Origin of the sequence: Mycobacterium sp. E2497 (genome assembly GCF_001668695.1) — a bacterium.
GTDB lineage: Bacteria > Actinomycetota > Actinomycetes > Mycobacteriales > Mycobacteriaceae > Mycobacterium.
Genome location: NZ_LZKD01000007.1, coordinates 1 through 44,010, shown reverse-complemented (window position 1 = coordinate 44,010; position 44,010 = coordinate 1). Strand labels below are relative to the sequence as shown.

37 protein-coding genes are annotated in these 44,010 nt (G+C 70.5%); 20 read left to right on the top strand and 17 right to left on the bottom strand.

Annotation, left to right across the window (positions count from 1 at the left end; all coding sequences use genetic code 11):
* Positions 1–232: hypothetical protein (locus tag A5713_RS28880; protein WP_231980192.1), on the top strand; the 232-nt coding region annotated here is incomplete at its 5' end.
* Between the two features lie 216 nt (positions 233–448).
* Here A5713_RS28880 and A5713_RS00445 read toward each other — a convergent pair.
* Positions 449–739: a hypothetical protein gene (locus tag A5713_RS00445; protein ID WP_068091345.1), complete on the bottom strand. Its 291-nt coding sequence runs from the start codon at positions 737–739 to the stop codon at positions 449–451.
* A 111-nt stretch (positions 740–850) separates the two neighbouring features.
* On the opposite strand from A5713_RS00445, the gene A5713_RS00440 reads away from it, so the two are divergent.
* From A5713_RS00440 to A5713_RS00430, 3 genes are all read left to right on the top strand, one after another.
* Entirely contained in the window at positions 851–1,207 is a 357-nt protein-coding gene (locus A5713_RS00440) for a hypothetical protein (protein ID WP_067924259.1), read from the top strand.
* A 285-nt stretch (positions 1,208–1,492) separates the two neighbouring features.
* Complete coding sequence (locus A5713_RS00435) at positions 1,493–2,632, top strand: PPE family protein (protein ID WP_068091339.1); 1,140 nt, start codon at positions 1,493–1,495, stop codon at positions 2,630–2,632.
* 128 nt (positions 2,633–2,760) lie between these two features.
* Positions 2,761–3,894, top strand: a complete 1,134-nt coding sequence (locus A5713_RS00430) for a PPE family protein (RefSeq protein ID WP_068091348.1) — start codon at positions 2,761–2,763, stop codon at positions 3,892–3,894.
* On the opposite strand, the gene A5713_RS00425 is transcribed toward A5713_RS00430, so the two are convergent.
* Positions 3,883–6,255 carry a heavy metal translocating P-type ATPase gene (locus A5713_RS00425; RefSeq protein ID WP_068091336.1) on the bottom strand — a complete coding sequence of 791 codons (2,373 nt, stop codon included), beginning with the start codon at positions 6,253–6,255 and terminating at the stop codon, positions 3,883–3,885. The two genes, A5713_RS00430 and A5713_RS00425, sit on opposite strands and share 12 nt — an antisense overlap.
* Positions 6,256–6,363: 108 nt before the next feature.
* Here A5713_RS00425 and A5713_RS00420 point away from each other — a divergent pair, with 108 nt between their 5' ends.
* Entirely contained in the window at positions 6,364–6,768 is a 405-nt protein-coding gene (locus A5713_RS00420) for a CBS domain-containing protein (protein WP_067924262.1), read from the top strand.
* A complete protein-coding gene (locus A5713_RS00415) occupies positions 6,765–8,303 on the top strand; it encodes an FMN-binding glutamate synthase family protein (RefSeq protein ID WP_068091333.1) in 1,539 nt (512 codons plus the stop codon). The genes A5713_RS00420 and A5713_RS00415 overlap by 4 nt, the downstream gene beginning before the upstream one ends.
* Here the strand turns inward: A5713_RS00415 and A5713_RS00410 are convergent.
* Genes A5713_RS00410 through A5713_RS00400 form a run of 3 tightly spaced genes read right to left on the bottom strand, consistent with a single transcriptional unit; the run spans position 8,272 to position 16,058 of the window.
* On the bottom strand, positions 8,272–10,932 hold the full coding sequence (locus A5713_RS00410; RefSeq protein ID WP_068091331.1) for a cation-transporting P-type ATPase: 2,661 nt from the start codon (positions 10,930–10,932) through the stop codon (positions 8,272–8,274). The genes A5713_RS00415 and A5713_RS00410 overlap by 32 nt on opposite strands.
* 17 nt (positions 10,933–10,949) lie before the next feature.
* Complete coding sequence (locus A5713_RS00405; protein ID WP_102418638.1) at positions 10,950–11,570, bottom strand: DUF5994 family protein; 621 nt, start codon at positions 11,568–11,570, stop codon at positions 10,950–10,952.
* A 3-nt stretch (positions 11,571–11,573) separates the two neighbouring features.
* Complete coding sequence (locus tag A5713_RS00400) at positions 11,574–16,058, bottom strand: cation-translocating P-type ATPase (protein WP_068091326.1); 4,485 nt, start codon at positions 16,056–16,058, stop codon at positions 11,574–11,576.
* A 164-nt stretch (positions 16,059–16,222) separates the two neighbouring features.
* Here A5713_RS00400 and phoU point away from each other — a divergent pair, with 164 nt between their 5' ends.
* The 3 genes from phoU to mgtA are packed head-to-tail and all read left to right on the top strand — an operon-like array spanning position 16,223 to position 20,557.
* On the top strand, positions 16,223–16,888 hold the full coding sequence (gene phoU, locus A5713_RS00395; RefSeq protein WP_067919678.1) for a phosphate signaling complex protein PhoU: 666 nt from the start codon (positions 16,223–16,225) through the stop codon (positions 16,886–16,888).
* A gap of 37 nt (positions 16,889–16,925) precedes the next feature.
* Positions 16,926–17,924, top strand: coding sequence for a magnesium transporter CorA family protein (locus A5713_RS00390; protein WP_068091317.1), 999 nt, complete (start codon positions 16,926–16,928; stop codon positions 17,922–17,924).
* Positions 17,921–20,557, top strand: coding sequence for a magnesium-translocating P-type ATPase (gene mgtA, locus A5713_RS00385; protein WP_068091314.1), 2,637 nt, complete (start codon positions 17,921–17,923; stop codon positions 20,555–20,557). Before A5713_RS00390 ends, mgtA begins: the two co-directional genes overlap by 4 nt.
* Before the next feature lie 292 nt (positions 20,558–20,849).
* On the opposite strand, the gene A5713_RS00375 is transcribed toward mgtA, so the two are convergent.
* Positions 20,850–21,200, bottom strand: coding sequence for a DUF732 domain-containing protein (locus A5713_RS00375; RefSeq protein ID WP_067918180.1), 351 nt, complete (start codon positions 21,198–21,200; stop codon positions 20,850–20,852).
* 161 nt (positions 21,201–21,361) lie between these two features.
* Here A5713_RS00375 and A5713_RS00370 point away from each other — a divergent pair, with 161 nt between their 5' ends.
* Positions 21,362–22,279, top strand: a complete 918-nt coding sequence (locus A5713_RS00370) for a PHB depolymerase family esterase (protein ID WP_067918178.1) — start codon at positions 21,362–21,364, stop codon at positions 22,277–22,279.
* 59 nt (positions 22,280–22,338) lie between these two features.
* Here A5713_RS00370 and nei2 read toward each other — a convergent pair whose 3' ends face one another.
* The 3 genes from nei2 to A5713_RS00355 are packed head-to-tail and all read right to left on the bottom strand — an operon-like array spanning position 22,339 to position 28,449.
* Positions 22,339–23,094: an endonuclease VIII Nei2 gene (nei2, locus tag A5713_RS00365; RefSeq protein WP_067918187.1), complete on the bottom strand. Its 756-nt coding sequence runs from the start codon at positions 23,092–23,094 to the stop codon at positions 22,339–22,341.
* A gap of 13 nt (positions 23,095–23,107) precedes the next feature.
* Positions 23,108–27,739, bottom strand: a complete 4,632-nt coding sequence (locus tag A5713_RS00360; RefSeq protein ID WP_068091311.1) for an ATP-dependent helicase — start codon at positions 27,737–27,739, stop codon at positions 23,108–23,110.
* A gap of 38 nt (positions 27,740–27,777) precedes the next feature.
* Positions 27,778–28,449, bottom strand: coding sequence for a TetR/AcrR family transcriptional regulator (locus A5713_RS00355; protein ID WP_067918174.1), 672 nt, complete (start codon positions 28,447–28,449; stop codon positions 27,778–27,780).
* 351 nt (positions 28,450–28,800) lie between these two features.
* Here A5713_RS00355 and A5713_RS00350 point away from each other — a divergent pair, with 351 nt between their 5' ends.
* The 4 genes from A5713_RS00350 to A5713_RS00335 all read left to right on the top strand — a co-directional run bounded on the left by A5713_RS00350 (position 28,801) and on the right by A5713_RS00335 (position 31,201).
* Positions 28,801–29,184, top strand: a complete 384-nt coding sequence (locus A5713_RS00350) for a hypothetical protein (RefSeq protein WP_067918169.1) — start codon at positions 28,801–28,803, stop codon at positions 29,182–29,184.
* Between the two features lie 96 nt (positions 29,185–29,280).
* Entirely contained in the window at positions 29,281–29,592 is a 312-nt protein-coding gene (gene usfY, locus A5713_RS00345; protein ID WP_067918167.1) for a protein UsfY, read from the top strand.
* Positions 29,593–29,978: 386 nt separating this feature from the next.
* On the top strand, positions 29,979–30,416 hold the full coding sequence (locus tag A5713_RS00340) for an ATP-binding protein (RefSeq protein WP_067918165.1): 438 nt from the start codon (positions 29,979–29,981) through the stop codon (positions 30,414–30,416).
* Positions 30,413–31,201, top strand: a complete 789-nt coding sequence (locus tag A5713_RS00335; protein WP_067918163.1) for an RNA polymerase sigma factor SigF — start codon at positions 30,413–30,415, stop codon at positions 31,199–31,201. Before A5713_RS00340 ends, A5713_RS00335 begins: the two co-directional genes overlap by 4 nt.
* Here the strand turns inward: A5713_RS00335 and A5713_RS00330 are convergent.
* The 7 genes from A5713_RS00330 to A5713_RS00300 form a co-directional block, all read right to left on the bottom strand.
* Positions 31,172–31,603: an STAS domain-containing protein gene (locus tag A5713_RS00330; RefSeq protein WP_067918161.1), complete on the bottom strand. Its 432-nt coding sequence runs from the start codon at positions 31,601–31,603 to the stop codon at positions 31,172–31,174. The genes A5713_RS00335 and A5713_RS00330 overlap by 30 nt on opposite strands.
* A gap of 180 nt (positions 31,604–31,783) precedes the next feature.
* Positions 31,784–33,577, bottom strand: a complete 1,794-nt coding sequence (locus A5713_RS00325; protein ID WP_067918158.1) for an acetyl/propionyl/methylcrotonyl-CoA carboxylase subunit alpha — start codon at positions 33,575–33,577, stop codon at positions 31,784–31,786.
* A 109-nt stretch (positions 33,578–33,686) separates the two neighbouring features.
* Positions 33,687–34,124 carry a SufE family protein gene (locus A5713_RS00320; protein WP_067918156.1) on the bottom strand — a complete coding sequence of 146 codons (438 nt, stop codon included), beginning with the start codon at positions 34,122–34,124 and terminating at the stop codon, positions 33,687–33,689.
* Positions 34,121–35,026, bottom strand: a complete 906-nt coding sequence (locus A5713_RS00315; protein WP_068091309.1) for a sulfurtransferase — start codon at positions 35,024–35,026, stop codon at positions 34,121–34,123. Before A5713_RS00315 ends, A5713_RS00320 begins: the two co-directional genes overlap by 4 nt.
* Before the next feature lie 100 nt (positions 35,027–35,126).
* Entirely contained in the window at positions 35,127–35,774 is a 648-nt protein-coding gene (locus A5713_RS00310) for a nucleoside triphosphate pyrophosphatase (protein WP_068091306.1), read from the bottom strand.
* On the bottom strand, positions 35,771–36,019 hold the full coding sequence (locus tag A5713_RS00305; protein ID WP_068091302.1) for an acyl-CoA carboxylase subunit epsilon: 249 nt from the start codon (positions 36,017–36,019) through the stop codon (positions 35,771–35,773). Before A5713_RS00305 ends, A5713_RS00310 begins: the two co-directional genes overlap by 4 nt.
* Positions 36,016–37,656 (bottom strand): acyl-CoA carboxylase subunit beta, encoded by a 1,641-nt coding sequence (locus A5713_RS00300; protein WP_068091300.1) that lies wholly within the window; start codon positions 37,654–37,656, stop codon positions 36,016–36,018. The genes A5713_RS00305 and A5713_RS00300 overlap by 4 nt, the downstream gene beginning before the upstream one ends.
* Positions 37,657–37,691: 35 nt before the next feature.
* On the opposite strand from A5713_RS00300, the gene A5713_RS00295 reads away from it, so the two are divergent.
* Genes A5713_RS00295 through A5713_RS00285 form a run of 3 tightly spaced genes read left to right on the top strand, consistent with a single transcriptional unit; the run spans position 37,692 to position 40,640 of the window.
* Positions 37,692–39,281 (top strand): FAD-binding protein, encoded by a 1,590-nt coding sequence (locus tag A5713_RS00295; RefSeq protein WP_068091297.1) that lies wholly within the window; start codon positions 37,692–37,694, stop codon positions 39,279–39,281.
* A 17-nt stretch (positions 39,282–39,298) separates the two neighbouring features.
* Complete coding sequence (locus A5713_RS00290; RefSeq protein ID WP_067924925.1) at positions 39,299–40,111, top strand: biotin--[acetyl-CoA-carboxylase] ligase; 813 nt, start codon at positions 39,299–39,301, stop codon at positions 40,109–40,111.
* Between the two features lie 10 nt (positions 40,112–40,121).
* Positions 40,122–40,640, top strand: coding sequence for a PH domain-containing protein (locus A5713_RS00285; RefSeq protein ID WP_067924928.1), 519 nt, complete (start codon positions 40,122–40,124; stop codon positions 40,638–40,640).
* On the opposite strand, the gene A5713_RS00280 is transcribed toward A5713_RS00285, so the two are convergent.
* Positions 40,595–41,254, bottom strand: coding sequence for a GtrA family protein (locus tag A5713_RS00280; RefSeq protein ID WP_067924930.1), 660 nt, complete (start codon positions 41,252–41,254; stop codon positions 40,595–40,597). The two genes, A5713_RS00285 and A5713_RS00280, sit on opposite strands and share 46 nt — an antisense overlap.
* Positions 41,255–41,351: 97 nt before the next feature.
* Between A5713_RS00280 and A5713_RS00275 the strand changes: the two genes are divergently transcribed.
* The 3 genes from A5713_RS00275 to A5713_RS00265 form a co-directional block, all read left to right on the top strand.
* On the top strand, positions 41,352–42,581 hold the full coding sequence (locus tag A5713_RS00275) for a 5-(carboxyamino)imidazole ribonucleotide synthase (protein WP_082972692.1): 1,230 nt from the start codon (positions 41,352–41,354) through the stop codon (positions 42,579–42,581).
* Positions 42,574–43,089 carry a 5-(carboxyamino)imidazole ribonucleotide mutase gene (purE, locus tag A5713_RS00270; RefSeq protein ID WP_068091290.1) on the top strand — a complete coding sequence of 172 codons (516 nt, stop codon included), beginning with the start codon at positions 42,574–42,576 and terminating at the stop codon, positions 43,087–43,089. The genes A5713_RS00275 and purE overlap by 8 nt, the downstream gene beginning before the upstream one ends.
* Before the next feature lie 16 nt (positions 43,090–43,105).
* The coding region (locus tag A5713_RS00265) for an acyl-CoA dehydrogenase family protein (protein WP_068091284.1) at positions 43,106–44,010 on the top strand (905 nt) is incomplete at its 3' end.

Genomic DNA, 44,010 nt, shown 5'->3' with positions numbered 1-44,010 from the left:
TACTGGCCGCTGGAGCGATCTCAGTGACGATCCCTCAGACACACTCAAACAATCCGTGGCGATGCTCGGTGGCGCGGCTGCAAGCGACTTGGAAGCCGGCAAGAGCAGATCGGATGTAGTCGAACTCACGTTGGGTCGGTTTCGAAGCGTTGGTGATCGATCCTTGGTCTTGACCCGTACTGATGCGGAAGAAATCGTGACGTGCGCGCAGGCGAACTTGGTCGGTCGGTGAACAATGCGGGCGAGGTGCAGCGCCGAGCGCAGCGCCATGATGCCCCGACGGCGCCGCACCCGCGCTCATGACCGCGCCACCCGATCGCCGCCGAACGCCTACACAACTACGAGACCCGCGAACAGGCAGGCCAAGCCGCCCGACACCGACCCCTCGCGACACCACCACCATTTTGAAGCGATTCCCGCACCCCACGCTCCCGGGAGGGTTCCGGGCTCAGCCGTCGATGTGCGTCGGTGGGTCGACGAAGGTGAAATCCGAAGGGGGATGGTCGGGGCCCATCACATCGCAGTGCCCGTCGGGCACGAGGTACGAACTGGCGCCGTTGGGAATCAACCGGGCGACTGCCACGCAACGCTGCCAGGTGCCGTCGGGCTGCACTGGTCCGTCGCACTTGCTGAGGACGGGTCCTCCGTACAGGCAGCCGGCGCCGGCCGGCGGCGCCGAGACGATCGGCCCCGCGGCCATCAGCAGGACAGCGAATCCTCCGACGATGCCGCGCTTCATGGTTGCCTCCCGACACCTGACGCTACCGCTTTCATAGCGGCTTTTGGGATCGGTAGCGAACCATTCGCTGTCTGCTGATTCGCGTAGTCCACATCGGAAAGGCGCGAGCCAATGTCGCACAATCGCAAAGTCGGGAAGCTCATCGCCGGCGCGCTGCTGTCAGGCGGCGTGGCGGCAATAGGCCTGGGGCTGTCCGGGGGCACCGCGCAGGCGGGCCCCACAATGACGCCCCAATTCAATCGTCCACTGCCCGTGGACAACTTCACGGTTCCGCACGAATGGTGCCCGGGGCAACCGTTGCCGATGCCGGACGTCCGTTGGGACATGGGCGTCTGCCACCACTGGTACTGGGTGCCGGTCGGGGGCATGGGCAACGTCGGCCAATTCGTCTGGGAGGGAGACGCTCCGCGGCGCCCGCTGGGCCCGCCGCCGTGCTACGGAGCGCCCATCTGCCTGCCCGGCCTGTAGTGGGCATCGCGCCCGCGTAGGCGGCCCGCGATCGGGTAGCCCGCGGCGCCACGGTGACCGTCTGCGAAATCCATTCCAAGGCAGATCGGCCGCCGGAAAAGGCCCGGTCGTTTAATGCTTTGGTTACCCTAAGGTCAGGGGTATATCGTTCGTCCCAGCCGGGACTCGACGGGGAAGGATCTGGGGGGCACCCTGGGGGGTGAGTGCTCAATGTTTCCGGCGTGTTTGCAACCTGGTAAACGCAATTTTCCGGCCGCGTACTCGGCATAGACAATGTGAGGTGTGATGGACTTGTTCGCGCCCCCCGAGATCACCTCGACGCTTATCCACTCCGGGCCTGGAGCGGGTTCGCTGATCGAGGCCGCGGGCGCGTGGCAAAGTCTGGGCGTCGAGCTGGAGAACTCGGTCGCCGTGTATGCCTCGGTGTTGTCGTCGTTGATCGAGTCGTGGGACGGCTCATCCTCGATGGCGATGCTGCAGGCCGTGCAGCCCTACCTCATCTGGCTGCGCACCACCGCGCAGCAGGCCCAGCAAATGGCCACCTCGGCGGAGTCTGCCGCGGCGGCCTTCAGTGACGTTCAGTCCGCGGTGGTGCAGCCCGCAGTGGTGGCCGCCAACCGGACGCGGCTGGCGCAGCTGCTCGCCACCAACACGTTCGGGCAGAACACGGCCGCGATCGCCCAGACGGAAAACGCGTACCAGACCATGTGGGCGAACAACTCGGCGGCGATGACGCAATATCAGGCGGCCACGAATCAGACCACGAGCCAGCTGTCCCAATTCAATTCGCCGCTGTCCATCACCAGCCCGACGGCCGCGGTCAACCAGAACGCCGCGGTGTCCAATGCTTCCTTGCTCAGCACGGCATCGAGCACGGGCAACGCCATCGACCAGCTCGGCGTCACCCCCTTCGATCCCAACGCCGGTTGGTTCAACTACTGGAGCACCTGGGGCAACCAGTTCATCTCGTCCGGCTTTCCCATCAACCTGCTCAGCTACCTGGCTCAGAACACCTCGGCCCAGGCGCTGCAGGGCGTGGGCAGCGACATCGGCCTGGGGCTCTCCGAGGGCGAGGGGGCGCTGGCGGCGTCGGTGACCAGGCTGGCCGGCGCGATCTCGGCGGCCCCGGGGGGCGCGCCAGCGGCCGCGATGGGGGTCGGGGTATCGCTGGGCAAGCTGACCGCTCCGCCCGCGGTGGTGGGGCTGCTGCCGGCGACGCAAACGCCGGTGCAGCTGGCCTCGTCGGTGTCGCCCCTGCCGGCCGACGCCGGGCTGACCGGAATGCCGCTGATGCCGATGATGGCGCCGTCGACGAACTCGGCGGGCAGCGGATGGCGCAAGCGCAAACAGCAGAAGTTCGAGGATCTGGAATACGGGGCGGAACTCCCGAAGAAGGTGATCCAGCGACCGCCCAGCGGCGGATGAGGGGCGACGATGGTTCCTCACGACTCCGGAAGCCGCATTTCGCCGCCGGATAGGTCAATGGCGGCGCGAGCCCCGTATCGGGCACGCGTGACGGCACTCGTGCGCCCCGTCTGGTCGGGTGAGCCGTGATCGATTTTGGGCTGCTGCCCCCCGAGATCACTTCGGCGCTGATCCATGCCGGGCCCGGCGCCTGGTCGATGATCGACGCCGCCGGCGCATGGCAGGAGCTCAGTGCCGAATTGGAAGCGGCCGCCAGCAGCTATGCCGCGGAGCTGGCTTCGCTGACGGCGACCTGGCGCGGCCCGTCGTCGCTGGCGATGGCCCAGGCGTTCGAGCCCTACCTCACGTGGTTGCGCACCACCGCGGTGCAATGCCAGGAAATCGCCGCATCCGTCGAAATCGCCACGGCCGCATTCGAATTGACGCACTGGACGGTGGTGCATCCCTCCGTCGTGGCGGCCAACCGGGCGCGGTTGGCACTGTTGCTGGCCACCAACTTCTTCGGCATCAACGCTCCGGCCATCGCCGAAACCGAGGCCGAGTACAACGCCATGTGGGTGAACAACTCCACCGCGATGTACCGGTACGGCGCGACGTCGCTGAACGCCGTCAAGCTGTCTCAGTTCTCGCCACCGCCACAGGTGGCCAATCCCTCGGCGGTGACCACCCAGGCCACGGTCGCGCCCACGGCGAACGCGCTGACCAGCTCGGCGACCACCGGGTCCGTTCTCGACACGCTCGGCGTGACCCCCTTCGACCCCAAGCAGGGTTGGTTCTGGTATTTCAGCACCTGGGGCAACCAGACCATTGCGGGCGGGCTTCCCGTGAACCTGCTGAGCTACATCGCGCAGGTCAACGCGGCCCAGGCGCTTCAGGGTGTGAGCACCGACATCGGCCAGGGCCTGGCGGAAGGTGGGGCTGCCCTGGCGTCGGCGGATGCCAGCCTCGTGAACGCGCTCGGCTCCGGATGGTCGGCGCTGGCCCCCCGCGGCGCGCTGGGGGTCTCCGTCCTGGTGGGCAAGCTGAGCATGCCGCCCGCGACGGTGGGGATGCTGCCCGGCGTCCAGCCGCCGGTGCAGCTGGCCTCGGCGGTGTCGCCGCTTCCGCCGGGCGCGGTGCAGCCGCCCGCCCTCCCGTTAGCCCCGATGCGGCCGCCGATGGGTGGCAAGGGTGGTCGCGGCGATGGTCGGGACTACGACGACATCGAGATCGGCGCGGAGCTTCCCGGCACCGTCATGAAGCGACCGCCGTCAGCGGGATAGCTTGGGCCCCAACGCCTGACGGCGCTCCGGCCGTGACGGGCCGGGCTCGTCCTCGGCCAGGGTGAAATAGCTCTCCTCCTCCTGCAGGAAATGCAGGCGCAGCAGGGCGTGCAGCCCGTAGAGGCACGCCAGCAGGTCGTCGACCTGGTCGGGGCCGATCCCTCCGCTGCTCTGGGCCAACGCCAGGTGCGCGCCGATCCGGTCGGAGAGTCGCTGGATCTCGGCATGGGTCCGGCTCATCGGTGCGGTCGCTTCGCTGGTGCCCAGCGGGTGGGCCAGCGCCGGATAGAGCTCCGACTCCTCGGCCCGTTCGTGCGGGATGATCCGCTCGGTGAGCACGGTGTGGGCGTGGCGCACGGCCTCCATAGCCGGCTCGTCGGCCCCGTCGGCGAGCCGGTCGGCGGCATCGCGCAACAGGTCCACGGCGTCGCGCAGCTCGTCGTGTTCGGCGTCGAAGCGCCGCAGCAGCTGTTCGGTCGTAGCCGGCAGGTCGACCTCGATGTCGGGGTTGCCGCGCAGGGCGCGCAGCGCGTTGAGGATCACGGCGACGTCGATGCCCTCCTGCACCAGTGCACCGACGGCCGGCGGCAGCCACCCCGCGGCGGCGACGGCCATCGCGGCCAGTGACAGGGCCATGCCGACGACCGCGCTCTGCACGGCGATGCGTCGTGACCACCGGGCGATGTCCATCGCGTCGGCGAGCCGCTCCAGTCGATCGGTGGTCAAGACGATACTGGCCGCCTCCGAGGACGCGGTGGCGCCGCGGGCACCCATCGCGACGCCGACGCTGGCCGCGGCCAACGCGGGTGCGTCGTTGACCCCGTCGCCGACCATCACGGTCACCGCGCGGTCCTTCTCGGCGCGGACGGCGGCCACCTTGTCCGCCGGGCTTTGTTCGGCGTACACCTCGTCCAGGCCCAGCACGGCCGCGACCTCGCGGGCAGGCTCGGTGCGGTCACCGGTGAGCATGACCAATCGGTTCAGCCCCGCCTCGCGCAGCCGCCGCAGGGTGCGCGGGGCGTGACGACGCAGCGGGTCGCGCAGCAGCACCGCGCCCGTGGGCCGCCCGTCGACGCAGACCCAGGCGATGGCGGCGCCGTCCAGCAGGGCGCGATTCACCACCGCGCGGGCCCATTCGGTGTTGGCGGTGTCGTGCCAGAGTTTGCCGACGTGCACCCGGTGACCATCCAGGGTGGCGGTGACGCCGCGGCCGGGTTCCTCGACGACCTCGGTCGGAAGGGACAGCTGCAGGCCGCGGGCCCGCGCGGCGGTGACGATCGCCTCGGCCAGGACATGCGGGGACATCTGATCCACCGACGCCGCCACCCGCAGGATCTCGATCGCGTCGCGCCCGGGGGCGGCGGCCACGTCGATGACGACCGGGCACCCCATGGTCAGGGTGCCCGTCTTGTCCATCACCAAAGTGGTTGCGTGGCCGAGGTTTTCCAGAGCGCCGCCACCGCGGATCACCACACCGCGGCGCGAGGCCCGCGACAGCCCGGACACGATGGCGACCGGTGCCGCGAGCAACAGCGGGCACGGGGTCGCCACCACCAGCACCGCCACCGCCCGCACAGCGGACCCACTGGCCAGCCACGCCACGCCGGCCACCAGCAGCGTCAACGGCAGGAACCATGCCGCGTACCGGTCGGCCAGCCGCACCACCGGCGCGTTCTCCGCGCCGGCCTCCGCGGCCAGGCGGACGATGTGGGCGTAGGTGCTGTCGGCGGCGGTGGCCGTGGCCTCCATTTCAAACGCGCTGCCCGCGTTGACCACCCCGCTGCGCACGGGTTCGCCGGCGGTTCGCTCCACCTGCAGCGGTTCGCCGGTCAGGACCGATTCGTCCAGCACCGCGACCGCACTGGAAATGCGCCCGTCGACGGGCACCACTTCTCCCGGGCCGACGAGCAGCAGATCGTCGATTGCCACGTCATCCAGCGCGATGACGTCCACTGCCGAGCCGACGCGGCGGCGGGCGAACCGTGGCGCGTGCTCCAGCAGCGCCCGCAGGTCGTGTGACGCGCGGCGTTCGGCCGCGGCCTCCAGGGCCCGCCCGCCGGCGAGCATCACCGCGATCAGCGCCCCCGCGAGATATTCGCCCACCAGCAGGGTGCCGACCAGCGACAACACCGCTATCAGGTCCACCCCGAACCGGCCCCGGCGCAGCGCGGCGATGACCCACACCACCGCGGGGATTACCGCCACCACCGTGCCCGCGATCCAACAGCCGTCGGCGATCCGCCGGGCACCGGCCAGCCAGGCGATCCCCCCGGCCGCCAGCGCGGCGGCGGTCACCGCGGCCAGGGCCGGCTCGACCCACCGGGTGGGCAGGATCCGCCGCCCGCGTACCCCGACGTCCATGCCAGTCAGCCTTCCCTGACATCGCGGCGATGGCTAGGGCCGGATGGACGGGGATTGAGGACTCAGGTCACTAGCAGGTGGCGGCGCGTCCCGGTCAGCATTGGTGACGTGACTGCAAGTCCTTCCGCCGGTTCCATGCCAATCCACACCATCACCGGCGACCCCGTCGCCCGCGTCCCCGCCGACGCCACGATCGCCGACGCCGCCAGGGCCATGGTGACCTGCGACGTGGGTGCGATCGCGGTCGGCGACGACCCGCGGCCCGCCGCGCTGGTGAGCGAGCGCGACATCGTGCGGGCGGTGGCGGCCGGGCGGAATCTCGCGACCGCCCCGGTCTCCGACGTGGCCAGCACCAAACTGGTGTGGTGTGACGCCGAAGCCTCGGTGGACCAGGTCGCCGCCCGGATGATGGACCGCTACATCCGCCACGTGCTGGTGGAGCGCGACGGCGCGCTGGTCGGCATCGTCTCGGCCCGCGACCTGCTGGGCGTCTACGCGGACTTCGATTCTTGAGGCCGCGAGCGGTGGCCGCGCTTCTCGGCGGCGGCCTGGCCGGGCTGACGGGCTGGGACCTGCTGCAGCGCCGCCACACCATCCTGCGCAACTTCCCGGTCATCGGACACCTGCGGTTCCTGCTGGAAGCGGTGGGCCCCGAGCTGCGCCAGTACATCGTCACCGACAACGACGCGGAACGGCCGTTCAGCCGTGACCAGCGCCGCTGGGTGTACACGTCGTCGAAGCTGGCCAACCGATACTTCGGCTTCGGCACCGACAACGACCTGGAGCGGGTGCACAACTATCCCATCGTCAAGCACGCCGCGTTCCCCGTCGCGGCGCCGGCCGGTGAGCCCGACCACCCGGACCCGGCGGTGCCACTGCCGGCGGCGAAGGTGCTCGGCGCCGCGCGCGGCCGCGCCAAGGCCTTTCGCCCGTCGTCGCTGGTCAACATCTCCGGGATGAGCTTCGGTGCCCTCGGCGGCGCGGCCGTCACCGCCCTGAACAAGGGCGCGGCGATCGCCGGCGCCCTGCACACCACCGGCGAGGGTGGGGTGTCGCCGTATCACCTCCACGGCGGCGACCTGGTCTGGCAGATCGGCACCGGCTACTTCGGCTGCCGCGACGAAGAGGGCCGGTTCAGCCTGCCCCGGCTGGTCGACCGGGTGGCGGCCACGCCGTCCATCCGCGCCATCGAGATCAAGCTCAGCCAGGGCGCCAAGCCCGGCCTGGGCGGCGTGCTGCCGGGCGCCAAGGTCACCCCCGAGATCGCCGCCATCCGCGGCGTGCCGGCCGGGGTGGACTGCCGGAGCCCGGCGGGCCACTCCGCGTTCCATGACGTCGACGGGCTGCTGGAGCTGGTGGAGACGATCGCCGCCGAGACGGGCCTGCCGGTCGGCATCAAGTCGGCGGTCGGGGAGGGGCGGTTCTGGTGCGACCTGGCGGGGCGGATGGCCCGCACCGGCACCGGTGTCGACTTCGTGACGGTCGACGGCGGCGAGGGCGGTGCCGGCGCGGCCCCGCTGGTCTTCACCGACCACGTCGCCCTGCCCTTCAAGTGGGCTCTGCCGCGGGTGTACCGGGCCTTCGCCGAGCACGGGTTGCACCGTGACGTGGTCTTCATCGGGTCGGCCAAGCTGGGCATCCCGGAGAACGCGCTGCTGGCCCTGGCCACCGGCTGCGACATGGTCAATGTCGGCCGGACCGCCATGTTCTCGATCGGCTGCATCCAGGCGCAGCGCTGCCACACCGGCCGCTGCCCGTCGGGCGTGGCAACCCAGTCGCCGTGGCTGCAGCACGGCCTCGACCCGGACCTGAAATCGGTGCGCTGCGCCAACTACCTGGCCACCCTGCGGTTCGAACTGCTGCAGCTGGCCCGCACCTGCGGCTACGTCCATCCGGCGCTGGTGCCGCTGGAGGCCATCGAGCTTCTCGACGTCGACATGAAGACCGTCCGAGTCGATCAGTTGCTGGATTACCAGCCCGACTGGGGCCTGCCTGGCCCGGCCGACGCCGAGGCGATCACGGCCGTGATGTCCAGCGGCGCAGGATGAATTTGCGGATCTCGCTGACCCACAGGACCGTGCTGGCCACGGCGATGCAGACCAGCCACTGACTCAGCGAGAGCGGCGTGGTGGTGAAGGCCGTGTTGAGGACGGGTAGCTGAACGACGGCGACCTGCAGCAGCGCCGACAGCCCGATCGCAGCCCATAACCACCGGTTGGCGAAGAACCGGTGGAACGCGGACCGCGTCTCCGAGCGGGCGTTGACGGCGTTGATCAGCTGGGCGATCACCAGCACGGTGAAGCCCGCGGTGCGGGCGGTGTCCAGCGACGACGGCAGGGGGCCGCCGGGGGCGTAGATGCGGATGGTGAGCAGCGTGGCCGCCGCCACCGCCGCGCCGATCACGATGATGTTGTTCCACATCCGCGCGTCGATCACCCGGTCCGAGGCCGAGCGGGGCGGCCGGCTCATGACCTCTTCGGTTTGCGGGTCGACGCCCAACGCCAGCGCCGGTGCGCCGTCGGTCAGCAGGTTGATCCACAGAATCTGCGTGGCCAGCAGCGGCAGCGCGACGGTATCGCCCTGCGCCAGGCCGACCGCCCCGGCCAGCACGACCCCGAAGAAAACCGTGAAGATTTCGCCCATGTTCGACGACAGCAGGTAGCGCAGCGACTTCTTGATGTTCGAGAAGATGCCGCGGCCCTCGCGGATGGCCTGGACGATGGTCGCGAAGTTGTCGTCGGCGAGGATCATGTTCGCCGCTTCCCTGGCGACTTCGGTGCCGGAGCGTCCCATCGCGATGCCGATGTCGGCTGACTTCAGCGCGGGCGCGTCGTTGATGCCCTCCCCGGTGACGGCCACGATTTCATGGTCGGCGTGCAGCGCGTCGATGATGCGCTGTTTGTCCGCCGGATCGACCTGCGTGTACTGCGAGTGCTGGCGCACCGTTTCCCGCAGCTGCTCGTCATCCAGCGTCGCGAGTTCTGCACCGGACACGGCCGACTCGCCGCCTTCGATACCCAGCTTCCGGGCGATGCGCGCGGCGACCCGCGGATGGTCGCCGGTGATCATCACGACCCGGACGCCGGCGCGGCGCGCCTCGGCGATCGCGGCCGCCACCTCCGGCCGGGGTGGATCGGTGATCCCCACCATGCCCAGGTACACCAGGTGCCCGTCGGACCGGCAGGCGACCGCCACGGTGTGCAGGGCGTCGAGCGCCAGCCGCTCCGCGTCGCTTCGGATCGCGGCCCGTGCCGAGTCGTCGAGTGGCGCAAGCCGATCACCGGCCCGCAGGTGCGTGCACCGGCCGAGCACCTCGCCGGGCTCGCCCGTCGTCACGTCAGTCGGCGTCGTGCGGGGCCCGTCGCCGAGCTTCTTGCGGGCGACCAGGAAGGCCGCGTCGACGGGATCGCCCCGGATCGTCCACTGGCCGTCGTGCATGTCGAGCGCGGTAGCACCGCTGGCGGCGGCGCCCCCGTCGAGCACCAGGGCGGCCTGCCGCCACAGGTCGTCGCCCTCACCCAGCGGCGCGCCGCCGCGCTCGAGGCGACCCTCGGGCCGGTACCCGGCGCCGGTGACTCTCACCTCCCCAAGGGGAGTGACGACCCGGACGATGGTCATCTCTCCGGTCGTGAGGGTGCCCGTCTTGCCCGAGCACACCACCGACGCCGAGCCCAGGGTCTCGGCGGAGGACAGCTCCTTGACGACGGCGTTCAGACCTGCCATCCGCCGCATCCCCAGGGCGAGCACCACCGACATGATGGCGGGCAGGCCCTCCGGCACGGCCGCCACGGCCAGCGAGACGCCCAGGAGCACCGCCGTCACCACGTCGTGGGCGGTGTGGATGCCGAAGACCACGAAGATCGTCGCGATCACTACCACCGCGATCACCAGCACGGCGATCCCCAGCAGCCGGCTGGCCCGGGCCACCTCACGCTGCAACGGTGTCGGTTCGTGGTCGACCGTGCGGACCAGGCCGGCGATCTGACCGGTCTGGGTCGCCATCCCCGTCGCGGTCACGACTGCCCGCCCGGTGCCCTTGGTGACAGCGGTGCCCTTGAACACCATGTCCGCCCTGTCGCCCAGCGCCGCCGGCCCAGGCAGCGTCCGGGCATCTTTGAGCACGGGTTCGCTCAGACCGGTCAGCGCGGCCTCGGACAGCTCCAGCCCGGCGGACCAGAGCAGCCTGGCGTCGGCCGCCACGGCATCGCCCTCGGCCAGCAGCAACACGTCGCCGGGCACCACGTCGCCGGCGGGAACCGTGCGCCGCGCACCGTCCCGGATGACCGTCGCCGACGTCGCGGCCATCCGGGCCAACGCGCTCACCGCCTTCTCGGCGCGGGATTCCTGCGCGTACCCCAGGAGTGCGTTCAGGACGAGGATGACCGCGATCACCACCGCGTCGACCGGCCAGCCGCCGGCTCCCTCGACCACCCAGACCGCCAGCGAGGCGACCAACGCGGCGAGCAGCAGGTAGATCAGCGGGCTGCGGAACTGCGCCAGCAGCCTTCGGTAGGCCGGCGGCGGCGGGATGCTCTCGATGTCGTTGGCGCCCACCGCGGCGAGCCGGCGGGCGGCCTCTGCCTCGGGCAACCCCGCTTCGCGATCGGTGCGCAGCCGGTCGACGACGGCGGCGGCGTCGAGGAGCGCGGGGTCGGGGTCGAGCAGTGCGGCGTCCACCGGGCGCGCTCAACCGGTCAGTGCTGGCTCGCCGGCTGCGGCGAGGCGGCTTCCCTGCGGGACTCCAGCATCCGGTTGCGGACGATGTGCTCGACGAGGATCGGTACGAAGGTCTGGACGGGGGCGTCGACGAACTGCTCGGCGGCCTCCTCGGACCAGCGCTTGATCTGGGCGGTCCGTTGCTCGTCGCCGAGCCCCTCGTGGCGGGCCAGCTTGTCGGCGACGTCGGCCACGGATCGCGCCACCGTCGAATGGCTGTGTTGCGGCACGGCGTCGTCGGCGGGCATCCGGGCCTGCTCCAGCGCTTGACGGGCGACCTCCTCGCCGGCGTCGGGGCGGATGACGTGCAGCGTGAGGTGGTGGCCGTCCTCGCCGATCAGGATGACGCTGGCCGGCTCGTCGCTGGTGAACGCCAGCAGTTCGACCGTCTGGCCGCCGATCTCGGCCAGCGGCGGCGTCTCCTGCCAGCCGTTGCGGCGATAGCCCACCATCACGACCGGGCCCAGCCGCTCGGCCACCGACGCCAGCAGGCCAGGCAACTCGTCGACCAGGTTCGTGGTCCGTGGCCACCAGGCACCGTCGATGTGCTCCGACACGGACCGGTACGGCTTGAGCTGTAAGCGATTTTCCATATGCACGCCTCAATCGTCGGCGGGGCGGTCGGAACCCGACAGGGCCGGCCGCACCGAAGTGGTGGGACTTTGTGCCCTTTCGGGACCGGTCGCCGGCTCGACGCCGAGCCAGCGCCGCTGCACGCTGTGTGACGCGCGCAACATCAGGTCGGGCGCAACCGCGGACAGGGAGCTGGCCGTCGCCGCGGCCAACAGGCCCTGGCCCCAGGCCAACGGGTCCAGCGGCGTGCAGCCGAACAGCTGGCTCAGGCCCGGGGTGCTGATCACCAGCACGAGCGCGCCCAGCGAGCCCACCGAGGTCAGCACCACCAGCGGGGCCCGCGAGTCGACCAGCGTCTGGCTGAGTTGCGCGCCGACCAAGGCGACCAGCGCGACCGTGGCCGCGCGCTGCGGCGGGCCGGTCACCCTGGCCATCGCCCAGCCCGCGGTGGCGCCGATGGTGGTCGCGGCGCCGCGGATCCCGATCGCCCGCCACATCGCGGCCTCGTCGCGGTCGACGTCGGCGGTGCCCGCCTGGGAGCTGACCGCCAGTGCGGCGGCCGGCAGCGCGTCGGTCAGCATGTTGACCAACAGCATCTGGCGGGCGTTGAGCACCGAACGCCCGGTCAGGATGGTGGTCAACAGGGCGAAGCACACCTCACCGAGGTTGCCGCCCAGCAGCATCGACACCGCCGACTGCACGCGCCGCCACAGCTGCTCGCCCTCGTCGAGCGCGTCGAGCAGCGCCTCGATCCGTTCGTCGAGCAGCACCACGTCGGCGGCCGTGCGGGCCGCGTCGCTGCCCCGCGCCGCCACGCCGATGCCCACGCTGGCCGCCCGGATCGCGGCGGCGTCGTTGACGCCGTCGCCGACCATGGCGGTCACCAGCCCGGCCCGCTCGAGGGTCTGTACCACGTCGATCTTGTGCTCCGGCGTCATCCGCGCGAAGACCACCCGCGAGGCCGCCGCGGCGGCCCGCCCGTCGGCGGACAACGCCTCCCAGTCTCCGCCGGTGATCACCTGGTCGGCGGTGACATCGAGGCCCAGTTCCTGAGCGATCACCGCCGCGGTCGCCGGGTGATCACCGGTGATCACCCGGACCCCGATGTCGCGCGCGGCGAGTTCCTTCAGCAGCCCGGGGGCAGCGGCCCGCGGGGTGTCGGCCAGCCCGAGCAGCCCGATCGGGGTGAGCCCGGAGGAGCACAGGGCCTCCAGCCGGTCGGGATCGGCCGCCGCGGCCGCCGCCTCGTCCGCGCTGAGTTGGCGTTCTGCCACCGCCAGCACCCGCAAGCCCTTGGCCGCCATCTCGTCGACCAGTTCCGTCAACGGGTCGTCGTCGTGCAGCAGCGCCGACGCGAGCACCTCGGGTGAGCCCTTGATGGTCAGCCGGGTGCCGACGAGCGCGGCCGCGAACGGGCGGCCGGACTGGAACGGCAGGAACGCGTCCCGGGTTAGGCGTTGCGGCTCGGAGCCGTCGCCGCGCAGGGCGGGATCGCCGGCGGCCCGCTGTATCGCATCGTCGGTGGCATGGTCGACACGGTGGGTGTGCCTGGCGTAGCTGGTGCTCAACGCCGCATCCAGCACCGCACCGGGGGTGTGCCCCTTCATCGGGTGCACCGCCTTGACCTTCAGCCGGTTCTCGCTCAAGGTCCCGGTCTTGTCGAAGCACACCACGTCCAGCCGGGCCAGCGCCTCCACCGAGTGCGGGTTGCGGATCAGCACCGACTCGCCGGTGAGCCGGCGCGCGGCCGCCAGCTGGGCCAGCGTCGCGACCAGCGGCAACCCCTCCGGGATGGCCGCGACGATCAGCGTGACCGCGCTGGACACCGCCTCGCGCAACCCGGTGCCCCGTGCCACGCTGAGCAGGCCCACCAGGCCGCCGCTCGCCACGCTGAACGGCAGGGCCCGGCGGGTGATGTGCCGCAACTGTCGCTGCAGGCCGATCTCCTGCAGTTTCCTGGGCGCCATCGCCAGCGCCCGGCGCATCTCCGACCGCGAACCCACGGCCGTCACCACGGCCACCGCCGTACCCGCGACGACCGTCGTGCCCGCGTAGAGCATGCAGGTCCGTTCGGCCAGCGGTGCCCCCGGCGTGGGTTCGGTCTGCTTGGCCACCGGCAGCGATTCGCCGGTCAGCGTCGACTCGTCGACCTCCACGTTCGAGGCGTGCAGCAGCCGGGCGTCGGCGGGCACCACCTCGTCGGCGTGGACCTCGATGATGTCGCCCAGCCGCAGCCGCTTGGTCGGCACCTTCTCGCGGCGCTGTTTGTCCAGCGGGCCCACCCGTCGTCGCGCCGGCGGATCCTGCACGGCCAGCAGGCGATTCAGGGTGCGTTCGGCGTGCAGCTGCTGCTCGGCCGACAAGGCGGCGTTGACCAGCAGCACGCTGCCCACCAGCACCGCGTCCAGCAGGGAGCCGAGCAGCGCGCTGGCCGCCGCGCCGGTGGCCAGCAGCGGGGTGATCGGGTCCGCCAGGTCGCCGCGCATCTCGTCGGCGAAGTCGTGGATGGTCCCCCACGACGCCGCGCTCGCGTCGTGCAGCGCGCGAAGGGGCGGCACCTGCCGCCACCACGCGGCCGCCTCCTCGCGGGCCTCCTCGGTGGGGCGGGGCAACAGCCGCTGCACCTCGGCGACCGGCAAGGCGTGCCAGTCGTGGCTGGTTTCGGGCTCCGGCAGCGGGTCCCGGAGGGTCTTGACGGCCGCCCGGTACCCGAACCACAGGCTGGCCACCATGCCGACGTTGACCGAGGCCGAACTGCGCCCGGGCACACCGGGAATGAGCATCAACGCGCCCAGCGTCGACGCCGACGCGGACAACCGGACTGCCCCGTCGGTGGCCGCGCGCGCGGCGGGCAACGCGTGCAACAGGCGCCAGGCCCCCGTCAGGTCGTTCGCGATCACGTCGGCGGCCCAGGGCGGGGAATGTCGGGGCCGCAGCAGGCCGATCGTCACGTCGGACCGGTGCGCGGCGCGCATCTCCGACGTGGTCAGCAGGGCCACGGTGTTCCCCGCGGCCTTCAGCTCGGCCACGGCCGCCGCTACCGCGTGGTCGATCGACCCGCCCGGCTCGGCCGCGGGATACAACTGGTCGAAACCCTGTGCCAGGGAGCGCAATCCGTCGTCGTCGAGGGAATAGACGCGCGGTTGTGACCGCCGCGCCTCGGTGAGCACCGCCGCCGCGAGCGGGTCGCGGACGGGGCTGATGAGCGCCTCGCCGACGCTGCCGGCCCCGGCGATGTCGGCCAGCTGGTGCCAGCCGGGCTGCAGGCCGTCGTTGTCGAGCGCGGCGCGGACCGCTTCCCAGGCGTGGGCGCGGTCCGAATTCTCCACCCCGAGCACGCGACTCACCGTCAGTTCGTCGGTGTACAGCGCCCGAGGGTCGACCATGATCGCGTCGATCCGGTCGAGCGTCCGCAACACCCGGGGCCGCAGCACCAGCGCGTCGTGGCGGCCGGAGAGGCCGCGGTTCATCGTGCAGCCGAACGCTTCCCGCACGGACCGCAGGGGCTTGGGGACAGCGGCCAGCGCGGCCGCGCCGGCGGCGTCCGGGTTGCGGGTGAGCAGGCCGACCGCGGCGGCGGCGCCGATGCCGGCCAGGCCGGCGCGGTTGGCGTAGCGCTCCGCGGGCCCGTCCGGCGGGGGCGGGTTGCCGACGGGGGCCGAGACCCCGTCGTCGGCCACCGGCCGCTCCGCCAAGCCGGGCTCGTGCCGGATCCAGGCCAGCCTGCCGTTCCACGCCTCGGCGGCCAGCATGGTGCGGGTGGCGGCCTCGGCGGCCGCCGCCGTGGGTGACAGCGTCAGGGCCGCGGAGGTGGCGTTGACGATGCCGAACAACACATCGGTGCCCTCGGGCCCGAGGCGTCGCTCCAGCTCGCGGCGCAGCCGCGGCAGGTGGTCGGCCACGGTCGGGGGCACGGCCACCAAGTCGGGGAGCCGGGGCAGTCGCAGCAGGCTGCCGGTCAGCGAAAGGCCAAGGCCCACGGAGGCGGCCGTGGCCGCCACCATCCGGCCCATCAGCAGCGCGTCGTCGCCGGGCAGGCTGGCCGGCAGGGCCCTGCCCGCCCGCCGTCCGCCGCGTCGTTCCGCGGCCGCGACGCTCCGGCACAGGGCGGCCGCCGACGGCCCGTCGTCGGCCACGGTCACCACGACGCGCGCCAGCGTGCGGTTGAGGTAGGCCTGCTGCACCCCGGGCATCGCCCGGACGGCCGCCAACACGTCGGTGGCGATCGCCGGGCCGTGTTCGCCGTCGAGGCCGCGCACCTCGATCCACCGCCTGGGTCCGTTGTCGCTGACGCGCCGGGCCGGGGGGCCACCCACCGCCTCGAGGACCGCGCCCGCCGCCGCGCGGGTCAGGGCGGGAACGTCGGGCGTGGCGTGCACCAGTGACCTGCCCACGCTGGCCGCGACGTGCCCGCCCAGCAGGGCGGTGCCGGCCGCGAGCTCGGTGCCGACCGCGGCGACGCGCAACGGAGCCGTCAGCAAGCCCAGGCCGGGCAGGCCGCGTCGTGTGCTCACCGTGTTCTCCGGGCTCGGGTCGATTGTCTACAGTGCCCCCGGTTCCGCAAGGGTTACAGCGGCAGCTTAACGGGCGGTAACGTGCGCGGGAAAAAGTCATTGAGGCCCTTTTCGAGGGGCTTTTGTCCCTTGTCAAAACCGCTCGCGTTGGCCACCGTTGCGCTATGCGAAGCGCTTACCACCACCAGCTGGCCGAGTTGACGGTTCAGCTCGGCGAGATGTGCGGCCTGGCCAACGACGCCATGCGGCGCGCCACTGATGCCCTGTTGGAGGCCGACCTGGACGCCGCCGAACAGGTGATCCGTGAGCACGACCGCATGGTGGAGATGCGGGCGCAAACCGAACGGGAGGCGTTCGCGCTGCTGGCGCTGCAACAACCGGTCGCCGGTGAGTTGCGGGCGATTTTCAGCGCCATCCAGATCATCGCCGACATCGAACGCATGGGTGCCTTGGCGGTGCACATCGCCAAGATCGCCCGGCGCGAACACCCGAACCGGATACTGCCTGACGACCTCCGCGCGTGCTTCGCCGACATGGCGAAGGTGGCAATCACGTTGGGCGAAAGCGCAAAACAGGTGCTGATCTCCCACGACCCGCAGCAGGCCGCCCGGCTTCGCGAACAAGACGACGCGATGGACGAGCTGTACCGCAACCTGTTCAGCGCGCTGCTGGACGAAGGCTGGCGGGACAACATTCCCGTCGCCGTGGACTGCGCCTTGCTGGGCCGTTTCTACGAGCGCTTCGCCGACCATGCCGTGGAGGTCGGCCGCCGCGTGGTCTTCATCGTCAGCGGCGATCTGCCCACGCCGGACGAGATCTCGACCTACTGAGCGGCACCGGTGGGGGCGGGCTTGGGAAGATAACGTCGTGCAGGGCACACCGGACATCCAGGGCCGTGTCTGGCGCCACGGTAAGCCGCAGGAAGACTTCACGTTCGACGACATCTCGGGATATCTGGGCGAGCCCGACACCCTGGTGTGGGTGGATTTGTGCGCCCCGGACCACGACGCGTTGTGCGGCCTGGCGGCCGAGCTCGGCCTCAACACGTGGGCGGTGGAAGACGCCGTGGCGGCGGCCGAGCGGGTGAAGGCCACCGCGTACGAGACGCACACGTTCTTCACCGTCTACGCCGTCGGGGTCGCGGAGGAGGTGACCGACGAGCCGCGGCGCATGCTGTCCATGCAGCGGATCTCGGCGTTCGTGCTGCCGCGCGGCCTGATCACGGTACGGCTGACGCAGGACTTCGATGTCAGCCAGCTCACCCGGCGCTGGGATGAGATCGGCGCCCAGCAGTACGGCGTGGGCGCGCTGGTGCACGGCTTGCTCGACGTCGTGGTCGACAGCCACTTCGCCGCGGTGGAGGCCCTGGACGACTGTGTCGAGGCCATCGAAGACGAGCTGTTCGACGGCACGCCGCGCCAGGCGAGCTTCCAGCGCAGGACCTTCCAGATGCGCCGGGACCTGGTGGCGCTGCGGCGGGTGACGCTGCCGATGCGCGAGGTCGTCAACTCGATCCAGCACCACCGCCGCGAGGTCGGCACCGCTCCGGAACTGGACCCGCTGTACGCCGACCTGTATGACCACGTGCTGCGCGTGTCGGAGTGGACGGAGTCGTTGCGGGACATGGTCACAACCATTTTCGAGACCAACCTGTCCCTGCAGGACGCCCGGCTGAACACCATCATGAAGAAGCTGACCGGATGGGCGGCCATCATCGCCGTCCCCACCGCGATCACCGGCTTCTACGGGCAGAACGTTCCCTACCCCGGCTTCGGCCATCTCGCCGGCTTCCTTGCGAGTACCACCCTGATTTCCGTGCTGATGGTGGTGATCTACGTGATGTTCAAGCGGAGGGACTGGCTATGACCGCTGACCTGCTGACCGGCTCGGAGGCCCCGAAGGCGATGCTGGTCGCCGCCGCCCCCCTCGACGAGGTGCTGCGCCGGCTGGACAGCTCGGCCGCCGGGTTGTCCAGCGCGGAGGCCGCCGCCCGGCTGACGCGTTACGGACCCAACGCGGTGCGGACCCATCGCGTCAACGCCCTTGCGGTGCTGGGTCGTCAACTGCGCAACGCGGTGCTCATCCTGCTGGCCGGCACCGCGGTCGTCTCATACTTCCTGGGCGACAGCATGCAGGCCGTCATCATCGGCATCATCCTGGCGGCCAGCATCGGCCTGGGCTTCATCAACGAGTACCGCGCCGAGCGGGCCGCCGCCGAACTGCACGCCAGCGTGCACCACAACGCGCTGGTGCGCCGCGACGGAGAGTTCGTTTCGGTCGCCGTCAGCGAGCTGGTACCGGGCGACGTGATCCGGCTGTCGCTGGGGGAGGCGGTCCCGGCCGACGTCCGGCTGATCGACGTCACAGGCCTGGAATGCAACGAAAGCATCCTGACCGGGGAATCGACCGGATCGGAGAAAGCGCCGCATCCGGTGCCGCCCGGAACCGACCTGGCCGACGCGAGCGATCTGGCCTTCATGGGCACGATCGTCAGCGCCGGTGAGGGCACCGGGGTGGTGTACGCCACCGGAAAGAACGCCGAATTCGGCCGGATCGCTTCGGGTTTGGACGAGCATCCGCCCGAAACCGGTTTCCAGGTCGGGCTGCGCCGGTTCTCCTACCTGCTGCTGCAGGTCGCCGTCGCGCTGATGGTGATCATCTTGATCAGCAACCTGCTGCTGGCCAAGCCGATCATCGACTCGGTGCTGTTCTCGCTGGCGATCGCGGTCGGCATCACGCCGCAGCTGTTGCCGGCCGTCGTGAGCACCAGTCTGGCCACCGGCTCACGCCAGTTGGCCAAGGCGAAGGTGCTCGTCAAGCGGTTGGTCTGCATCGAAGACCTCGGCGACATCGACATCCTGATCACCGACAAGACCGGAACCTTGACGGAGGGACGGATCCGGCTGGTGGACGCCGTCGACGCCGGCGGTGCGCACAGCGACCCGGTCCGCCGGCTCGGCCTGCTGGCCACCGATGTGGACCCGGAAACCGCCGGCGCCAGCGCGAATTCGCTCGACGCCGCACTCTGGGAATCGTCCGGGGCGCAGCAACTGGTGGGCGGTTCTACGCGCCGGGTCGCGCTGCTGCCGTTCGACCACGAACGCCGCGCGACCTCGGCGCTGGTCGACGACGACGGGAACCGGGTGCTGGTGGTCAAGGGGGCGCCCGAGCAGGTGCTGGCCCAGTGCCTGGCCGTCCCGGCGGCGGTGGAGGAGACCCTGGCTGCGTTGTTCGCCGCCGGGCGCCGGGTGGTGGCCGTGGCCACCAAACCGGCGCCGGGGATGACGACGCTGTCCCGGGCGGACGAATGCGAGCTCTCGCTCGCGGGGTTCCTGGTCTTCGCCGACGAGCCCAAACCGGCCGCACGCCAATCGCTGTTGGAGCTGGCCGAGCTGGGCATCGAGCTGAAGATCGCCACCGGGGACAACCCGCGAGTGGCCGAAAAGGTCTGTGAAGAACTGGGTTTGGCCTCGAAGGGCACGATCACCGGCGCGCAGCTCGAACCCCTGGACGACGCCGCGTTCGCCTACGCCGCGCAACACCACACCATCTTCGCGCGCATCTCCCCCGAGCAGAAGGCGCGGCTGATCACCGCGCTGCGGCGCGAGGGGCGAGCCGTCGGCTTCCTGGGCGACGGGGTCAACGACGCGCTGCCGTTGCACGCCGCCGACGTGGGGATCTCGGTCGGCAGCGCCACCGACGTGGCCAAGGACGCCGCCGACGTGGTGCTGCTGGAGAAGGACCTCGGTGTGTTGGCCACCGGCGTCGCCGAGGGCCGGCGGATATTCGCCAACACCATCAAGTACGTGCTGATGGGCACGTCGAGCAACTTCGGGAACATGTTCAGCGCCGCGGCCGCATCGGCCCTGCTGCCGTTCCTGCCGATGCTGCCCAGCCAGATCCTGCTGAACAACCTGTTATACGACTCCTCGCAGCTGGCGATCCCCACCGACAGGGTCGACGCCGAGCAGCTGCACGCGCCGTCGCACTGGAACGTCGCGTTCATCCGCCGGTTCATGCTGATCTTCGGACCGATCAGCTCGCTGTTCGACTTCCTGACGTTCGGGTTGATGCTGGGCGTGCTGCACGCCGGCGCGATCGAGTTCCGCACCGGGTGGTTCGTGGAATCGCTTGCGACGCAGACGCTGATCATCTTCGCGATCCGCACCCGCAAGGTGCCGTTCTTCCGCAGCCGGCCCAGCGCGTTACTCGCCGTCACCAGCCTCACCGTGGTCGCCGTCGGCGCCGGGCTGACGATCTCGCCGCTGGCCCGCACCCTGGGCTTCACCCCGCTGCCGTGGCAGTTCTTCGCCGTGCTGGGCGCGTTCGTCGCCAGCTACCTGGTGCTGGTGGAGCTGGCCAAGCTGCTCTTCTACAGCGAGCCGATGCACCTCGCGGGGCAGCCGCATCGCGCCCGCGGAAACGCGTTCCGCATTCGCCGCCGGGCCGCCCGCTACCACTACATCGAGCGGCGGATGCGCGGGCGGGACGGGGCTTAGTGCTCGACCTGGAGGGTCGGCAGATCCGAAAGACCCTGCTGGATTCCCCGGTCGAGCTTGTCGATCAGTGTCGTGCTGCCGGCCGGGGCCGTCTCCTGGCAGGCACAGCTGAGGGTGGTGAAGGGGCTTGGGTCGGCGTTCGCCGATGCTGCCGACCAACTTGCAGCGCCGAGAGTGAGTGCAACGCCGACCAAAAGTTTAGGAATCATTTGGCCTTCGAGTTCTCGAAATTGAATTCAGGCCAAATTTTACCGGCGCACGTGTCACGAGCCTGTCAACTAGCTGTTAACTTTCAGGCCTGGGTGCCGTACTTCGGGCAGTACGCCCGGATGCTCACCCCCACGAAGTAGCCGGCGTGGTAGCCGTCGAGGTGGCTGTTGGTCATGACGTCGTTTGCCACCTGTTGCGGGGACTCACCGGATTCGAGTTCCTGGCACACTAAATGACCGGACCGGATGGCCGTTTCGGGCGATTCGTAGTTGATGCCCTTGGCGGTCAGCGCCGCGAGGAAGGCGTCGTCGGCGGCGCTGGCGTTGGCGGTCGGGGTCGCCGCCGGCACGCCCAACAGCCCCGCCGCCGGGACAACGCCGACAGCCACCAGCAACCCCAGCAGGCCGGGGTTGCGGATCTGGGTCCTCGTCATTTCTGATACTCCCGTGACATCGAAGTGCCGTTGCTCGCTGACAGCGGGGGCTGCCCGAATAGTTGCACGTTGCGGTGTCGCACGGTGCAGGATCAATCATATTGCGACCACCGCCACACCCGGCTTTGCTCCGGCCTCGGTCCCCTCGGTGCGCTGACGGGATGCCATACGTGCGTTGGTTGGCGCTGGCCGTCGTGGCAGTGTGCTTGGCGGCCTGTGGTGTGCGGCATGTGTCGGCGGCCAGCGCGCGGGATGCTTCCGGGACATTCCGTTCCGGCGGCATGGACCGAACTTACCTGCTGCATGTGCCGCCGGGTAGCCCGGTCGGCCTGGTGCTGAGCCTGCACGGCGGCGGCGGGACCGGCAACGGCCAGCGCGGCCTGACCGGGTTCGACACGGTCGCCGACGCCCACGACCTGTTGGTGGTCTATCCCGACGGTTACGACAAGAGCTGGGCCGACGGGCGGGGGGCGTCGCCGGCGGATCGCCGGCACGTGGACGATGTCGGCTTCCTGGTGGGCTTGGTGGGCAAGCTGCAGAACGACTACGGCATCGCCCCGGGACACGTCTTCGTCACCGGAATGTCCAACGGCGGCTTCATGGCCAACCGGCTGGCGTGCGACCGCGCCGACGTGTTCGCCGCGATCGCGCCCGTGGCGGGCACCCTCGGCGTGGGCGTGGCGTGCAATCCGTCGCGGCCGGTCTCGGTGTGGGAGGCGCACGGCACCGCCGACCCGCTGGTGCCGTTCAACGGCGGTGTCGTGCGCGGCCGCGGCGGGGTGAGCCACTCCATCTCCGCCGACAGCATGGTGAACAAGTGGCGCGCCGCCGACGGGTGCCAGGGCGATCCGTCGGTGCAGGTGCTGCCGGACGTCGGCGACGGCACCGTCGTGCACCGCTTCGACTCCGCGGCGTGTGCGGCGTCGACCGAGGTGACCTTTTACCGGATCGACAGCGGCGGGCACACCTGGCCGGGCGGCAGGCAATACCTGCCGAAGGCGATCATCGGGCCCACCACCCGGGCGCTCGACGGGTCGGAAGCCATCGCGGAGTTCTTCCTGGCGCACGCGCGGGACTAGTGGCGATCGCGAGCGCGGCGTAGCCGGGCGCTGCCGGTCGCCACCATCGGCCAGCCGCGTCAGCGCTGGCAGGACGGGCACCAGTAGGTGACCCGTTCCCCCGTGCCGTCGTAGCTGATCGGGGTGCCGCAGCGCCGGCAAGCCTGCCCGGCCCGCCCGTAGACCCACAGCTGCCGGCCAGTTCGGGTGTCGCCCGTGGTGCAGCGGTTCCAGCGGAACCTGTTGAGCCACAACATGTCTCGCGCGCGGGAGACCAACCTCAGCGGGTCGGAGACCGCGCTCACCGGAGCGGTGGGCAGGTGTCCGCTGACGAAACAGAGCTCGTTGCAGTAGACATTGCCGATGCCGGCCAGCGCCCGCTGGTCGAGCAGCGCCTGGCCCAGCGGCCGGTCCGGGTCGGCCGACAGGTTGGCGGCGGCGAGCGCGGGGTCCCAGTCCTCGCCCAGCAGGTCGGGCCCCAGGTGCGCGACGGCGTCGCCGTCGCGGTCACGGTCGAGGATCTCCAGGACGCCCAGGTCCACGCCGACGGCGCGGACGGGGCCGGCTTCCAGGACGATGCGGGCGCGGTGGTCGACCCGGACCGGGCGGTCGCCGACCCGCCAGCTGCCGTCCATCTTCAGGTGCGAGTGGATGCTGGCCGGGCCCACCCGGATGAACAGGTGCTTCCCCCGGCTGAGCACCTCGTCGACCGCCTGCCCGGTGAGGTCGACGGTCGCGTAGCGCGGGACGCGGACGTCGCAGCGCGTCAGGGTGCGGCCGACCAGGTGCTGGCGTAGCAGGGCCGCGGTGTGCCAGACGGTGTCTCCTTCGGGCATGGTGACCGCAGCCTTACCGCAGCCGCAGTCCGCGCGGTGTGCGGGCGAACCCGGCCTCGGCCAGCGCATCGGCGACCGGATTCGATCCCCCGGCGGGGGTCTGCAGCGCAGGCACCCCGTCGATGCGTTCCACCAGGACCGACGCGACGCGCCGGGAGGCGACCAGGTCTGCCAGCGCCGCGGCCGCCGCGTGGTGCGCGCCCGGGTCGTCGCTGAAGGTGAGCAGTGACCGGCCGCCGCGCTCGAGGAACCAGGCCAGGTGACCGTCCACCAGGACGACGAGCGCGCCGGCCTTGCGGCCCGGCCGGGCCCCGGCCCCGTCCGCGCCGGAGGGCGGCCACGGCAGCGCGGCGCCGTACGGGTTGGCCGGGTCGGCGGCGGCCAGCACGACGGCCCGGTATTCCGGGCGCTCGGGATCGATGCCGTCGCTGTAGCTGCGCAACCGGTCGACGGTCGACGCGACGGCGAACTGGGCGCCGCCCAGCGACTCGACGAAGTACCCGCGTTGGCACCGGCCGGCTTCCTCGAAGGTGCTCAGCACCTTGTAGAGCGTGGCGAACCCGCCGGTGACGCCCTCGGCCGCAACCGCGCCCCGGGTCAGCACGCCGTGGCGGCCCAACAGCAACTCCGCCTGGTAGTGGGCGCGCACCGTGGAGTCGGGCTCGGGGACCGGCAGGGCCGACCAACGGCCCGCCACCGTCGGGTCGGCGGGGCGGGAATGCGCGTGGGCGACGCTGTAGCGGCTCAGGCGCGGCGGCCGATGCGATCGGTGCGCCGGCGCGGATCGTTTGCGGCTGCCCGCGCCGCCGAGCACGGCGCGCACCGGCGCGAACGTGTCACCGGTGACCCGGCCGGCCCAGATCAGTTCCCACAGCGCGGCTTTCAGGTCCCCCTCGGGGATCCCGCTCTGGGCCAGCTGACGGAAGAAGTACGCGCCCCCGCCGGCCAGCGTGTCGAGGATCGCGCGGTGGGCGTCGGTGAAGTCGATGTCGGCGGGTGCGGCCAACGTCAAAGGCGCGGAATCGCCGACGTGCAGCGCGACCCAGCCGTCGCCGGCCGACATCGACCCCGCGCCCGACCAGGTCACCTCGCCGGCGGCGAGCAGCTCGTCGAGCAGGGCGGGGGAGTAGTCCCGGACCCGGGGCCCCAGGATCAGCGGTTCGATCGCCGACGCCGGCAGCCGGACACCGGCCAGCTGGTCGACCACCGACATCAGCCCGTCCAGCCCGGAGTGGGCGGACGAACCGGGGGAGACCATCCCGTGCCAGGCCGGCAGGAACCGCCCGTACGCGGCGGTGCTCACCGGCGCGACCTGCGCGCGCAGCGCGGCCAGCGAGCGGCGCCGCAAGACGCGCAACACGTCGGCGTCGCACCACTGCTCGCCGCCGGTCGCGCCGGAGATCACGGATGCCTCCACGGCGACGAAATCGCCGCGTACCAGCCGGCCTTTCGAACTGGAGGGGTCGGCCAGCCGGCCCAGCACGTCGGCCGTCACCCGCAGCCCCAGCCCGAACCGGGCGGCGGCCTCGGCCGTGGTGAACGGCGTGTGGGTGCGCGCGTAGCGGCCCAGCAGCTCGCCCAGCGGGTCGGCCACCGCCTCGGTGAAGGCGGCCGGCACGCCCAGCGGAACCGGCGCCCCCACCCCGTCGCGCAGCCGCCCGATGTCCTCGACGGCCACCCACCAGCTGCGGCCGGCGAACGACACGGTCAGCACCCGGCGTGCCGCGAGCAGGCCTTCGAGCCAGCCGCCCACCTCGGAGCCGCCGGCCCGGGCGGCGATCTCCTCCTCGGTCATCGGACCCAGCAGCCGCAGCAGGTCCGCGACCCCTTCGGCGTCGCGCGCGGCCCGGTCCTGCGTCAGGTGCTGCAGCTGGCGGCCGGTCGCGGCGATGACGTCCGGGTCGAGCAGCTCACGCAGCTCGACCCGGCCCAGCAGCTCGGCCAGCAGCGTGGTGTCCAGCGACAACGCGGCGGCGCGGCGCTCGGCCAGCGGCGCGTCGCCCTCGTACATGAACGCGCCGACGTAACCGAACAGCAGCGACGCCGCGAACGGCGACGGCCGCGGCGTCTCGACCTCGAGCACCCGCACCTTGCGCTGGGCGATGCCGGCCATCAGCGCGGTCAGGGCCGGCACGTCGTAGACGTCCTGCAGGCATTCGCGGACGGTTTCCAGCACCACCGGAAAGTCGGGATATTTGCGCGCCACCTCCAGCAGCTGCGCGGCCCGCTGGCGCTGCTGCCACAGCGGCGAGCGACGCCCGGGGTGCCGGCGCGGCAACAGCAGCGCGCGGGCCGCGCACTCGCGGAACCGCGAGGCGAACAGCGCCGAGCCGCCCACCTCGGCGGTGACGATCGGGTCGATCTCCTCGGCGTCGAAGACGAAAAGGTCGGCGCCGGGCGGGTTCTCGGTGGTGTCGGACGCGAAATCGGAGAAGGTGTCCGGCAGGCGCACCACGATGCCGTCGTCGGATGCGGTGGGCTTCTCGTCCAGCCCGTAGCGCTCCCGCAGCCGCCGGCCCACCGCCAGGGCCAGCGGCCCGTTCACCCGCAGCCCGTACGGCGAATGCAGGATCACCCGCCAGTCGCCCAGCTCGTCGCGGAACCGTTCCACCAGCAGGGTGGTGTCGGTGGGGACCACCCCGGCCGCGGTGCGCTGCTCGTCCAGCAGCGCCCACATGTTGTCGGTCGCGTAGGCGTCGAAGCCCAGGCCGGCGCACCGGGCGTCGAACGCCTCGCGGTCCAGCCCGGCCAGCTCGCCGGTGAACGCGCCGAGCGCGGCGCCCAGCTCGGCCGGCCGCCCCACGCCGTCGCCGCGCCAGAACGGCAGCCGGGCCGGCTGCCCGGGCGCGGGGATCACCAGCACCCGGTCGTGGGTGATCTCGGTGATCCGCCAGCTGGTGGCGCCCAGCGAGATCACGTCCCCGGGCCGGGACTCGTACACCATCTCCTCTTCGAGTTCGCCTACCCGCGTGGGCTTTTCGGCATCCGACGCGAGGTACACGGTGAACAGCCCGCGGTCGGGGATGGCGCCTCCGGAGGTCACGGCCAGCCGCTGCGCGCCGGGCCGCGCGGTCAGCGTGCCGGTGTCGCGGTCGTAGACCAGCCGCGGACGCAACTCGGCGAACTCGGTGGACGGGTACTTGCCCGAAAGCAGGTCAAGGGTGGCCTCGTACACGCTGCGCGGCAGCGTCGCGAAGGGGGCGCTGCGGCGCACCGTGTCGAACCAGCGGTCGGCGTCCAACGGCTCGAGCGCGGCGGCCGCCACCGTCTGCTGCGCCAGGATGTCCAGCGGGTTGGCGGGCACCCGCATCGTCTCGATCTCGCCGGCGAGCATCCGCTGCACGGTCACCGCGCAGCCGATCAGGTCGGTGCGGTGCTTGGGGACCAGCACGCCCTGTGACACCTCGCCGACCTGGTGGCCGGCCCGCCCGATGCGCTGCAGGCCGCTGGCCACCGACGGCGGCGCCTCCACCTGGATCACCAGATCGACCGCCCCCATGTCGATGCCCAGCTCCAGGCTCGACGTCGCCACCACCGCCTTGAGCAGCCCGCGCTTGAGGTCCTCCTCGACCAGGGCGCGCTGCTCCTTGCTGACCGAACCGTGGTGGGCGCGCGCCAGCAGCGGCTCGGCGCCGTAGGTCTGGCCGCTGCCCATGATGTGCGCGGGCGCCCCGCCGGGCACCCCGCGGTTGGCGTCCGACGCCAGTTCGATCCCGCGGCGTTCGGCGTGGATCTCGTTGAGCCGCGCGGTGAGCCGCTCGGCCAGCCGCCGCGAATTGGCGAACACGATGGTCGACCGGTGCGCCTCGATCAGGTCGACCAGCCGCGCCTCGACGTCGGGCCAGATGCTGGGGGTACCACCCGCTTGCGGGGGAGTGTGGGCCAGGTTGGCCATGTCGGGCACCGGCACCTGCACCGTCAGCTCGACGCTCTTGGCCGCCCGCGGGGCAACGATGGTCGTCGGGTGCTGCCCGGAGAGGAACCGGGCGAGCTCTTCGGGTGGGCGCACCGTCGCCGACAGGCCGATGCGCTGCGCGGGCGGGCCCTCCCGCAGATCTTGTGACAAGTCCTGGAGCCGCTCCAGCGACAGCGCCAGGTGCGCCCCGCGCTTGCCCGCGGCGATGGCGTGGATCTCGTCGACGATCACCGTCTGCACGCCGGCCAGGGTCTCGCGCGCGGCCGACGTCAGCATCAAAAACAGCGACTCCGGCGTGGTGATCAGCACGTCGGGCGGCCGCGCGATGAGCTGGCGGCGTTCGGCGGGCGGCGTGTCGCCGGAGCGGACGCCGACGCTGATGTCGGGCGGCGGCAGGCCGTGGCGCTCGGCGATGCGGGTGAGGCCCGCCAGCGGGGTGCGCAGGTTGCGCTCGACGTCGACGGCCAGGGCCTTGAGCGGTGACACGTAGAGCACGCGGGTGCCCGCCGGTCTTTCCGCCGAACCGCTGAGACCGGCCAGGGAATCCAGGGCCCACAGGAACGCGGCCAGCGTCTTGCCGGATCCGGTCGGCGCGATCACCAGCGTGTTGTCGCCGTCGGCGATGGCGTCCCAGGCCTGGGCCTGCGCGGTGGTGGGACCGGCGAACGTGCTGGTGAACCATTCGCGGGTGGTCGCGCTGAACCGGCCTAGCGGGTCACGAGTGGTCACCTGACCATGGTGCCAAGGCGCACCGACAAGCGTGCGGGCTAGCGCGGTTCGATTCGAGCCGTGGCCATCGCGTGGGACAGCTCGTCGGGAATCTCGGGCACCCGGCCGATGGCGTCGAACAGCGAGTGCGCGCAGGCGTCGGCGAGGCGGTCGGCGTTGATCGTCGGATCGATGATGCGCTGGCGGCACACCTCGAAGGTGAACGCCAGCCAGCCGTGGCAGATCACCCGCAGGTCGCGCTCGACGTCCGCCTCCAGCTTGGCGCCCGAGATCTTGGCCACGAGGTCGTGGATGCGGCTCATGATGTGTTCGAGCTGGCGGTTCTTGGCTTCGTCGTCGACGCCCAGCAGGACCGGGTCGGACCGGCCCAGGCCGACGTAGGCGGCCCACGCGGCCTCCGGGTTCTGCTCGTGGTAGGCCATGTAGGCCATGACCCCCACGCGCACCTCTTCGTACATGGTCAGGCCGGTGGCGTCGTCCATGTTGGTGGTCTCGTACAGCCGGTCGGCCTCGTCCTTGACCACCGCGGCGAAGAAGGCACGCTTGTCGGGGAAGTAGTGATACATCAGCGCCCGGGACACTCCGGCGCGCTCGGCGATCTCGTCGATCCGCACCTCGTCGTAGGGTCGCTTTCCGAAGACTTCTGCCCCCAGAGCGAGCAGCTCAGCGCGTCGATCCTCGGGGGATAACCGCCTTCGGGCTGTCGGCATGTGAGAGATAGTACTCATCAGTGCTGAGACACCAATTAGTTTGTGTCTATCCGGGCTCCACGCCCCGGGCCAGCGGTGATTCATGGTTGTAATTGACGGTGTTGTCAGCGGCGCCGCGGGTCAGCGCCTCCCGCGGGTTCGGACCTTCGCCCGCCGCCGGCCGGGATCCGGTCGTTTTACCCCTTTCTCCGATGGGTATTTGTCCCCATGCGCATACCGCTGGTGCCAGCGCGATCGGGCCCCGGACTTCGTCGGACCATTCGTCGTCGCGCGGTAACTATTGCGACACAGCAAACGATGAACACAGCAGTGACGCTGGGTACAACGACGTGGGGGACCTGAGGGGTACGGATGCACAAAGCGGATGAGCGGTCGGGTGGTGATCGCTTGGGACAGGAAGACGGCGAGGTCCGCGCCGCCATCCGGTTCGCGGTGCTGGCCGCGGCCGCGGCGGTCGGCTTCCTGGTCTTGGCCGCGCTGTGGGTGAGCACCTGCCCGGGCAACGCCGTGGACACGGTGGCCTGCGGCACTCCGCAGCGGACTTTGCTGGCGCTGGGTGGACCGCTGATCCTGCTGGCGGCCGGGCTGTGGGCGTTCCTGCGCACGTACCAAGTGTGGAAGGCGCAGGGCACCTGGTGGGGATGGCACGGCGCGGGCTGGTTCTTGTTCACGCTGATGGTGCTGATGGTCGCCCTCGGCGTGGCTCCGATCGCCGGTCAGGCGCTGGCCCTCTGAGGAGGGTCTCGCCAAAAGCCTTCCGGGAGATCTACCGTTGAAGGTGCAACCCGTATTGAGCTGCGCACAAGTCACGAATTTCCACTAGGAGCAGCCATGGGAGACACCTTTCATGACCCCGTCGACCATCTGAGGACCACGCGGCCGCTTGCCGGGGAATCATTGATCGACGTGTTGCACTGGCCCGGTTACCTGCTGGTGATGGGGGGCGTGGTCGGGGCAAGCGGAAGCCTCGCGGCCTTCGGCACCGGACACCATCACGAGGGCGTGACCGCCGGCGTGCTCGCCGTCATCGCCGCCGTCCTGGGACTGGTGTGGGTGGCGATAGAACACTGGCGAATCCGCCGGCTCGCGGATCGCTGGTATGCCGAACACCCCGAGGCGCACCGGCAGCGGCCCGCCAGCTAGCGGCACGCGCACCGCGCTCCGGGTGAGTGGCGAGCCATTTTTCGGGGAAGCCGGTCCGGGGGGTTACCGGCACCGTCGAGTGGGTATCAGGTGTGCACCATGATGAGTGCCGGAAGGGTTGCGTCTGCGTGGTCACCCCATGGGGGACAGGATCACAAAGACACCGACATAGATGCTTACCGCCAGAACCACCAATACGGCCAGCGCGATCCCGGCTGCTACCGCCATGCGTTTGAGCCGTCGCGCCCGAACCGCTTCGGTGACCCCCGGCCCTTCCATATCGCGCCGAATACCCGGCGGCAAACGTGACTAATCGGCTCGAACGTACGGTCCACGGCGGTCTGCGGGGCGGTAGTAATGTCAGTCAAACGTTGCCGGGAGACCAGATGAACGATGCGGGATTGCGCACCACCAAACGTCAGCGCGGCCACCGCGCCGTCGAACTGCACGTCGCGGCACGCCTGGAAAACCTTGCGATGCTGCGGACGCTGGTCGGTGCGATCGGCACCTTCGAGGACCTGGACTTCGACGCCGTCGCGGATCTGCGGCTCGCGGTCGACGAAGTGTGCACCCGGTTGATCCGCTGCGCCACCCCCGACGCCGTCCTGGTCGTGGTGGTGGACCCGCAGGACGACCAACTGGTGGTGGAGGCGTCCGCGGCGTGCGACACCCATGACGTGGTGGCGCCCGGCAGCTTCAGCTGGCACGTGCTGACGTCGCTGGCCGACGACGTCCAGACCTTCCATGATGGTCGTGAACCCAACCAAACCGGCAGTGTCTTCGGTATCACGCTGACGGCGCGACGGGCGGCCTCCAGCAGGTGACACCACCAGCTGCCGGCGGTTCGGTCTCGCGCCCGAACGAGTACGCCGATGTCCCGGACATGTTCCGCGAGTTGGCGACCGTGCCCGCCGACTCGATGGAGTTCCAGCGTCAACGGGACAAGATCGTCGAGCGTTGCCTGCCTTTGGCCGACCACATCGCCCGCCGGTTCGAGGGACGCGGCGAACCGCGCGACGACCTCGTCCAGGTGGCGCGGGTGGGACTGGTCAACGCGGTGGTCCGGTTCGACGTGGAGACCGGCTCCGACTTCGTGTCATTCGCGGTGCCCACGATCATGGGCGAGGTTCGCCGGCACTTCCGCGACAACAGCTGGTCGGTCAAGGTGCCGCGGCGCCTGAAGGAATTGCACCTGCGCCTCGGCACCGCCACCGCCGATCTGTCGCAGCGGCTCGGCCGGGCGCCCACGGCAACCGAGCTCGCCGCCGAACTCGGCATGGACCGCGAGGAGGTCGTCGAGGGCCTGGTGGCGGGCAGCTCCTACAACACCCTGTCCATCGACAGCGGGGGTGGCAGCGACGAGGACGAAGCCCGCGCCATCGCCGACACCCTGGGCGACGTGGACACCGGCCTGGACCGCATCGAGGACCAGGAGTCGCTGCGTCCGCTGCTCGAGGCGCTACCGGAACGGGAACGAACGGTGTTGGTGCTCAGGTTCTTCGAGTCGATGACGCAGACCCAGATCGCCGAACGGGTCGGCATCTCCCAGATGCACGTCTCCCGGCTGCTGGCGAAGTCGCTAACGCGGCTGCGCGACCAATTGCAGTAGGGACAGGGGCTCTTCGCCTTCCGCCCGCAGCGGTTCGAGAAGCGGCTCGGCCATGGGCGTCGTCACGGGCAGGGTGCCGTCGGGGTCGCAGATGCGCAGCAGCCGGGACACCGCCTGGCTCGGCGCCATGGCCCAGTCCACCTGGGCGCCCGAGCACACGACGTTGATCCGGTGCAAGGCCGAAAAGCCTGCCGTGCCAATGAATTTCAATCCGCGAAGGTCCAGGATCACGCGCCGTGAACGGCCCGTGCTCTGGCGGACGTAAGCCGCAAGTTGGTCGGCGTTGGCGGCGTCGAGCTCACCGTCGACCGTGATCAGGGTCCCCGACGGGTCCCAGCGCGCGGTGAACTGCGCCGCGCGGCTGTGTTGCCAAGATTGGGCCACAGACATTACTGACTCCATCCATAGAGGAGGATGTGCTGCGGACCGCGTCAAGCGTCGGCTGAAGCGAAAAGTGCAGAGAGTTCATCTTCCCCGCGCCCCGTTGACCTGATCCGCACGGCTGTGAACTCAACCTGCCCCGAACGCTACCCGGGCCGGACCGGGTCGACAACTGTTTCCCACGAATAGGGTCCGGCGGCCCTATTTGATCTCGGCGAGCACCGTGCCCTGGGTGATGGCGACGCCGGCCTCGACCGCGAGTCCGGTGATCACGCCGTCCTTGTGCGCGGTGACCGGGTTCTCCATCTTCATCGCCTCCAGGACCACCACCAGCTCGCCGACGACGACTTCCTGCCCCTCCTCGACCGCGACCTTGACCACGGTGCCCTGCATGGGCGCGGTCACCGCGTCACCGGAGGCGGCGGCGCCGCCGTGCGCCCCACGCTTGCGCGGCTTGGGCTTCTTGCGGACGACACCGGCCGGGTCGGCGGAACCATTAGCCAGCGCCAGGTCACCGGGCAGTGAGACCTCCAGGCGGCGGCCGCCGACCTCCACAACCACCTTCTGACGCGGCCGGGCGTCCTCCTCGTCCAGGGGCTCGCCACCGGTGAAGGGCTCGATCGTGTTGTTCCACTCGGTCTCGATCCAGCGCGTGTGCACCGAGAACCTCTCGCCGTCGCCGATGAAGGCGGGGTCGGACACCACGGCGCGGTGGAACGGGATGACGGTGGCCAGCCCTTCGACGTGGAATTCAGAAAGGGCGCGCCGCGCGCGGGCCAGGGCCTCTTCGCGGGTGGCGCCGTGGACGATGAGCTTGGCCAGCATCGAGTCGAACTGGCCGCCGATCACCGAGCCGGCCTCGACGCCGGAGTCCAGCCGTACGCCGGGCCCGCTGGGGGTGTCGTAGCGGGTGACCGGGCCGGGCGCGGGCAGGAAGCCGCGGCCGGCGTCCTCTCCGTTGATCCGGAACTCGATGGCGTGACCGCGCGGCGTGGGGTCCTCGGTGAGGTCCAGCTTTTCCCCGTTGGCGATCTTGAACTGCTGCAACACCAGGTCGATGCCTGCGGTCTCCTCGGTGACCGGGTGCTCGACCTGCAGGCGGGTGTTGACCTCCAGGAACGAGATCAAGCCGTCCTGGCCGACCAGGTACTCGACCGTCCCGGCGCCGTAGTAGTGCGCCTCCTTGCAGATGCGCTTGGCCGACTCGTGGATCTCCTTGCGCTGTGCGTCGGTGAGGAACGGCGCGGGCGCCTCCTCGACCAGCTTCTGGAAGCGGCGCTGCAGCGAGCAGTCACGGGTGCCGGCCACGATGACGTTGCCGTGCTGGTCGGCGATCACCTGCGCCTCGACGTGGCGCGGCTTGTCCAGGTAACGCTCCACGAAGCACTCGCCGCGGCCGAAGGCGGCGACGGCTTCGCGGACCGCCGACTCGTACAGGTGCGGGATCTCTTCGATGGTGCGCGCGACCTTCATGCCGCGGCCGCCGCCGCCGAAGGCCGCCTTGATGGCGATCGGCACGCCGTACTCCTCGGCGAAGGCGACCACCTCGTCGGCGTCCTTGACGGGGTCGGGGGTGCCGGGCACCAGGGGAGCCTGGGCGCGGGCGGCGATGTGGCGGGCGGTGACCTTGTCACCGAGGTCGCGGATCGACTGCGGGCTGGGACCGATCCAGATCAGCCCGGCGTCGATGACCGCCTGCGCGAAATCGGCGTTCTCCGAGAGGAAGCCGTAGCCGGGGTGCACGGCGTTGGCGCCCGACTTGGCCGCCGCGTCGAGCAGCTTGCCGAAGTCGAGGTAGGACTCCGCGGAGGTCTGGCCGCCCAGGGCGAACGCCTCGTCGGCGAGGCGCACGTGCGGCGCGTCGGCGTCGGGCTCGGCGTACACCGCCACGCTGGACAGGCCCGCGTCGCGGGCCGCCCGGATCACCCGGACAGCGATCTCGCCGCGGTTGGCGACAAGCACTTTGGAGATCCTCGAGCTGGCGTGACTAGCCACTGCGCCTCCTGTTTGGCATATCTCAAGCGGACGTGTTTTCCGCCGTGGGCTTCTTTAAGAGAGTTTCTTACAACTCCCGGGAAGTCTAAGCGCCGCGCCGTCAGGCCGATCAGGCGGTGCCGGTATTTTGACCGGACTCGCGCAGCCGCCGCTTGATGCGGGCGAGCATCGCCGACATGCCGCGCAACCGCAACGGGCTGATCAGAGCGGCCAACCCGAGGTCGGTGTAGAAGTCCTCGGGGACCGCCAGAATGTCGGCCGCGGGCTGCTCGTCGAGACCGGCGGCCAGGATCGCGGCGAACCCTCGGGTGGTCGGCGCCTCGGCGGGCGCGCTGAAATGCAACCGCACCCGGTTCGGGTCGCTGGCGTCGACGTGGAGGAACAGCGGCGTCTGGCACTCGGGCACCGGCTCCATGGCCCGCTCCTCCAATTCGGCGGGCAGGGCGGGCAGTTCGTTCGCGAATTCCAGCAGCAGCGCCAGCTTGTCCTGGCCCTCGACCTCGGCGAAGTCGGACACCACCTCAGCCAGCGGGGCGGGCAGGGTCATCGGGCGGGAACATCCCCCGGCGCCTGTCCCGGCTCTTCGCCCCCGACGATCGGCGTGCGCACGGTGTTGCCCCACTCCGTCCACGATCCGTCGTAGTTGCGCACCCCGGGCTTGCCCAGCAGGTAGGTGAGCACGAACCAGGTGTGGCTGGACCGCTCACCGATGCGGCAGTACACGACGGTCTTGTCGTCGGGGGTGATGAAGTCGTAGAGCTCCTCGAGCTCCTCGCGGCTGCGGAATCGCCCGCTCTCGTCGACGGCCTTGGCCCACGGGATGGACCGGGCCGTGGGGATGTGACCGCCGCGCAGCACGCCTTCCTCGGGGTAGTCGGGCATGTGGGTGCGCTTGCCGGTGTACTCGTCGGGCGAGCGCACGTCGATCAGCGGTTGGGTGCCCAGGATGGCCAGCACGTCGTCCTTGAAGGCCCGGATGGGTTCGTCGTTGCGGGCGACGACGGGGTAGCCGGTGGAGGTTTTGGTCGGCACGTCCAGCGTCACGTCCCGGCCTTCCCGGAGCCACAGGTCGCGACCGCCGTTGAGCAGGCGCACGTCCGGGTGGCCGAACAACGTGAACACCCACAGCGCGTAGGCGGCCCACCAGTTGCTCTTGTCGCCGTAGATCACCACGGTGTCGTCGCGCGAGATGCCCTTGCGGTCCATCAACTCCGCGAACTGCTCGCCGTTGATGTAGTCGCGGACCCTGGGGTCGTTGAGGTCGGTGTGCCAGTCGATCTTGACGGCGCCCGGGACATGGCCGACGTCGTAGAGCAAGACGTCCTCGTCGGATTCGACGATCACCAGGCCGGGGGCGCCCAGGTGGGCGGAGACCCAGTCGGCCGTGACCAGCCGTTCGGGGTGTGCGTAGTCGCTCAGCGTCGGGCTCGGATCGGGGGGTAATGCCACGCAACCGAGCCTACCGCCAGGGGTGTGAGGCCACTCACGGCCGCTGCCTACCGCGACACTTAAGTCATGGCGACGACACGCCGCGGCGGGTCGCCATGATTCAAGTCTCGAGATCAGTTGGTGGTGCCCACAGCGCGCTCACCGAGAGCCCCGCCCGCTGCAACATCGACCGCAGCAGCGGCAGGCTCACGCCGATCACGTTCGACGGGTCGCCGTCGATCCCGTCGACGAACCAGCCGCCCAGCCCGTCGAGCGTGAACCCGCCGGCGACGCTCAGCGGTTCGCCGCTGGCGACGTAGGCCCGCAGGTCCGCGTCGGAGAGATCGGCGAAACGCACTGTGGTGCAGGCTGATTGCGCTTCGCGGCCGATGACGGCCCCGTCGCTCAGCCGCAGCAGGCAGTGCCCGGTGTGCAGCCGGCCGGACCGGCCGGCCATGCCGCGCCACTGGGCCATCGCGGCGTCGGCCGAGCCGGGCTTGCCGCACAGCTCACCGTCCAGGTGCAGCATCGAATCACAGCCCAGGACAACGCAATCCGCCGCGACGGCCCCGTCCAGCTCGCCCGCCACGCGTTCGGCCTTGGCGGCCGCCAGCGCGCACACCACCTCGGCCGGCGCGGCGCCGGGCCCCAGCCCGGCGATGAGGGCGTCCTCGTCCACCCCGGAAACCACGACCAGCGGATCGACGCCGGCCTGCCGCAGCACCTTCAGGCGGCCCGGCGAGGCCGACCCGAGGACCAGGCGGGTCAACGCTTCATGTGCGTCATCTGCTGCATGGTGAGCCGCTGGTAGTTCGACATCGCAAACCGCAGCCGGTCCACCGGCAGCCCCCAGCGGGTGGGCTCGGGCTCGGTGGGCGCGGGGGCACCGCCGCCCACCAGGCCGAGCGCGGTGACCAGCGCGGCCAGCTCCTCGTCGGTGGGGTGTCCCTTGACGATGTGGATGTGCGGCTCGTGCGGCTGTGCGGCCTCGTCGCTCACGGCTTCCTCGCTCACAGCGGGATGTTCCCGTGCTTCTTGGGGGGCAGGTGTGAGATCTTGCGTTCCAGCAGCCGCAGCGCGGTGCCGATGTAGCCGCGGGTGTGCGAGGGCGGGATCACCGCGTCGACGTAGCCCCGCTCGGCGGCGACGTACGGGTTGACCAGCGTGTCCTCGTACTCCTGCTGCAGCTCGAGCCGCAGCGCGTCGACGTCCTTGCCCTCCTTGGCCGCCTCGGCCAGCTGCTTGCGGTAGACGAAGCCGACGGCCCCGGAGGCGCCCATCACCGCGATCTGCGCGGTCGGCCAGGCGATGTTGACGTCGCAGCCCATGTCCTTGGAGCCCATGACGCAGTACGCGCCGCCGTAGGCCTTGCGGGTGATGACGGTGATCTTCGGAACCGTGGCCTCGCCGTAGGCGAACAGCAGCTTGGCGCCGCGCCGGATGATGCCGTTGTATTCCTGGCCCGTGCCCGGCAGGAAGCCCGGGACGTCCACCAGCATGATGATCGGGATGTTGAAGCAGTCGCAGGTCCGCACGAACCGCGCCGCCTTCTCCGAGGCGTTGATGTCCAGGCAGCCGGCGAACTGGGTGGGCTGGTTGGCCACGATGCCCACCGGCCGGCCCTCGATGCGGCCGAACCCGACGATGATGTTGGTGGCGTAGCCGTTCTGGATTTCCAGGAACTCGTCGTCGTCGAGGATGCGGGTGATCACCTCGTGCATGTCGTAGGGCTGGTTGGCCGAGTCCGGGATCAGCGTGTCCAGCTCGAGGTCCTCCTCGGTGAGGTTGTCCTCGATCGCGCCCTCGGGGACGGGCTCGGCGTAGCGCGGCGCGTCGGTGGCGTTGTTGGGCGGCAGGTAGCTCAGCAGGTCGCGCACCCAGTCGAAGGCGTCCTGCTCGCCGGAGGCGACGTAGTGCAGGGTGCCCGACTTGGCCATGTGGGTGTGCGCGCCGCCGAGCTCCTCCATCGTGACGTCCTCACCGGTGACGGTCTTGATGACGTCGGGCCCGGTGATGAACATCTGGCTGGTCTGGTCGACCATCACCACGAAGTCGGTCAGGGCGGGGGAGTAGACGTGCCCACCGGCCGCGGCGCCCATGATCAGCGAGATCTGCGGGATCACGCCGGAGGCCAGGATGTTGTTGCGGAAGATCTTGCTGTACAGGCCGAGCGAGACGACGCCCTCCTGGATCCGCGCCCCGGCGCCGTCGTTGATGCCGATCAGCGGGCGGCCGGTCTTGAGCGCCAGCTCCTGCACCTTGACGATCTTTTCGCCGTAGACCTCGCCGAGGCTGCCGCCGAACACCGTGGCGTCCTGGCTGAAGATGCACACGTCGCGGCCGTCGATGGTGCCGTAACCGGTGATCACACCGTCGCCGAGCGGGCGGTTGTTCTCCATGCCGAAGTTCTTGCTGCGGTGCCGCGCCAGCGCGTCGAGCTCGACGAACGAGTCCTCGTCAAGCAGCGCCAGGATGCGCTCGCGGGCGGTCAGCTTGCCCTTGGCGTGCACCTTGTCGACGGCCTCTTCGCCCACCGGGTGCAGCGACTCTTCCCGGCGCTTGTGCAGCTCGGCGAGCTTGCCTGCCGTGGTGTGGATGTCGATGGTGTGCTCGGCTGCGGGCTCCGCGGTGTGGTCGGTAACGCTTGTCATGGGAGTCGAGCTTAGCGGCGCGGTAGTCTCCGCTGATGGACGCCCGCCCGGTGGGAACTGCGGACTGGGCGGCCGAATGCGATGTGCTGGTCGCGGGATCGGGCGGTGGCGGGGTCACCGGTGCCTACACCGCGGCGCGCGAGGGCCTGGACGTGTTGCTGGTGGAGGCGACGTCGAAATTCGGCGGGACCACCGCCTACTCGGGTGGGGGCGGCGTCTGGTTCCCGTGCAACCCGGTGCTCGTGCGGGCCGGTGTTGACGACACCATCGAGGACGCGCTCACCTATTACCACGCCGTGGTCGGTGACCGCACCCCCCGCGAACTGCAGGACACCTACGTCCGCGGCGGCGCCGGGCTGATCGAGTACCTGGAGGCCGACCCCCTGCTGAAGTTCGTGCCGTTGCCCTGGCCGGACTACTACGGCAAGGCGCCGAAGGCGCGGCTGGACGGCCAGCGCCACATCGCCGCGAAGCCCTGGAAGGTGGCCGCCGCCCCCGAACTGCGCGAGGCGATCCGCGGGCCGCTGGACACCGACCGGCTCGGCGCGGCACCGCCCTCCGACTACTACCTCGGGGGACGCGCGCTGATCGCGCGGTTCCTCAAGGCGATTGCGCAGTACCCCACGGCGTCGCTGCAGCGCGACACCGCCCTGGTCGAGTTGGTGATGTCCGACGGGCCAGAAGGGCGGGTGACGGGCGCGATCGTCGAGAGTCACGGTGAGCGCCGCGCGATCCGGAGCCGGCTCGGGGTGCTGCTGGCCGCCGGCGGTTTCGAGAACAACGAGGAGTTGCGGCGCAGATACGGGGTGCCGGGCGACGCACGAGACACCATGGGCGGCCCGGGAAGTCGCGGCCTGGCGCTGCAGGCCGGCGTCGCCGCGGGCGCCGACACCGACCTGCTGGACCAGGCGTGGTGGTCGCCCGGCATGACGCATCCCGACGGCCGCTCGGCATTCGCGCTGTGGTTCACCGGCGGCATCTTCGTCAACCAGGACGGCAACCGGTTCGTCAACGAGTCCCGGGCCTACGACCGGGCCGGCCGCGAGATCATCGAGCAACTGCGGGACGGGTCAATCACGTTGCCGTACTGGATGATCTACGACGATAGGGAGGGCGAGGTGCCGCCGGTGAAGGCGGCCAACGTCTCCATCGTCGAGACGGAGCGCTACGTCGCGGCCGGCCTGTGGCACTCCGCGGACACCCTGGACGAGCTGGCCGACAAGATCGGTGTCCCCGGTCGGCAGCTGGCGGTAACGGTGGCCCGGTTCAACGGCTTCGCCGCGTCCGGCGTCGACGAGGACTTCGGCAGGGGCGACGAGGCTTTCGACCGCGCGTTCTCGGGGGGCGCCTCGCCCCTGGTGCCCATCGATCGCCCGCCGTATCACGCCGCGGCTTTCGGCATTTCGGACCTGGGCACCAAGGGCGGCCTGCGCACCGACACCGCCGCCCGGGTGCTCGACACGTCCGGCAACCCCATCCCCGGTTTGTACGCCGCCGGCAACACGATGGCCGCGCCCAGCGGCACCGCCTATCCCGGCGGCGGCAACCCGATCGGAACCAGCATGCTGTTCAGTCACCTGGCCGTCCTGGACATGCTCGACGCCACGAGCCGCCGGGGCCGCTGAGTTCTAGGCTGGGTCCAGTGACAGACCGAGACCAGCTCCCAGCACCGTTGGACGAGACCGCATTACGAGCCGAGCTGATCGGCACCGGGCTCGGCTGGCGCCGGCTCGACGTCGTCGAGCAGACCGGCTCCACCAACGCCGACCTGCTCGCGCAGGCGACGTCGGGGACCGATGTGGCGGGCGCCGTGCTGATCGCCGAGCACCAGACCGCCGGCCGCGGGCGGCACGGCCGCGGCTGGTCGGCCACCCCGCGGACGCAGATCACGATGTCGGTGGGCGTCAGCATCGTCGACGTGCCGACCGCCGGGTGGGGCTGGCTGCCCCTGGCCACCGGGGTGGCGGTGGTCGACACGCTCGCCCCGCTGCTCGACGGGGTTCGGGTGGGGCTCAAGTGGCCCAACGACGTCCTGGCCGGACCCCCCGATGCGCCGGGCAAGCTGGCCGGCATCCTGGCCGAGGTGGCGAAGCCGGTGGTGGTGATCGGCCTGGGGCTCAACGTCTTCGAGGCTCCGGGCGGCGTCGACGGGGCCACCTCGCTGCTCGACCTGGGCGTGCCGGCGCCCGACCGCACCCGGCTGGTGTGCGGGCTGCTGAGAGAGCTCGGACGGCGGATCGTCGCCTGGCGCGCCGCGCGCGGGGCGGACTGGGCGCTGGCGGCCGACTACCGGGCGCGCAGCCTGACCATCGGCAACCGCGTGCGCGCGCAGGTGCCCGGCGGCAAGGAAATCGTCGGGATGGCGAGCGCCGTCGACGACCAGGGCAGGCTGTGCATCGAGACCGGGGGACAGACCGTCGTCGTTTCGGCGGGTGACGTGGTGCATTTGCGGTAACTTTCGCCAGGTGAGCTACCCGGATAACGTCCTGGCCGCCGGCGAACAGGTGATCATCCATCGCCACCCGCACTGGAAGCGGCTGATCTGGCCCGTCCTGGCCCTCCTGCTGGCGACCGCGCTGGCGTCGTTCGGGTCCGGCTACCTGAACTCGACGCATTGGGGCCAGCCGGCCAAGAACGTCATCTACGCCGTCATCTGGGGCATCTGGCTGGTGATCGTCGGCTGGCTGACGCTGTGGCCGTTCCTGAGCTGGCTGACCACCCATTTCGTGGTCACGAATCGACGGGTGATGTTTCGGCACGGGGTGCTGACCCGCACCGGGATCGATATCCCGCTGGCGCGGATCAACAGCGTGGAATTCCGTGACCGCATTACCGAGCGGATGTTTCGGACCGGGACGCTGATTATCGAATCGGCGTCACAAGATCCGTTGGAGTTCTACGACATTCCGCGGCTGCGCGAGGTGCACGCGCTGCTGTATCACGAGGTTTTCGACACCCTCGGTTCGGAGGAGTCGCCCGGCTGAGTCAGCCGGCTGGCCCGGTTGCGCCAGGCCCGCAGCAGCGTGACGTTCCCGCCCTCGATCTCGTCCTCGAGCATCTCGGCGATGCCGCCGGCGGTCAGCGCGGACTCCAGCGCCTTGTCGGGGTTGCGCGCGTACTCGTCGGGGAACACCCAGCGCCGGAACGCCCAGAAGCGGAACGCCATCTGCAGCAGGTTGCCGATGATGTAGGCGGAGATGAAGTCGGCAATGTTCTCCACGGTCAGCGACACCATCGGCTCCCGCAGCTGCAGGATGTAGCTGGAGAACCACAGCGGCGCCATGGACAGCAGCACGCCCACGCCGCTGAACGCGAAGAACAGCAGCGCCTCGTGGTGACGTTCGCGGCCGCCGCGATCGCGGAAGCTCCATTCGCGGTTCAACACGTAGGACGCGATGACCGCAACGATGCCGGCGATGACCTTCGCGGTGACCGGCTTGTAGTCCAGAATTGTCAGCTTGAGGGTATAGAAAATCGCCGAGTCGATCACGAAGGTCGTTCCGCCGACGATGGCGAATTTGATCAGTTCGTGGTGGCGCAGCAAATAGGGCTGAATAAATCCGGGCAGACGCTCGATTGCGGCTTCGGCGAAGGGCACAAGTCGTCAGTCTACGGACGCACACAAAATCGACGCAAAATCGTACATAACATTTCGGCGTCACCGCCGGTCAACACGCCGCCGGCGCCGTGACACCATGATGGCCGTGCCGAGTACACACCCGCCCGGAGCCGTCCCCGCAGTCTCGCCGTTGGTCGCCATGGTCGGCGGCGGTCAACTGGCCCGGATGACCCACCAGGCCGCGATCGCCCTGGGGCAGACGCTGCGGGTGCTGGCCACCGCCGCCGACGAGCCGGCCGCGCAGGTCACCCCGGACGTCGTGATCGGCTCGCACACCGATCTGGAGGACCTGCGCCGGGTGGCGGCCGGGGCCCACGTGCTGACGTTCGACCACGAGCACGTGCCGGCCGAACTGCTGGAGAAGCTGGTCGCCGAGGGCGTCAACGTGGCGCCGCCGCCGCAGGCGCTGGTCCACGCCCAGGACAAGCTGGTGATGCGCCGGCGGCTGGAGGCCCTGGGTGTCCCGGTGCCCCGCTATGCCGAGATCGCAACCATCGACGAACTCGACGCCTTCGCGCGGCGGATTGCCGGCCCCGTGGTCGTCAAAGCGGTCCGCGGGGGTTACGACGGGCGAGGGGTGCGGATGGCCCGCGACCCCTCGCATGCCCGCGAAATCGCGACCGCCTTCCTGGCCGATGGGGTGCCGGTGATGGCCGAGGAACAGGTGAACCTGCGCCGCGAACTGTCGGCGCTCGTCGCGCGCTCCCCGTTCGGCCAGGGCGCGGCGTGGCCCGTGGTGGAGACCGTGCAACGCGACGGCATCTGCGTCCAGGTGATCGCCCCCGCGCCCGAGCTGCGCGGCGACGTGGCCGCCGCCGCCCAGCAGCTGGCGTTGCGGCTGGCCGCCGAGCTCGGCGTCGTCGGGGTGTTCGCCGTCGAGCTGTTCGAGACGGTCGACGGGGAGCTGCTGGTCAACGAGCTCGCGATGCGGCCGCACAACTCCGGGCACTGGACCATGGACGGCGCGCGGACCGGTCAGTTCGAGCAGCACGTCCGGGCCGTGCTGGACTATCCGCTGGGCGACACCGACGCCGTGGCGCCGGTGACGGTGATGGCCAACGTGCTCGGCGCGCCGCAGCGGCCCGCCATGACGGTCGACGAGCGGCTGCACCACCTGTTCGCGCGGATGCCCGACGCCCGCGTGCACCTCTACGGCAAGGAGGAACGGCCCGGCCGCAAGGTCGGCCACGTCAACTTCCTCGGGGCCGACATGGCCGAGGTGGCCGCGCTGCGGGAACGCGCCGAGCGGGCGGCACACTGGTTGTCACACGCGCAGTGGACGGACGGATGGGACCCACATGACTAGAAACCCCAGGGTCGGGGTGATCATGGGCAGCGACAGCGACTGGTCGGTGATGGCCGACGCCGCGGCCGCGCTGGCCGAGTTCGACATTCCGGCCGAGGTCCGGGTGGTCTCGGCGCATCGCACGCCCCAGGTGATGTTCGACTACGCGCGCGGGGCGGCCGACCGCGGCATCGAGGTGATCATCGCCGGCGCCGGCGGGGCCGCCCACCTGCCCGGGATGGTGGCCTCGGCGACGCCGCTGCCGGTGATCGGGGTGCCGGTGCCGTTGGCGCGGCTGGACGGCCTGGATTCGTTGCTGTCCATCGTGCAGATGCCGGCGGGCGTCCCGGTCGCCACGGTGTCGATCGGGGGCGCCCGCAACGCGGGACTGCTCGCGGTGCGCATGCTCGGCTCGTCGGACCCGGCGCTGCGCGCGCGGATCGTCGAGTTCTCCGACCAGTTGGCCGAGAGCGTGCGGGCCAAGGATGAAGCGCTGCAGCAGCGTCAGGGTAAAGTTACCGGCGAGTAGCTAGAGGAGGCTCGTGATGGCTGGTTGGGCCGGAGACCCCACGTTCGATCTGTTCCAGTTGCCCGAGGAACACCAGGAATTGCGGGCCGCGATCCGCGCGTTGGCGGAGAAGGAGATCGCCCCGCACGCGGCCGAGGTGGATGAGCATTCGCGGTTTCCCGATGAGGCGCTTCAGGCGTTGACCGCGTCGGGTTTCAACGCGGTGCATGTGCCTGAGGAGTACGGCGGCCAGGGTGCGGATTCGGTGGCGGCGTGCATCGTGATCGAGGAGGTGGCGCGCGTGGATGCGTCGGCGTCGCTGATCCCCGCGGTGAACAAGTTGGGCACCATGGGGCTGATCCTGCGGGGGTCGGACGAGCTGAAGAAGCAGGTGTTGCCGCAGATCGCCGACGGTTCGGCGATGGCGTCTTATGCGCTCTCGGAGCGCGAGGCCGGCAGTGATGCGGCCTCGATGCGCACCCGGGCCAGGGCCGATGGGGACGGCTGGATCCTCAACGGCGCGAAGTGCTGGATCACCAACGGCGGCAAGTCGAGTTGGTACACGGTGATGGCGGTGACCGACCCGGACAAGGGCTCAGGCGGCATCTCGTCGTTCATGGTGCACGCCGACGACGAGGGCTTCACGGTGGGACCCAAGGAGAGGAAGCTGGGCATCAAGGGGTCACCGACCACCGAGTTGTACTTCGAGAACTGTCGCATCCCGGGGGATCGGATCATCGGTGAGCCGGGTACGGGTTTCAAGACCGCGTTGGCGACGCTGGATCACACCCGGCCCACGATCGGTGCCCAGGCGGTCGGCATCGCTCAGGGTGCGTTGGACGCCGCGATCGCCTACACCAAGGACCGCAAGCAGTTCGGCCGCCCGATCAGTGATAACCAGGGCGTGCAGTTCATGCTGGCCGACATGGCGATGAAGCTGGA

Coding starts and splice junctions, on each gene's coding strand:
- A5713_RS00330 (WP_067918161.1), bottom strand. CDS start 31,603: ATGGAGTCAGTAATGTCTGTGGCCCAATCTTGGCAACACAGCCGCGCG.
- A5713_RS00425 (WP_068091336.1), bottom strand. CDS start 6,255: ATGGACGTCGGGGTACGCGGGCGGCGGATCCTGCCCACCCGGTGGGTC.
- A5713_RS00375 (WP_067918180.1), bottom strand. CDS start 21,200: ATGACGAGGACCCAGATCCGCAACCCCGGCCTGCTGGGGTTGCTGGTG.
- nei2 (WP_067918187.1), bottom strand. CDS start 23,094: ATGCCCGAAGGAGACACCGTCTGGCACACCGCGGCCCTGCTACGCCAG.
- A5713_RS00440 (WP_067924259.1), top strand. CDS start 851: ATGTCGCACAATCGCAAAGTCGGGAAGCTCATCGCCGGCGCGCTGCTG.
- purE (WP_068091290.1), top strand. CDS start 42,574: ATGACTAGAAACCCCAGGGTCGGGGTGATCATGGGCAGCGACAGCGAC.
- A5713_RS00435 (WP_068091339.1), top strand. CDS start 1,493: ATGGACTTGTTCGCGCCCCCCGAGATCACCTCGACGCTTATCCACTCC.
- A5713_RS00300 (WP_068091300.1), bottom strand. CDS start 37,656: ATGACAAGCGTTACCGACCACACCGCGGAGCCCGCAGCCGAGCACACC.
- A5713_RS00445 (WP_068091345.1), bottom strand. CDS start 739: ATGAAGCGCGGCATCGTCGGAGGATTCGCTGTCCTGCTGATGGCCGCG.
- A5713_RS00275 (WP_082972692.1), top strand. CDS start 41,352: ATGATGGCCGTGCCGAGTACACACCCGCCCGGAGCCGTCCCCGCAGTC.
- A5713_RS00320 (WP_067918156.1), bottom strand. CDS start 34,124: ATGACCCTGCCCGCCCCGCTGGCTGAGGTGGTGTCCGACTTCGCCGAG.
- A5713_RS00370 (WP_067918178.1), top strand. CDS start 21,362: ATGCCATACGTGCGTTGGTTGGCGCTGGCCGTCGTGGCAGTGTGCTTG.
- A5713_RS00355 (WP_067918174.1), bottom strand. CDS start 28,449: ATGCCGACAGCCCGAAGGCGGTTATCCCCCGAGGATCGACGCGCTGAG.
- usfY (WP_067918167.1), top strand. CDS start 29,281: ATGGGAGACACCTTTCATGACCCCGTCGACCATCTGAGGACCACGCGG.
- A5713_RS00295 (WP_068091297.1), top strand. CDS start 37,692: ATGGACGCCCGCCCGGTGGGAACTGCGGACTGGGCGGCCGAATGCGAT.
- A5713_RS00340 (WP_067918165.1), top strand. CDS start 29,979: ATGAACGATGCGGGATTGCGCACCACCAAACGTCAGCGCGGCCACCGC.
- phoU (WP_067919678.1), top strand. CDS start 16,223: ATGCGAAGCGCTTACCACCACCAGCTGGCCGAGTTGACGGTTCAGCTC.
- mgtA (WP_068091314.1), top strand. CDS start 17,921: ATGACCGCTGACCTGCTGACCGGCTCGGAGGCCCCGAAGGCGATGCTG.
- A5713_RS00350 (WP_067918169.1), top strand. CDS start 28,801: ATGCACAAAGCGGATGAGCGGTCGGGTGGTGATCGCTTGGGACAGGAA.